This is a genomic window from Cellulomonas xylanilytica (assembly GCF_007989805.1).
Taxonomy (GTDB): domain Bacteria; phylum Actinomycetota; class Actinomycetes; order Actinomycetales; family Cellulomonadaceae; genus Cellulomonas; species Cellulomonas xylanilytica.
Map to the genome: position 1 here is coordinate 1 of NZ_BJUB01000017.1, position 51,929 is coordinate 51,929.

Annotated in this window: 67 protein-coding genes; 30 read left to right on the forward strand and 37 right to left on the reverse strand. The window is 73.0% G+C overall.

Going from position 1 to position 51,929, the window contains the following annotated elements; genetic code table 11:
- The 5 genes from CXY01_RS19915 to CXY01_RS19935 all read right to left on the reverse strand — a co-directional run.
- A partial coding sequence (locus CXY01_RS19915) for a hypothetical protein (protein WP_222594604.1) occupies window positions 1–616 on the reverse strand: 616 nt, incomplete at its 3' end.
- A 77-nt stretch (window positions 617–693) separates the two neighbouring features.
- Entirely contained in the window at window positions 694–921 is a 228-nt protein-coding gene (locus CXY01_RS19920; protein WP_146931374.1) for a YciI family protein, read from the reverse strand.
- Window positions 918–1,316 carry a YciI family protein gene (locus tag CXY01_RS19925; protein WP_146931377.1) on the reverse strand — a complete coding sequence of 133 codons (399 nt, stop codon included), beginning with the start codon at window positions 1,314–1,316 and terminating at the stop codon, window positions 918–920. Before CXY01_RS19925 ends, CXY01_RS19920 begins: the two co-directional genes overlap by 4 nt.
- Window positions 1,317–1,394: 78 nt before the next feature.
- Window positions 1,395–1,745 carry a YciI family protein gene (locus CXY01_RS19930; RefSeq protein ID WP_222594605.1) on the reverse strand — a complete coding sequence of 117 codons (351 nt, stop codon included), beginning with the start codon at window positions 1,743–1,745 and terminating at the stop codon, window positions 1,395–1,397.
- Window positions 1,742–2,107: a YciI family protein gene (locus CXY01_RS19935; RefSeq protein ID WP_146931380.1), complete on the reverse strand. Its 366-nt coding sequence runs from the start codon at window positions 2,105–2,107 to the stop codon at window positions 1,742–1,744. The genes CXY01_RS19930 and CXY01_RS19935 overlap by 4 nt, the downstream gene beginning before the upstream one ends.
- Before the next feature lie 111 nt (window positions 2,108–2,218).
- Here CXY01_RS19935 and CXY01_RS19940 point away from each other — a divergent pair, with 111 nt between their 5' ends.
- Entirely contained in the window at window positions 2,219–2,509 is a 291-nt protein-coding gene (locus CXY01_RS19940) for an ArsR/SmtB family transcription factor (protein ID WP_146931384.1), read from the forward strand.
- On the forward strand, window positions 2,506–2,901 hold the full coding sequence (locus CXY01_RS19945; protein ID WP_146931389.1) for a VOC family protein: 396 nt from the start codon (window positions 2,506–2,508) through the stop codon (window positions 2,899–2,901). The genes CXY01_RS19940 and CXY01_RS19945 overlap by 4 nt, the downstream gene beginning before the upstream one ends.
- Here CXY01_RS19945 and CXY01_RS20990 read toward each other — a convergent pair.
- On the reverse strand, window positions 2,898–3,065 hold the full coding sequence (locus CXY01_RS20990) for a YciI family protein (protein WP_186813485.1): 168 nt from the start codon (window positions 3,063–3,065) through the stop codon (window positions 2,898–2,900). The two genes, CXY01_RS19945 and CXY01_RS20990, sit on opposite strands and share 4 nt — an antisense overlap.
- Window positions 3,066–3,121: 56 nt before the next feature.
- Between CXY01_RS20990 and CXY01_RS19950 the strand changes: the two genes are divergently transcribed.
- The 3 genes from CXY01_RS19950 (at window position 3,122) to CXY01_RS19960 (ending at window position 4,987) form a co-directional block, all read left to right on the forward strand.
- The gene (locus tag CXY01_RS19950; protein WP_146931392.1) at window positions 3,122–3,829 is read left to right on the forward strand and encodes an SDR family NAD(P)-dependent oxidoreductase; all 708 of its coding nucleotides are present in this window, start codon (window positions 3,122–3,124) and stop codon (window positions 3,827–3,829) included.
- Window positions 3,830–3,966: 137 nt separating this feature from the next.
- Entirely contained in the window at window positions 3,967–4,719 is a 753-nt protein-coding gene (locus CXY01_RS21350; protein ID WP_146931394.1) for a PadR family transcriptional regulator, read from the forward strand.
- 76 nt (window positions 4,720–4,795) lie between these two features.
- The gene (locus tag CXY01_RS19960) at window positions 4,796–4,987 is read left to right on the forward strand and encodes a helix-hairpin-helix domain-containing protein (RefSeq protein WP_146931397.1); all 192 of its coding nucleotides are present in this window, start codon (window positions 4,796–4,798) and stop codon (window positions 4,985–4,987) included.
- Between the two features lie 4 nt (window positions 4,988–4,991).
- Here the strand turns inward: CXY01_RS19960 and CXY01_RS19965 are convergent, their stop codons facing one another.
- Complete coding sequence (locus tag CXY01_RS19965; protein ID WP_246125514.1) at window positions 4,992–5,711, reverse strand: YqjF family protein; 720 nt, start codon at window positions 5,709–5,711, stop codon at window positions 4,992–4,994.
- 187 nt (window positions 5,712–5,898) lie between these two features.
- Window positions 5,899–6,951 (reverse strand): NAD(P)-dependent alcohol dehydrogenase, encoded by a 1,053-nt coding sequence (locus CXY01_RS19970; protein ID WP_146931400.1) that lies wholly within the window; start codon window positions 6,949–6,951, stop codon window positions 5,899–5,901.
- A gap of 171 nt (window positions 6,952–7,122) precedes the next feature.
- On the opposite strand from CXY01_RS19970, the gene CXY01_RS19975 reads away from it, so the two are divergent.
- Window positions 7,123–8,334, forward strand: coding sequence for a sensor histidine kinase (locus CXY01_RS19975; RefSeq protein WP_186813488.1), 1,212 nt, complete (start codon window positions 7,123–7,125; stop codon window positions 8,332–8,334).
- Entirely contained in the window at window positions 8,331–8,978 is a 648-nt protein-coding gene (locus CXY01_RS19980; protein WP_146931406.1) for a response regulator, read from the forward strand. The genes CXY01_RS19975 and CXY01_RS19980 overlap by 4 nt, the downstream gene beginning before the upstream one ends.
- Here the strand turns inward: CXY01_RS19980 and CXY01_RS19985 are convergent.
- A complete protein-coding gene (locus CXY01_RS19985; RefSeq protein WP_146931409.1) occupies window positions 8,975–9,790 on the reverse strand; it encodes a class I SAM-dependent methyltransferase in 816 nt (271 codons plus the stop codon). The genes CXY01_RS19980 and CXY01_RS19985 overlap by 4 nt on opposite strands.
- A gap of 203 nt (window positions 9,791–9,993) precedes the next feature.
- Window positions 9,994–10,641 carry an NADPH-dependent F420 reductase gene (locus CXY01_RS19990; RefSeq protein WP_146931413.1) on the reverse strand — a complete coding sequence of 216 codons (648 nt, stop codon included), beginning with the start codon at window positions 10,639–10,641 and terminating at the stop codon, window positions 9,994–9,996.
- Between the two features lie 52 nt (window positions 10,642–10,693).
- Here CXY01_RS19990 and CXY01_RS19995 point away from each other — a divergent pair, with 52 nt between their 5' ends.
- Genes CXY01_RS19995 through CXY01_RS20015 form a run of 5 tightly spaced genes read left to right on the forward strand, consistent with a single transcriptional unit; the run spans window position 10,694 to window position 13,546 of the window.
- Window positions 10,694–11,218 (forward strand): universal stress protein, encoded by a 525-nt coding sequence (locus CXY01_RS19995; protein WP_146931416.1) that lies wholly within the window; start codon window positions 10,694–10,696, stop codon window positions 11,216–11,218.
- Window positions 11,215–11,664, forward strand: a complete 450-nt coding sequence (locus CXY01_RS20000; protein WP_146931419.1) for a fluoride efflux transporter FluC — start codon at window positions 11,215–11,217, stop codon at window positions 11,662–11,664. The genes CXY01_RS19995 and CXY01_RS20000 overlap by 4 nt, the downstream gene beginning before the upstream one ends.
- Window positions 11,661–12,035, forward strand: coding sequence for a fluoride efflux transporter CrcB (crcB, locus tag CXY01_RS20005; RefSeq protein WP_146931422.1), 375 nt, complete (start codon window positions 11,661–11,663; stop codon window positions 12,033–12,035). Before CXY01_RS20000 ends, crcB begins: the two co-directional genes overlap by 4 nt.
- Before the next feature lie 34 nt (window positions 12,036–12,069).
- Window positions 12,070–12,654: a TetR/AcrR family transcriptional regulator gene (locus tag CXY01_RS20010; RefSeq protein WP_146931425.1), complete on the forward strand. Its 585-nt coding sequence runs from the start codon at window positions 12,070–12,072 to the stop codon at window positions 12,652–12,654.
- A 22-nt stretch (window positions 12,655–12,676) separates the two neighbouring features.
- Window positions 12,677–13,546 (forward strand): alpha/beta fold hydrolase, encoded by an 870-nt coding sequence (locus CXY01_RS20015; RefSeq protein ID WP_146931427.1) that lies wholly within the window; start codon window positions 12,677–12,679, stop codon window positions 13,544–13,546.
- Between the two features lie 3 nt (window positions 13,547–13,549).
- Here CXY01_RS20015 and CXY01_RS20020 read toward each other — a convergent pair whose 3' ends face one another.
- Genes CXY01_RS20020 through CXY01_RS20050 form a run of 7 tightly spaced genes read right to left on the reverse strand, consistent with a single transcriptional unit; the run spans window position 13,550 to window position 18,874 of the window.
- On the reverse strand, window positions 13,550–13,729 hold the full coding sequence (locus CXY01_RS20020) for a hypothetical protein (protein ID WP_146931430.1): 180 nt from the start codon (window positions 13,727–13,729) through the stop codon (window positions 13,550–13,552).
- A gap of 28 nt (window positions 13,730–13,757) precedes the next feature.
- Entirely contained in the window at window positions 13,758–15,026 is a 1,269-nt protein-coding gene (locus CXY01_RS20025) for an APC family permease (protein WP_281285342.1), read from the reverse strand.
- Entirely contained in the window at window positions 15,023–15,436 is a 414-nt protein-coding gene (locus tag CXY01_RS20030) for an arsenate reductase ArsC (RefSeq protein ID WP_146931448.1), read from the reverse strand. The genes CXY01_RS20025 and CXY01_RS20030 overlap by 4 nt, the downstream gene beginning before the upstream one ends.
- Window positions 15,433–16,350, reverse strand: a complete 918-nt coding sequence (locus CXY01_RS20035; RefSeq protein WP_146931595.1) for a metalloregulator ArsR/SmtB family transcription factor — start codon at window positions 16,348–16,350, stop codon at window positions 15,433–15,435. Before CXY01_RS20035 ends, CXY01_RS20030 begins: the two co-directional genes overlap by 4 nt.
- A 46-nt stretch (window positions 16,351–16,396) precedes the next feature.
- Window positions 16,397–17,641, reverse strand: a complete 1,245-nt coding sequence (locus CXY01_RS20040) for an MFS transporter (RefSeq protein ID WP_146931451.1) — start codon at window positions 17,639–17,641, stop codon at window positions 16,397–16,399.
- Between the two features lie 34 nt (window positions 17,642–17,675).
- A complete protein-coding gene (locus tag CXY01_RS20045; protein WP_146931454.1) occupies window positions 17,676–18,080 on the reverse strand; it encodes a putative type II toxin-antitoxin system PemK/MazF family toxin in 405 nt (134 codons plus the stop codon).
- A gap of 17 nt (window positions 18,081–18,097) precedes the next feature.
- Window positions 18,098–18,874 (reverse strand): SDR family oxidoreductase, encoded by a 777-nt coding sequence (locus tag CXY01_RS20050; RefSeq protein ID WP_146931458.1) that lies wholly within the window; start codon window positions 18,872–18,874, stop codon window positions 18,098–18,100.
- Between the two features lie 127 nt (window positions 18,875–19,001).
- On the opposite strand from CXY01_RS20050, the gene CXY01_RS20055 reads away from it, so the two are divergent.
- Window positions 19,002–19,586, forward strand: a complete 585-nt coding sequence (locus CXY01_RS20055; protein WP_146931462.1) for a hypothetical protein — start codon at window positions 19,002–19,004, stop codon at window positions 19,584–19,586.
- A gap of 34 nt (window positions 19,587–19,620) precedes the next feature.
- Here the strand turns inward: CXY01_RS20055 and CXY01_RS20060 are convergent, their stop codons facing one another.
- Genes CXY01_RS20060 through CXY01_RS20070 form a run of 3 tightly spaced genes read right to left on the reverse strand, consistent with a single transcriptional unit; the run spans window position 19,621 to window position 21,168 of the window.
- Window positions 19,621–20,175 carry a GNAT family N-acetyltransferase gene (locus CXY01_RS20060; RefSeq protein WP_146931465.1) on the reverse strand — a complete coding sequence of 185 codons (555 nt, stop codon included), beginning with the start codon at window positions 20,173–20,175 and terminating at the stop codon, window positions 19,621–19,623.
- On the reverse strand, window positions 20,172–20,750 hold the full coding sequence (locus CXY01_RS20065; RefSeq protein WP_146931468.1) for a mycothiol transferase: 579 nt from the start codon (window positions 20,748–20,750) through the stop codon (window positions 20,172–20,174). The genes CXY01_RS20060 and CXY01_RS20065 overlap by 4 nt, the downstream gene beginning before the upstream one ends.
- Window positions 20,751–20,760: 10 nt before the next feature.
- A complete protein-coding gene (locus tag CXY01_RS20070) occupies window positions 20,761–21,168 on the reverse strand; it encodes a type II toxin-antitoxin system VapC family toxin (RefSeq protein WP_146931471.1) in 408 nt (135 codons plus the stop codon).
- 58 nt (window positions 21,169–21,226) lie between these two features.
- Between CXY01_RS20070 and CXY01_RS20075 the strand changes: the two genes are divergently transcribed.
- The 8 genes from CXY01_RS20075 (at window position 21,227) to CXY01_RS20110 (ending at window position 27,599) form a co-directional block, all read left to right on the forward strand.
- Window positions 21,227–21,655: a nitroreductase/quinone reductase family protein gene (locus tag CXY01_RS20075; protein WP_146931474.1), complete on the forward strand. Its 429-nt coding sequence runs from the start codon at window positions 21,227–21,229 to the stop codon at window positions 21,653–21,655.
- Window positions 21,656–21,684: 29 nt separating this feature from the next.
- The gene (locus CXY01_RS20080) at window positions 21,685–22,791 is read left to right on the forward strand and encodes an AAA family ATPase (protein WP_146931477.1); all 1,107 of its coding nucleotides are present in this window, start codon (window positions 21,685–21,687) and stop codon (window positions 22,789–22,791) included.
- 46 nt (window positions 22,792–22,837) lie between these two features.
- The gene (locus CXY01_RS20085; protein ID WP_246125515.1) at window positions 22,838–23,470 is read left to right on the forward strand and encodes a class I SAM-dependent methyltransferase; all 633 of its coding nucleotides are present in this window, start codon (window positions 22,838–22,840) and stop codon (window positions 23,468–23,470) included.
- A gap of 16 nt (window positions 23,471–23,486) precedes the next feature.
- Window positions 23,487–24,038: a TetR/AcrR family transcriptional regulator gene (locus CXY01_RS20090; protein ID WP_146931480.1), complete on the forward strand. Its 552-nt coding sequence runs from the start codon at window positions 23,487–23,489 to the stop codon at window positions 24,036–24,038.
- A 73-nt stretch (window positions 24,039–24,111) separates the two neighbouring features.
- Complete coding sequence (locus CXY01_RS20095) at window positions 24,112–24,477, forward strand: hypothetical protein (protein WP_146931483.1); 366 nt, start codon at window positions 24,112–24,114, stop codon at window positions 24,475–24,477.
- Entirely contained in the window at window positions 24,474–25,505 is a 1,032-nt protein-coding gene (locus CXY01_RS20100) for a medium chain dehydrogenase/reductase family protein (protein ID WP_146931486.1), read from the forward strand. The genes CXY01_RS20095 and CXY01_RS20100 overlap by 4 nt, the downstream gene beginning before the upstream one ends.
- A 112-nt stretch (window positions 25,506–25,617) precedes the next feature.
- Window positions 25,618–26,604, forward strand: a complete 987-nt coding sequence (locus CXY01_RS20105; protein WP_246125516.1) for an ABC transporter ATP-binding protein — start codon at window positions 25,618–25,620, stop codon at window positions 26,602–26,604.
- Window positions 26,601–27,599 (forward strand): ABC transporter permease, encoded by a 999-nt coding sequence (locus CXY01_RS20110; RefSeq protein ID WP_146931489.1) that lies wholly within the window; start codon window positions 26,601–26,603, stop codon window positions 27,597–27,599. Before CXY01_RS20105 ends, CXY01_RS20110 begins: the two co-directional genes overlap by 4 nt.
- A gap of 100 nt (window positions 27,600–27,699) precedes the next feature.
- Here CXY01_RS20110 and CXY01_RS20115 read toward each other — a convergent pair whose 3' ends face one another.
- From CXY01_RS20115 to CXY01_RS20125, 3 genes are read right to left on the reverse strand one after another with little or no spacing between them, the layout of a single operon-like run.
- The gene (locus CXY01_RS20115; RefSeq protein ID WP_146931492.1) at window positions 27,700–30,000 is read right to left on the reverse strand and encodes an ATP-binding cassette domain-containing protein; all 2,301 of its coding nucleotides are present in this window, start codon (window positions 29,998–30,000) and stop codon (window positions 27,700–27,702) included.
- Window positions 30,001–30,006: 6 nt separating this feature from the next.
- Entirely contained in the window at window positions 30,007–30,783 is a 777-nt protein-coding gene (locus CXY01_RS20120) for an ABC transporter permease (protein WP_146931494.1), read from the reverse strand.
- The gene (locus CXY01_RS20125; protein ID WP_146931497.1) at window positions 30,780–31,718 is read right to left on the reverse strand and encodes an ATP-binding cassette domain-containing protein; all 939 of its coding nucleotides are present in this window, start codon (window positions 31,716–31,718) and stop codon (window positions 30,780–30,782) included. The genes CXY01_RS20120 and CXY01_RS20125 overlap by 4 nt, the downstream gene beginning before the upstream one ends.
- An 86-nt stretch (window positions 31,719–31,804) precedes the next feature.
- Here CXY01_RS20125 and CXY01_RS20130 point away from each other — a divergent pair, with 86 nt between their 5' ends.
- Both CXY01_RS20130 and CXY01_RS20135 read left to right on the forward strand, forming a co-directional pair.
- The gene (locus CXY01_RS20130; RefSeq protein WP_146931500.1) at window positions 31,805–32,620 is read left to right on the forward strand and encodes a TetR/AcrR family transcriptional regulator; all 816 of its coding nucleotides are present in this window, start codon (window positions 31,805–31,807) and stop codon (window positions 32,618–32,620) included.
- Between the two features lie 9 nt (window positions 32,621–32,629).
- Window positions 32,630–32,890, forward strand: a complete 261-nt coding sequence (locus CXY01_RS20135; RefSeq protein ID WP_146931504.1) for a GlsB/YeaQ/YmgE family stress response membrane protein — start codon at window positions 32,630–32,632, stop codon at window positions 32,888–32,890.
- 91 nt (window positions 32,891–32,981) lie between these two features.
- Here the strand turns inward: CXY01_RS20135 and CXY01_RS21355 are convergent, their stop codons facing one another.
- Window positions 32,982–34,946, reverse strand: coding sequence for a glycoside hydrolase family 11 protein (locus CXY01_RS21355; protein ID WP_146931507.1), 1,965 nt, complete (start codon window positions 34,944–34,946; stop codon window positions 32,982–32,984).
- 254 nt (window positions 34,947–35,200) lie between these two features.
- Between CXY01_RS21355 and CXY01_RS20145 the strand changes: the two genes are divergently transcribed.
- Window positions 35,201–35,545: an STAS domain-containing protein gene (locus CXY01_RS20145; protein ID WP_186813489.1), complete on the forward strand. Its 345-nt coding sequence runs from the start codon at window positions 35,201–35,203 to the stop codon at window positions 35,543–35,545.
- Window positions 35,546–35,554: 9 nt separating this feature from the next.
- Here CXY01_RS20145 and CXY01_RS20150 read toward each other — a convergent pair whose 3' ends face one another.
- From CXY01_RS20150 to CXY01_RS20170, 5 genes are all read right to left on the reverse strand, one after another.
- Window positions 35,555–36,022 (reverse strand): ATP-binding protein, encoded by a 468-nt coding sequence (locus CXY01_RS20150; RefSeq protein WP_146931513.1) that lies wholly within the window; start codon window positions 36,020–36,022, stop codon window positions 35,555–35,557.
- Between the two features lie 165 nt (window positions 36,023–36,187).
- The gene (locus tag CXY01_RS20155) at window positions 36,188–37,876 is read right to left on the reverse strand and encodes a cellulase family glycosylhydrolase (RefSeq protein ID WP_222594606.1); all 1,689 of its coding nucleotides are present in this window, start codon (window positions 37,874–37,876) and stop codon (window positions 36,188–36,190) included.
- Between the two features lie 162 nt (window positions 37,877–38,038).
- Window positions 38,039–38,242: a helix-turn-helix domain-containing protein gene (locus tag CXY01_RS20160; RefSeq protein WP_056025474.1), complete on the reverse strand. Its 204-nt coding sequence runs from the start codon at window positions 38,240–38,242 to the stop codon at window positions 38,039–38,041.
- Complete coding sequence (locus tag CXY01_RS20165) at window positions 38,242–38,739, reverse strand: DUF2975 domain-containing protein (protein WP_146931519.1); 498 nt, start codon at window positions 38,737–38,739, stop codon at window positions 38,242–38,244. Before CXY01_RS20165 ends, CXY01_RS20160 begins: the two co-directional genes overlap by 1 nt.
- A 113-nt stretch (window positions 38,740–38,852) precedes the next feature.
- Entirely contained in the window at window positions 38,853–39,698 is an 846-nt protein-coding gene (locus CXY01_RS20170) for a CPBP family intramembrane glutamic endopeptidase (protein WP_246125517.1), read from the reverse strand.
- Window positions 39,699–40,025: 327 nt separating this feature from the next.
- On the opposite strand from CXY01_RS20170, the gene CXY01_RS20175 reads away from it, so the two are divergent.
- Window positions 40,026–41,336, forward strand: a complete 1,311-nt coding sequence (locus CXY01_RS20175) for a carbohydrate-binding protein (RefSeq protein ID WP_222594607.1) — start codon at window positions 40,026–40,028, stop codon at window positions 41,334–41,336.
- A 100-nt stretch (window positions 41,337–41,436) separates the two neighbouring features.
- On the forward strand, window positions 41,437–42,249 hold the full coding sequence (locus CXY01_RS20180; RefSeq protein ID WP_146931526.1) for an SDR family NAD(P)-dependent oxidoreductase: 813 nt from the start codon (window positions 41,437–41,439) through the stop codon (window positions 42,247–42,249).
- Here the strand turns inward: CXY01_RS20180 and CXY01_RS20185 are convergent.
- The 3 genes from CXY01_RS20185 to CXY01_RS20195 are packed head-to-tail and all read right to left on the reverse strand — an operon-like array spanning window position 42,239 to window position 45,542.
- Entirely contained in the window at window positions 42,239–43,909 is a 1,671-nt protein-coding gene (locus tag CXY01_RS20185) for a glycoside hydrolase family 9 protein (protein ID WP_186813490.1), read from the reverse strand. The genes CXY01_RS20180 and CXY01_RS20185 overlap by 11 nt on opposite strands.
- A complete protein-coding gene (locus CXY01_RS20190) occupies window positions 43,906–45,105 on the reverse strand; it encodes an RNA polymerase sigma factor (protein ID WP_146931601.1) in 1,200 nt (399 codons plus the stop codon). The genes CXY01_RS20185 and CXY01_RS20190 overlap by 4 nt, the downstream gene beginning before the upstream one ends.
- Window positions 45,102–45,542, reverse strand: a complete 441-nt coding sequence (locus CXY01_RS20195) for a YciI family protein (protein ID WP_146931532.1) — start codon at window positions 45,540–45,542, stop codon at window positions 45,102–45,104. The genes CXY01_RS20190 and CXY01_RS20195 overlap by 4 nt, the downstream gene beginning before the upstream one ends.
- Before the next feature lie 99 nt (window positions 45,543–45,641).
- Between CXY01_RS20195 and CXY01_RS20200 the strand changes: the two genes are divergently transcribed.
- Together CXY01_RS20200 and CXY01_RS20205 are read left to right on the forward strand one after the other, a co-directional pair.
- Window positions 45,642–45,992 carry a hypothetical protein gene (locus CXY01_RS20200; protein WP_146931535.1) on the forward strand — a complete coding sequence of 117 codons (351 nt, stop codon included), beginning with the start codon at window positions 45,642–45,644 and terminating at the stop codon, window positions 45,990–45,992.
- Window positions 45,989–46,210, forward strand: coding sequence for a nucleoside/nucleotide kinase family protein (locus tag CXY01_RS20205; RefSeq protein ID WP_186813491.1), 222 nt, complete (start codon window positions 45,989–45,991; stop codon window positions 46,208–46,210). Before CXY01_RS20200 ends, CXY01_RS20205 begins: the two co-directional genes overlap by 4 nt.
- Window positions 46,211–46,298: 88 nt before the next feature.
- On the opposite strand, the gene CXY01_RS20210 is transcribed toward CXY01_RS20205, so the two are convergent.
- On the reverse strand, window positions 46,299–47,081 hold the full coding sequence (locus CXY01_RS20210) for an MBL fold metallo-hydrolase (protein ID WP_146931541.1): 783 nt from the start codon (window positions 47,079–47,081) through the stop codon (window positions 46,299–46,301).
- Between the two features lie 211 nt (window positions 47,082–47,292).
- A complete protein-coding gene (locus tag CXY01_RS20215; protein WP_146931544.1) occupies window positions 47,293–47,718 on the reverse strand; it encodes a VOC family protein in 426 nt (141 codons plus the stop codon).
- An 83-nt stretch (window positions 47,719–47,801) separates the two neighbouring features.
- On the opposite strand from CXY01_RS20215, the gene CXY01_RS20220 reads away from it, so the two are divergent.
- Window positions 47,802–48,764, forward strand: coding sequence for a helix-turn-helix transcriptional regulator (locus CXY01_RS20220; protein WP_146931547.1), 963 nt, complete (start codon window positions 47,802–47,804; stop codon window positions 48,762–48,764).
- On the opposite strand, the gene CXY01_RS20225 is transcribed toward CXY01_RS20220, so the two are convergent.
- Together CXY01_RS20225 and CXY01_RS20230 are read right to left on the reverse strand one after the other, a co-directional pair.
- Window positions 48,761–49,408 carry an NADPH-dependent F420 reductase gene (locus CXY01_RS20225; RefSeq protein WP_146931550.1) on the reverse strand — a complete coding sequence of 216 codons (648 nt, stop codon included), beginning with the start codon at window positions 49,406–49,408 and terminating at the stop codon, window positions 48,761–48,763. The two genes, CXY01_RS20220 and CXY01_RS20225, sit on opposite strands and share 4 nt — an antisense overlap.
- On the reverse strand, window positions 49,405–50,439 hold the full coding sequence (locus CXY01_RS20230) for an LLM class flavin-dependent oxidoreductase (RefSeq protein WP_146931553.1): 1,035 nt from the start codon (window positions 50,437–50,439) through the stop codon (window positions 49,405–49,407). The genes CXY01_RS20225 and CXY01_RS20230 overlap by 4 nt, the downstream gene beginning before the upstream one ends.
- Before the next feature lie 77 nt (window positions 50,440–50,516).
- Between CXY01_RS20230 and CXY01_RS20235 the strand changes: the two genes are divergently transcribed.
- The gene (locus CXY01_RS20235; RefSeq protein WP_146931556.1) at window positions 50,517–51,011 is read left to right on the forward strand and encodes a putative immunity protein; all 495 of its coding nucleotides are present in this window, start codon (window positions 50,517–50,519) and stop codon (window positions 51,009–51,011) included.
- A 2-nt stretch (window positions 51,012–51,013) separates the two neighbouring features.
- On the opposite strand, the gene CXY01_RS20240 is transcribed toward CXY01_RS20235, so the two are convergent.
- Window positions 51,014–51,862, reverse strand: coding sequence for a phosphotransferase (locus tag CXY01_RS20240; RefSeq protein ID WP_246125518.1), 849 nt, complete (start codon window positions 51,860–51,862; stop codon window positions 51,014–51,016).
- Window positions 51,863–51,929 lie beyond the last annotated feature (67 nt).

A 51,929-nucleotide genomic window follows, 5' to 3' on the forward strand; every position in this document is an offset into this window, starting at 1 on the left:
CGCCGATCCAGTCCCGGAGGCCGTCGAGGTTCTGGTCGATCCAGCCGCCCAGGTCGGCGGTGGTCGACTCCCACCAGTCGCTGATCGCGGTGCCGGCGTCGGTGATGGTGTCCCAGGCGTCGGCGGCGGTGGAGGCGACCCAGTCGGTGCCGGCATCCACGGTGTCGGTGACGTCGTCCCATCGGTCGGAGAACCACCCGCCGATGCCTTGGGATTCTTCGGTGTCGGCCTGGTCGGCTTCGTGTTCTTCGGCGGGTTCGGGTCCCCAGGCAAGGACGGTGCCGCCGGTGGCCAGCGGGGTCTGGTTGTAGAGGGGGATCGGGGTGAACGGGTCGGGGTCGTCGTCCACGACGGGGATGACCGGGCCCAGGGTGCCGCCGTAGCGCAGGTCGGCCAACGTGCGGGCCCGGTTCAGGTGGGTGTCCACCACGGGCAGGACGTTGGTGCCGAGCCGGTCGGCGATCCCGAGGGCCTCGTCGAACCCGGACGTGGACACCCCCAACGCCACTGCCCGGTGCCGTAGCGGGCCGAACCCGTCCAACGCGTCCCGGGTCGCGACCAGGTCCGCCCGCACCCCGGCCACACCCTCAGCACTGATCTCGACGATCCGCGTCACGCAGCCCCCTCCCGCGACGATGCCGGTGGCGTCGAAGGTAGCGGACGCGCCGCGCCCCTGGACAGGGATCGGACAGTTCAGCCGACGGGGCGCACCTCGAAGGTCCCGGCGGCGGGCAGCCCGTCGAGCACGGCGTCCAGGTCCGGCTCGTCGAGCACCCGGATCCCGGTCAGCGCGGAGGCCGGCCCCGCGAACGGCCCGTCCCGCAGGACGCGGTCCTGCACCGACGTCGCGGTGTCCACGGAGCCCAGCGTGACGCCGTCGGGCAGGGCCGCCGACCCGAACGCCAGGACGACGAACCTCATGACGCGGTCAGCGCGTGGTCACCGTCGACGGGGACGCCGTCGACGAAGCGCACGGTGGGCCGGATCTCGACGGACTCGCCGTTGAGCACCAGCGCGGACACCGCCTCGGTCAGGGCGTCGAGCGAGGTGCGGGCGACCAGGTAGAACCCGGCCACCTGCTCCGCGGTCTCGGCGTAGGGACCGTCGGTGACGACGACCCCGGCGCGCCCGTCGGACCGCAGCGCCCGCGCCCGGGACGCCGCACCGAGCGCCCGGGTGGTGACGATCTCCCAGCCCTGCTCGGCGCAGTGCTGCTGGAAGCCGCTGTGGGCGGCCCAGGCGCGCTCGCGCTCCTCGGGGGTGAGTGCCTCGTCGCGGGCGTCGTCGCGGTAGAGGACCACGGTGAACTCGGCCATGTCAGCTCCTGCTGGTCGAGGGACGCCCGGTGCGCCCCGCTGCCCCGATGACGTGCGCGGCGCACCGGGATCGACAACTCACATCTCCGCGATCTCGCGGACCTCGATGGTGTACTCCGGCAGCAGCATCGCGTGCTTGAGCACGGCCTCCCGGCTGGGCGCGGTGACCAGGTAGAAGCCTCCGAGCTGCTCGGCGGTCTCGGCGAAGGGGCCCTCGGTGATCTCCGCGTCGTCGCCCGAGCGACGCAGCGTGACCGCGGTGGTCACCGACTGGAGCGCCTCGCTCGCCAGGAACGTCACGCCGTAGTCGGCGGCCTGGTCGTCGTAGTCGCCGTGCTGGCGGTAGTACTCGGCCTTCGTCGCCTCGTCGGCCGCCTCCCAGTCACCCTCGGCGGCGTACATGAGGACGACGAACGTCTGCAGGCTCATGCGTCGTGCACCACGACGGGACGCAGCTCGATGCCGCCGCCGTCGGTCAGCAGGTGCTCGCCGGCGAGCCGGGCCAGACCCTGGACGTCGTCGGTCTCGATCACGTAGTAGCCGCCGAGGTGCTCGGCCAGCTCCACGTAGGGGCCCTCCGTCACTGTCAGGTCACCGCCCTCGGGGCGCTGCACCGTGACGGCGTTCTTCGACAGGCCCAGCTCCTCGCCGCCGAGGATGCGGTAGCCGCGCTCCTCGCACGCCTCGGAGAACGCCCCGTGCTCGCTCATCGCGCGCTCCTGGACCTCGGGCGACGCGTTCTCCCAGAACCCCTCGTCGCCCCAGAGCAGCATGGTCCATCGGTCGGTCATGTCGTCATCTCCTTCATCTCTCCACTGTGCCCGGTCGGGGTGATGACGCGCGAGGGTCCCGGAAATCGACAGCCCTTGACATGCAAGTGAGCACTTGCCTATACATGGCGGGTGGCAGCCGACGTGTTCAAGGCCCTCGCCGACGCCACGCGTCGCGCGATCCTCGACGAGCTCCAGGACCGCGACGGCCAGTCGCTGTTCGAGCTGTGCACCCGGCTGACCATGCGGCACGGGCTCGGATCCACCCGGCAGGCGGTCTCGCAGCACCTCGAGGTGCTCGAGGAAGCGGGCCTGGTGACCGTCCGCCGGGAGGGCCGCTACAAGTTCCACCACCTCGACACCCGACCGCTGCGGCAGATCGCCGTGCGCTGGCCGGTCCCCGACGAAGGAGAGTCCTCATGATCCGCATCACCGTGACCAGCGTGTTCGTCGACGACCAGAGCAAGGCCCTCGACTTCTACACCGGCGTCCTCGGGTTCCAGGTGAAGAACGACATCCCGCTCGGCGGCGACGACCGCTGGCTCACCGTCGTCTCCCCGGCCGCCACGGACGGGGTCGAGCTCCTGCTCGAGCCGAGCGGTCACCCTGCGGTCGGGCCGTTCAAGGCGGCGCTCGTGGAGGACGGCATCCCGGCGACGTCGTTCGGGGTCGACGACCTCCAGGCCGAGTTCGAGCGGCTCACCGCGCGAGGCGTCCGCTTCGTGCAGCCGCCGACGGACATGGGTCCGGTGATCGTCGCGACGATCGACGACACGTGCGGGAACCTGATCCAGCTCGCGCAGATGACCTCCTAGAGCCCCGCCGGGGGAGCGATCGCCTCGCGGATCTCGGCCACCTCGCCGGTGCCCCGGACCAGCTCGCCGACGACCGCGGTCAGCCCGTCGAGGTCGTCGGTCGCGATCCGGTAGAGGCCGGCCAGGATCTCGGTCGACTCGGCGAACGGGCCGGTCGTGCCCATGACGCACGTCGCCCGTCCCCATCGACAGAGTCGCACGACGGTGTTTCGGTGGACCGATGACGACTGCGGTGGTGACGGGTGGCGGGACGGGCATCGGGCGTGCGGTGGCGCGCAGGCTGCTGGCCGACGGGAACGACGTGGTGATCGTCGGGCGGCGGCGCGACGTGCTCGAGGAGGCCGCCGCGGGGGTGATGCGCGTCGAGGTCGCGGACCTGCGGGACCCTGACGAGGTGGCGGGGCTGGCGGAGCGGCTGGGCGTGGTCGACGTGCTGGTGCTCAACGCGGGCGGGTCGCTGGAGGCTCGCGACGAGAGCCTGGCGGCGACGGCCGACCTGTGGGTCGACGAGTTCCGGCTCAACGTGCTGACCACGGTCCTGCTCGGGGAGGCGCTGCTGCCCGCCATGCCGCGGCCGGGCGGGCGGATCATCGCGATGAGCTCGGTGGCCGCGCTGCGGGGTGCGGGTTCGTACGGCGCGGCGAAGGCGGCGGTGAACTCGTGGGTCACGGGGGTGGCTGCCCGGGTGGCCGCCGACGGGATCGCCGTCAACGCCGTCGCGCCCGGCTTCGTGCCGGACACGGAGTTCTGGGCAGGCCGCCTCGACGACGCCGAGTACGCGCGCCGGCTGGCACGGGTGCCGATGGGCAGGCCGGGGACGGTCGAGGAGGTGGCCGCCGCGGTCGCCTACCTGGCGTCGCCGGACGGCGGCTGGACCACCGGGCAGGTGCTCGGTGTGCACGGCGGGGCGGTGCTGGCTCGGCTCTGATACCGATGTATCGCTAGGGATTGTCAAAGATAGATCGGCGATATATCTTTGAGTCATCCGGTCGAGGTCCCACGACCTCCCGGACGCCGCGACAGGGCGACCCCGCCCGAGCGACCCACATCGTCAGGAGACATCCCATGCGACACCCCCGACACCCCTTCGTCCCCACCACCACCGACCCGACCGCCGAGCGCGGCCGCACCCGCCGCCGTCGCGGCGACTTCCCCGGCGCCCCCTACGAGGAGGGCTTCGACCCGCGCCGCGGAGGGCCCCGCGGGGCCTTCCCGCACGAGCACCACGAGCACGACGGTCGCCGCGGCTTCGGACCCGGAGGCCCGCGAGGCTTCGGGGGCACCGGCTTCGGTGGCCCTGGCTTCGGCGGTCCGGGCTTCGGCCCCGGCGGCCGCGGTCGCGGTCCCGGCCGGCGTGCCGGGCGCGGCGACATCCGCGCCGCGATCCTGCTGCTGCTCGCCGAGGAGCCGATGCACGGCTACCAGCTGATCCAGCAGATCGGTGAGCGGTCGGGTGGCACGTGGCGCCCCAGCCCTGGCGCCATCTACCCGGCGCTCAACCTCCTCGAGGACGAGGGCCTCATCGCCATCACGTCCGAGTCCGGCCGCAAGATGGCCACGCTCACCGAGGCGGGCGGCACCTACGTCACCCAGAACGCCGAGCAGCTGGGCAGCCCGTGGGAGGACGCCGCGAACCGGCCGACCTCGCCGGGTCGCGCGCTGCGCGGCGGCATGGAGGCGCTCGGTGCGGCGGCCCACCAGGTTGCCCGCACCGGCACCGACGAGCAGGCCACCCAGGCGCTCGAGGTCCTCGACCGGGCGCGCCGGGATCTCTACCTGATCCTGGCGGGCGACGCCCAGCCCACCCCGGAGGCCTGACCTCCGGCTCTCCGACGAGGCACCCCGCTGCGGGGTGCCTCGTCGTCCCCGCTGAGGGGTGCCAGACTCTCGGCCCATGGCCGACTCGACGACACCCACCCCGCTGCCCCGAGGCATCGGTGCGCCGGCCACCCGCGCGCTGGCGCTGGTCGGGATCACGACGCTCGACGACGTGCGCGACGCGGACCTCGACGCGCTCCTGGCGCTGCACGGCGTCGGACCCAAGGCGATCCAGGTCCTGCGCGAGGCGCTGGCCGCGACCGACTGACGGTCTACGGCAGCGGCACGGCGAACCGGGCGTGCACGCCCGGCGAGTACAGCACCGAGTCCGGCGGTCGCGACGACACCCCGGGCAGCCCACCGGCGGCGACGAGCTCGTCGTCCAGCGACACCAGGGTCGCCCGGCGCAGCGGCCAGGTCTCGTGCTCGTTGGGCACGAACCGCGTCCGCCCACCGATGACGGTGTGCATGCCCCAGCGCGCGGTGAGGAAGTCGGCCAGCGGGTCGTCGACCACGACCTCGTCCGACGGCCGGACCACGATCCGCGACGACGGCCGCTCCCCGGTGAGCCGGGTCGAGCGGTAGTCGATCGCGTCGACCGTCTTGCGGATCGTCATCCGCGCCCACTGGTACGGCACGTTCATGACGGTGCGCGCGCCGAGCACGGTCAGCGCCCGGGACGCCTCCAGCGACCGGAACAGCACCCCGCGCCGGCCCTCGTCGTCGACCGTGTAGAGCCGGACGTTGATCTCGGGGAAGTCGCCGATGTACGGCAGCGCCGGCCCGGGGACGAGCGTGAACCGCTCCATCCGGAACGCGATGAGCCCGACCCACGAGCTGCCGTCGTGCTCGTCGGGCCGCGTCCCGGCCGGCAGCAGCGGCGCGACGAGGTCGGACGCCACCCGCCAGTGCAGAAAGCTGACCCGCACCCAGTCCTGCGACAGGATCACGCGCCCCTGCAGCTGGTCGGCGACGCTCTGGATGGGATCCACGGCCTCACCGTAGGCGCTCGCCGGCCTCGACGGACGTCCGCGCGTGTCACGTGCGGCCGAGCTCGTCATCCAGGGCCGAGCTCGTCCGTTGCAACAGACGAGCTCGGCGTGGACTGACGAGCTCGGCGGGGTCGAGCCGGCCTACCTCGGCCTGGCGCACGCCGGCGGTGGACGAGGGTGGCTCCGGTCAGCTCGCCGGGATCGTCGACGTGTCGATGACGAAGCGGTAGCGGACGTCGCTGTTGACCACGCGGTCGTAGGCCTTGTCGACGTCGTCGGCCGTGATGGTCTCGATGACCGAGCCGATGCCGTGCTCCGCACAGAAGTCGAGCATCTCCTGGGTCTCGCGGATGCCGCCGATGTTGGACCCGGACAGGTTGCGACGAGCACCGGTCAGCGAGAAGACGCGGAACGACTGCTTGTTCTCGGGCAGCCCGACGAACACGAGCGACCCCTCGAACCGGAGCAGGGAGAGGTACGCATCGACGTCGATGTCCGCGCCGACGGTGCTGATGATGAGGTCGAACGACCGGCGCAGGTCCCGGAACGTCTGCCGGTCGCTGGTCGCGTAGTAGTGGTCGGCGCCGAGCGTCATGCCGTCCTCCTGCTTGGACAGCGACTGGCTGAGCACCGTGACCTCCGCGCCGAGCGCGCTGGCCAGCTGCACCCCCATGTGCCCGAGCCCGCCCATGCCGACGATCGCGACCTTCTTGCCGGGTCCGGCACCCCAGTGCCGCAGGGGCGAGTAGAGGGTGATCCCGGCGCACAGCAGCGGTGCGGCGACGTCCAGCGAGATCCCCTCGGGGATGCGCAGCGCGTAGTTCTCGTCGACCACGATCTGCGTCGAGTACCCGCCGTAGGTGGGCGTGCCGTCGTACGTCTTGCCGTTGTAGGTGGCGACGTTGCCCTTCAGGCAGAACTGCTCCTCGCCGGCCAGGCACATCTCGCACTCGCGGCACGAGTCGACGAAGCACCCGACGCCCGCGCGGTCGCCGACGGCGTGCTTGGTGACACCGGACCCGACGGCGGAGATGACGCCGGCGATCTCGTGGCCGGGGACCATCGGGAAGATCGCCTTGCCCCACTCCTCGCGCGCCTGGTGGATGTCGGAGTGGCAGATGCCGGCGTACGCGATGTCGATCAGGACGTCGTGCTCGCCCAGCTCGCGACGCTCGACGGTGCCTCGCTCGAACGGCGCGCCGGCGGACGGGGTGAGCAGTGCGGGGACGGTCAGGGACACGGGTGACTCCTCGGGGACGTGCGGGTGGCTGGGTCCATCATGCGCCCAGGCGCGATCCGCGTGCGTGCCGAGCCGTACGTCCGCGTGCAGGAGATGGCCGACGCGAGGAGGACCTGGATCTCCGCCGCGCGGCTGTGGTGGCCGAGCCGACCGGGAGGCCACCATGACGCCATGACGACAGCGGTGCTCACCGACCGGCGGCCCACGGCCACGTTCCCGTGGCGGGAGTGGGTGCCGTCGATCGCCGTGGCGACGGTGATCGCGGCCTTGCTGCTCCTGACGCCGGGGGTGCAGAACTTCACGATCCTGGGGGACGGCGGGTACGCGTACGTCCGCAGCGGCCCCACGCCCTACGGGTACGCCGTCGTCGGCGGCGCCTGCGTCCTGGCGGGTGTGCTCCTGGGTCGGCGCTGGCCGGTCTGGGCGACCGTGCTCGCGTTCCTGCCCTTCCTGTTCGTCGCCTGGGTCGGCGGGTTCGTCTGGGGCTGGTGGCTGGGCCTCCTGGGCATCGCCGCCCTGGCGGCGCTCGACGGACCACGGCGAGCGATCGTCCCGGCGGGGGCCGCCTTCCTGGTCGCACTCGGCTACTGCAGCACCGAGATCCCGGCGTTCCTGCCCATCGGAGCCGTCACGTCGGGCACCGGCGCCGACTTCGAGGTGTACGCGTTCGTCGCGTACTGCCTGGCGATCGTGATCGTCGTCGGCGTCGCCACGCTCATCGGGTCGGTGCAGCGGTCCCGGCTGCGGGAGGAGAGTGTCGACGCAGCCGAGCGGCACGCGCTCGAGGTCGAGTCCCTCGCCGGGGAGCGGGCCCGGCTCGCGCGGGACCTGCACGACGTCGTCGCGCACCACGTGTCGCTCGTCGCGGTGCGCGCGGAGTCGGCGCCGTTCCTGCACCCCGACCTGAACGACGATGCCCGGGAGGTCCTCGCCGACATCGCGAAGGACGCGCGGGAGGCCCTCACCGAGCTGCGGCAGGTGCTCGTCGTGCTGCAGCGCACGTCCGACGAGAGCGAGCGCACCCCGCAGCCGACGGCGTGCGACGTGGACGACCTGGTGGCGAGCGCGGTCGCGGCGGGTCAGCCGATCACGCTCGAGGGCGCCTGGCGCGACATCCCGCCCGCCACGGGGTACGTGCTCTACCGCGCGGTGCAGGAAGGGCTGACCAACGCCCGCCGACACGCCGCCGGCAGCCTCGCCACGGTCCGGCGGACGCAGACGGGGACGACGGTCGGCTTCCGGATGACCAACGCCGCGGACGGCGGCGCGGACCCTGGCCGCGGGCTCATCGGCATGCGCGAACGCGTCGAGGCGCTCGGTGGCACGATGTCGGCCGTGGTCGTCGACGGGGAGTTCGTGCTGGACGTCGCGGTGCCCGCGTGACGCGCGTCGTCGTCGCGGACGACCAGCCCGTCGTGCTGCAGGGGTTCGCCGCGATCATCGGCGCGGCGCCGGACCTGGACGTGGTGGGGGCCGCGAAGGACGGGCGAGACCTGCTCCGGCTGGTCGCGACGGCGCAGCCGGACGTCGCGGTGGTCGACGTGCGGATGCCGGTCCTCGACGGGATCGCGGCGACGGCCCGGATCAGCGCGGAGCACCCGTCGACCCGGGTCCTCATCCTGACCACCTTCGACCTGGACGAGTACGTCTACGACGCCCTGCGTGCGGGCGCCAGCGGCTTCCTGCTCAAGGACGTGACGGCGGACCGGCTGGTCGAGGCGGTGCGGATGGTCGCGGAGGGCTCGATGCTGCTCGGGCCGACGGTCACGCGTCGGCTGGTCGACGACTTCACCACCCGGTCCCCGGCGCCGACGAGGACGAAGGGCATCGACGACCTGACGCCGCGCGAGCTCGAGATCCTGCGGGCGGTGGCACGAGGGCTGTCGAACGCGGAGATCGGTGCGGAGCTGTGGATCGCCGAGCCGACGGTGAAGTCCCACGTGTCGGAGGCGCTGCGCAAGCTGGGCTGCCGGGACCGGGTGCAGCTGGTGATCGCGGCCTACGAGTCGGGGCTCGTGGGGTCCTAGGCCCGCCGCCCGACGTAGAGCAGGTGCCCGGCGGTGGCGAGCACCCCGGGGTCCGCCGCCGTCGCGACGAGCCGGTCGAGCAGCCGGCCGTAGGCGGAGGGGTGCTCGACCCGCAGCGCCTCGAACCCGTCCTCGACGCCTGTGAGGAACCCGTGCGTCGACGACAGGGCGACGGTCGCGAAGCCGTGCGACTCGAAGAACGGTGCGACGGCGTCCGGCTCGACGCCGTACACGTGCGTGAACCGGTCCGGGACGGCGTTCTCGAGGACGCCGTCGTCGAGCAACCGGTCCAGGAAGGCCGGGTCGGCCAGCTGCCACCGCTCGTCGGGCAGCGACAGGAGCCGGCGGACGGACACGTACCGCGGCATGAGGGCGACGGCGACCAGCCCGCCGGGCCGGGTCACGCGGGCGAGCTCGGTCGCGGCGCGCGCACGGTCGGGTGCGGTCGTCAGGTGGTACATCGGGCCGAGGCTGAGGACGGCGTCGAACGTCGCGTCGCCCCAGCGGGACAGGTCCCGGGCGTCGATCTCGACGACCTCGCGGACGGTCCCCGCCGGCAGGGACGACTCGGCGATGGCGAGCAGCTCGGGGGAGAGGTCCGCCAGGGTCACGTCCCAGCCGAGCTCGGCCAGCCACACCGAGTAGGGCCCGGTGCCGCCGCCGAGGTCGAGCGCGCGACCCGGTTCGCCGAGGTGGGGCTCCAGCAGCCGGGTGGTCAGCACGCGCTCGAGGAGGCCCTCCGCGGACAGCAGGCGGTCGCGCTCGTGCTGGCTCTTCGCGGCGTAGTACGCCCGGACGGCCGCGGGGTCCATCAGGGTCGCCGGACCAGCGCGACGCCTGGGCGCAGGGAGGGGCGCGGGTGGGTGTCCTGCCGGGCGAGGTCCATGAGCCGGACGCTACGTCCGCAGGCTGCCCCGGGCGAGGGGAAATGACGTATCACCGGCCCGCGTCGCGACTCCTGGCGGTGACCGGACGGACGGCCTGCGCCCGGAGGGGAGCGCAGGCCGTCCCGTCGTCACATGTCGCGGTAGCGCACGGCCTTCGCCAGCGCGTCACGCAGACCGTCGGCGTCGAACCTCTCGACGTACGCCGCGGTGTCGCGCTGGTAGCGCCAGCCCTCGGCGAGCGGGCCGACGTCGACCGTGTCGAAGCCCAGCTCGTCGATGAGCTCGGCCACCGCGGCGCGAGCCTCGTCCGAGTCTCCCGCGACGGCGAGCGCACGCCGGTCCGGGGTGCCGGCGGGGACGCCCTGGCTGGCGAGGTCGCTGAAGTAGATGTGGTTGAACGCCTTGACCACGTGCGACTCCGGCAGGCGCGCCTGCAGGAGCTCGGAGACGGTGGTCGACTCGTCGTCGAGCGCGGCGATCTGGCCGTCGCGCTGCGGGTAGTAGTTGTTGGTGTCGATGACGACCTTGCCGGCCAGGGGCTCGACGGGCACGTCGCCGATCGCCTTCGTCGGGATGGTCACGACGACCACGTCACCCGCGGCGGCCGCCTCCGCGGCCGTGGCGGCGCGCGCGCGGTCGCCGAGCTGCTCCACGAGGTCGGTCAGGGTCTCCGGGCCGCGGGAGTTGCTGACGACGACGTCGTAGCCCTGGGCGATCGCGAGCTGCGCGAGGGTGCCGCCGATGTGGCCTGCACCGATGAATCCGATAGTGGTCATGGTGGTGGCCAACCTCAGCGTCCTTCCTGGTGTTCCCGCGTAGCCTCGTCAGGTGACCCGTTCCGCCCCGCACCCGTGGCACGGCGTCGTGGAGCCGGGTGCCCCGACGCTCGTCGTCGGTGTCCTGCCGAACCAGCCGCCGACGGTCGTCCGCCGGGCCGCGTCGCTGGCGCACGCGATGCGGGCGTCGTTGGTCTGTGTCTGGGCGGACCCGGCGCGGAGCCTCGTCGGCGAGGAGCCCGACGGCACGCTCGTCACCACCCCGTTGGACCCCGACCACGTCGACAGCCGGGAGCGGGACGGCGTCGCGGAGACGGCGCTGGGCGAGCAGCTGGCGACGGACCTCGGGGACGTGGACGTGCCGTGGAGGTTCGTCTACACCGTCGGCGAGGCGTCACGGGCCTTGGCCCGGGTCGCGCGCGAGACGGGTGCCCTGCAGATCGTCCTCGGCAGTCGGCGACCCGGTATCGGCGGCTGGATGAACCATCTCATCGGTGGGTCCACGGCCGGCCGCCTGGCGCACACGCAACCCGTGCCCGTGACGATCGTCCCCCTCTGCGTGGAGGACCACCCGTGACCCGGTCGCCGCACCTCGACCCGCGCCTGGTCGCGGTCGTCGCGGTCGGCGGTGCCGTGGGGACGGCCGCGCGCTGGACCCTGACCCAGACGGTCGGCACCGCACCGAGCGGCTGGCCGACGGCGACGTTCGTCGAGAACCTGCTGGGGTCGTTCCTGCTCGGCGCGCTGCTGGAGGCCCTGCTGCGCCGGGGCGAGGAGTCCGGGCGGGGGACCGTGGTCCGGCTGGGTGCGGGGACCGGGGTGCTCGGGGGGTTCACGACATTCAGCAGCCTGGCCATCGAGATGGAGCGCCTGCTCGCGGCCGGTCAGGTGACCCTGGCTCTGGTGTACGGGGCGCTGAGCGTGGTGCTGGGGCTTCTTGCGTGCGTGGCCGGTGTCGCCCTTGCCGCGCGGCACCACCGCTGGCGCCACGAGCGGCTGCGGCTGCCGGACGAGGCCCCGTGAGCTTGCTCCTGGTCTCGCTGGTCTCCGTGGTCGGGGGGATAGGTGCAGCGACGCGGTTCGTCGTCGACGGCTCGGTGCGCTCGCGCTGGACGCGGGTCTTCCCGCTGGCCACCCTGGTGGTCAACGTGAGCGGCTCGCTCCTCATCGGCCTGCTGACCGGCGCGAGCCTCTACCACGGGCTCGGCCCACGATGGTTGGTGGTGGGCGCCACGGGATTCTGCGGCGGGTTCACGACGTTCTCGACCGCGATGGTGGAGACCGTGCGGCTGATCCAGGCCGGCGACCTGCGCCGGGCGACCGTGAACGCCGTGGGTTCCGTGTTGCTGTGCCTGGGCGCTGCGGCAGTCGGCGTCGGGATCATGGCGGTCTAGCGCACGATCGTGCTATTCATGGTAGTCATGTCCCATGAGCAAAGGTGACGCCACCCGTCAGGCGGTGATCGACCAGGCGGTCGAGATCGCCGGGCGGCTCGGTGTCGCCGGTCTGACCATCGGCACCCTGGCCAGCGCCAGCGGGATGTCGAAGAGCGGTCTGTACGCGCACTTCCGGTCCAAGGAGGCGCTCCAGCTCGCGGTCCTGGGCAGCGCGCGCGAGAACTTCGTCGCCCAGGTGATCCGGCCGGCACTGGCGGCTCCCCGGGGCGAGGAGCGCGTCCGCACCCTGTTCGAGCGGTGGCTCGTCACGTCGTCGTCCGGCGCGGCGGGCTGCCTGTTCGTCTCGGCAGCCACCGAGTTCGACGACCAGCCCGGCCCGGTCCGCGACCTCCTGGTCCGCGACCACTGGGACCTGGTGGACTCGCTCGCGCAGATGTACCGCTCCGGGGCCAAGGACGGGACGTTCCGCGACGACCTGGCGCCCGAGCAGTTCGCGCACGACCTGCACGGGCTGATGCTCGCCCACTTCCACGCGCACCGGCTGCTGCGTGATCCGGCCGCCGAGGCCCACACCCGCTACGCGTTCGAGCGGCTGCTGCAGTCGCTCCTGAGCTGACCCCTTCCTGGAGGAACCTGCCATGACCGCTTCGTCGGCCGAAAAAAGCACGACCGTTCGTACGCAGCTGCCGCCCGTCCCGCCGGCCGTCCGGTCCGCGGTCGGGGCGCTCGACCGCATCGCCCCCGAGCTCGTCGCCCGCGGGGCCCTGCGCCTGTGGTGCACGCCTGCCCGCACCAAGGACCGGTCGACCATCCCCGGGGGCACCGCGTTCCGCACCGGCCCGATCGCCGGCCAGGTCTGGGGCGACGGGCCGACCGTCTACCTGGTGCACGGCTGGGGCGGCCACCGCGGACAGCTGCGCTCGCTCGTCGAGCCCCTGGTCGACGCCGGCCTGCGGGTCGTCGCGTACGACGCACCCGCGCACGGCGACTCCGGCCCGGGCGAGCTCGGCGGCCGGCGCACGACCCTCCCCGAGATGATGACGGCGCTCGGCACCGTGATCGACGCGCACGGTCCGGCCCGTGCCGTCGTCGGCCACTCGATGGGTGGCGCGGCGAGCGCGCTCGCGGTCCTCGACGGCACGCCCACGGAGCGCCTCGTCCTGGTCACCCCGCTGGCGGACCCGACCACCTACATCGAGGGCTTCGCGCACACCCTCGGCTTCAGCGCCCGGACGCGGCACCGGTTCGAGGTGCGCATGCAGACGCTCGCGGGGCGGCGGCTGGCGGACCTCGACATCCCGACGCGGGCGGCCAACACCAGGCTGCCGCTGCCGACCACCCTGGTGCTGAGCGACCGGGACGACAAGGAGGCCGACCACGCCGACGGCGCCCGCATCGCGCGCGCGTGGCCCGGGGCGGAGCTGGTGGTCAGCGACGGGCTCGGGCACCGCCGGATCCTGCGCGACGAGGAGACGATCAAGCGGATCGTCGCGCACGTCGGCGGGTAGGGATCAGCTGTCGCAGGAGCAGACGAGGTTGCGCTCGAGCACCTGGTCGCCCAGCTCCGGCTTCGCCCAGGCCTCGGCCGCCGCGCGGTCCGCGAACGACCGCGGCGCCAGGCGCCCGTTGGCCATCATCACGACGGCCTCGAGCTGCTCGCGGGGGTCGGTCCAGGTGGTGTCGGTGGTCACGGTCCTCTCAACGACGGCAGCGTCCGGCTTAGTCCCGGCTGCCGCCCGCCGGACGACCACCGGCGCCGCCGTCGGGCCGGGAGCCTCGGCGCACCGCCCACAGCCCGGCGCCGACCAGCGCCACGAGCGCGCCACCGACGACGGACGCGACCGGCAGGGTCACGGCGAGGACCGCGCACCCGACGAGCCCCAGCACCGCCACCCACACGGGCGGCCGCCCCTCGTCGGCCCGGAGGCGCAGCGCGCTGGCGTTGGTGAGCGCGTAGTAGGTGAGCACCCCGAACGACGAGAACCCGATGGCCCCCCGCACGTCGAGGGTCGCGACGAGCACGACCACCACCGCCGCGACGGCCAGCTCGGCGCGGTACGGCACGCCGTGCCTCGGGTGGACGGCTGCCAGGGCGCCAGGCAGCTCCCGGTTCCGTGCCATGGCCATGGTCGTGCGCGAGACGCCGAGGACGAGGGCCAGCAACGCGCCCAGGGACGCGACCGCCGCGCCGACCTGGACCACCGGACCCATAGCCGCCCACGAGCCCGCCTCGACCACCGCGCGCAGCGGGGCGGCCGTGGCGGCGAGGCCGTCGGGACCGACGGCAAGGAGCGCGCTGACGGCGACGACGAGGTACACGACGAGCACGATGCCGAGCGCGAGCGGGATCGCCCGGGGGATCGTGCGGCGGGGGTCGACGACCTCCTCGCCGAGCGTCGCGATCCGGGCGTACCCCGCGAACGCGAAGAACAGCAGCCCGGCCGACTGCAGGATGCCGCCCGCGTCGACCCCGGCCAGGTTCTGGGCCGACGCCGTCCCGCCGGCCAGCGCCGCGCCGACGACGACCGCCAGGGTGGCGAGGGTGAGGGCGACGATGACGCGGCTCACCTGCGCCGACCGCTGGACACCGCGGTAGCTGAGCGCGGTGATGGCGACGACCGCGAGGATGCCGACCAGCCGGGTGTGCCCGGGCGCGGCGTAAGAGGCGAAGGTGAGCACCATCGCCGCACAGCTCGCGGTCTTGCCGACCACGAACGACCAGCCCGCCTGGAACCCCCAGAACGGTCCGAGCCGGCGACCGGCGTACACGTAGGTGCCGCCCGACTCCGGGTACCGGGCGGCCAGCCGGGCCGACGACGTGGCGTTGCAGAATGCGACGACAGCCGCGATGCCGAGCCCGATGAGCAGACCCGATCCCGCGGCCTGCGCGGCGGGCGCGAACGCGGCGAACACGCCGGCGCCGAGCATCGCACCGAGCCCGACCACGACCGCGTCGGTGACCCCCAGCCGGCGGACGAGGGCGGTCACGCGCCGACGGGCTCCACCCCGAGCTCGCCGAGCAGGGTGAGGACCCGGCCGCGGATCTCGTCGCGGATCGGGCGGACCGAGTCGATGCCCTGCCCCGCCGGGTCCTCGAGCACCCAGTCCTCGTAGCGCTTGCCGGGGAAGTACGGGCACGCGTCGCCGCAGCCCATGGTGACCACGACGTCCGACGCCTGCACCGCCTCGGTGGTCAGCACCTTCGGCTGCTCGGCACGGATGTCGACACCGACCTCGGCCATGGCGTCCACCGCGACGGGGTTCACCTGCTCGGCGGGCATCGACCCGGCCGAGCGGACCTCCACCGCGCCGCCGGACAGCGCGGTGAGGAACCCCGCGGCCATCTGGGAACGGCCGGCGTTGTGGACGCAGACGAACAGGACGCTGGGCTTGGTCATGACGCTCCGGATCTGGTGAGGGAGGTGAGCAGGGTGCGGACGCGGGTGTCGAGGTCGGCGCGGATCGCCGCGACGCCGTCGGGGGAGGCGAGCGCGGGGTCGCCGACCGCCCAGTCCTCGTAGCGGGTGCCGGGGTAGACCGGGCAGACGTCGCCGCAGCCCATCGTCACGACGACGTCGGCCGCGCGGACGGCGTCGTCGGTGAGCGGCTTGGGGAACCCGTCGGCCCCGAGCGCCTCGAGCTCCGGGCGGACGTGCGTGTGGATCGCCGGGGCGGGCGCTGATCCTGCCGACCGGGCCAGGACCGTGTCGCCCGCGTACCTCTGGAGCAGGGCGGCCGCCAGCTGCGACCGGCCGGCGTTGGCGACGCAGACGAAGAGGACCCGGGGGACGGTCGTGCCGCCCTCGATGCGGACCAGGTCGTCGAGGCGCTGCCGTGCGAAGCGCTCGGTCAGGTTGACCAGCCCCACGCCGAGCCCGGAGGTCCGGGCGAGTGCCGTCGAGGAGTCGCGGACGACGTCGCGTACCCGGGCGGCGGCGATCGTCGGGTACCGCGGTGCGAGGTCGGAGGCGACCTGGTCGAGGTGGCGGTCGAGGTCCGGGACGGTCCCGGTGGGACGCGCGTCGACGGCGGCGAACGCCTGCAGGACCGCGCGGACCGCGTCCCGGTGCTCCGGCGCGAGCTGGTACCAGACCCAGGTGCCGCGCCGCTCCGACGTGACCATCCCGGCGTCGCGGAGCACCTTGAGGTGGTGCGACACGGTGGGCTGCGACACGGCCGTCAGCTCGCTGATGTCGAGGACGCACGCCTCGCCGGTCGGGCTGGCGGCGATGAGGGAGAGGGCGCGCAGGCGCAGCGGGTCGGCGAGCGCGCGCAGGGCGTGGGCGACGTCCTCGGCGGCGGGCGCGCCCATGGCAGTCGTCGTCACGCGCTTATATTGAAGTTCTTCTATGCAGCCGTCAAGCCGCTGCGGGGGCGTCCTGCTCGTCGGCGTGCGCGACGTGCCGCAGCTGGTGCCAGATGAGGACCACGAAGACCGCCGACCCGACGAACGCGAACCAGAACGGCGCCGTCACGCCGTAGCGCTGCGCGAGCAGGCCGCCGATCCCGGCGCCGATCACCAGCCCGCCGAACACCCCCACCAGGTTCACGCTCCCCACCCGCCCCTGCAGCTGCGTCGGCACCGCCCGCTGCCGGATCGTCACGGACGTCGTCCCCCACACGAACGCGTGCGCGCCGAAGACGAAGAACACGACCAGCGCGAACCACGCGGTCGTCGTGAGGGCGAGGGCGAGATGCGTGAGGGTCTCGATGACCAGGCCGATCCGCATGAGGTTCGCCAGGCTGACCCGCCGCGTGATCCAGCCGTAGGACACGGTGCCGACGAGCCCGCCCAACGCGCCGACCGTCGTGATGAGCCCGAACCCGATGGCGCCCAGACCCAGCTGCTCGCGCGCGTAGAGCACCAGCACCGACCACGCGGCACCGAACGTGACGTTGAAGATGAGGACGGTCAGCACCAGCGTCCGCACCGCCGCGTGGTGCCGGACCCAGCGGACGCCCTCGGCGATGTCGTGCCGGATGTGCGTCGTGTGCGCCTGCGCGCGGTGCGGCGGCAGGGCCACCCGGGACACCAGCACCGCGCCCGCCGCGACCAGCACCGCCTCGGTCGCGAACGGCCACGCGTGCCCGACCGCGAACAGGAACGCGCCCAGCGGCGGACCGACGAGCTGGTTGACGGTGACGAACCCGGCCATGATCCGGCTGTTGGCCAGCGCCAGGTCGTCGCGCTGCACGAGCATCGGCACCAGCGTGCTCGACGCGTTGTCGGCGAACGTCTCGGCGGTGCCCAGCAGGAACATGGCGACGAGCACGAGCCAGATGGTCGCCACGTCGACCGCGACCGCGGTGGCGAGCAGCAGCAGGACCAGGGTCCGCAGCGAGTCGACGAGGATCACCAGCCGCCGCCGGTCCAGCCGGTCCGTCACCGCCCCGGCCCACAGCCCGAAGAGGAGCGGCGGCAGCCACTGCAGCAGCGCGGCCAGGGCCACGAGGAACGCGTCGTCGGTCCGGGAGGCCACCAGCAGCGGTCCCGCCGCGAGGACGATCCCGTCGCCCAGGTTGGTGCTCCACGACGAGGCCAGCAGCCACCGGAACCCGGTGCCCAGCCTGCGCGGCACGACCGTGTCGACGAACCCGCTCACGAGTGCCAGACGCTACGCCGTCGGCTCGTGCGGATCACACACGTTTCTCTGCCACCTCGCGGTACCAGTCGACGAACTCCCCACCCGGGTTCCCGGTGCGTCGACGGAACGCCGACCGGGGCAGGCGGGTCGGACGCAGGTCGAGCCAGCTGGCCTTGCGCTGATCGAAGACGCCCTGCGGCACGTGGACGTGGTCGCGCCGGTTGCTCTTGTCCTGGGACGTGAACCGCGCGACCTCGTACGATCGCCCGCCCGCCGCGAGCACCAGCACGGGCCGGTCCTTGCTGCCGGTCCCGTCCTGGAACGGCACCTCGGCGTACCAGATCTCCCCCGCCCTCGGGCGTGGTCCGCGGGGCCGGAGCAGCCACGCGAGCCCGACGAGCACGACGACGAGGATGCCGACCGCGAGCCACGGGTGGTCGACGGCGTACGAGGTCATCCGCGGAGCGTAGGCGCTCAGAGCGAGGAGAAGCCGCCGTCCGACGCGATCGTCTGGCCCGTCACCCAGTCGGCCTCGTCGCTGAGCAGCCACGCGATCAGCCGGGCCGTGTCGGCCGGCGTGCTCCACCGGCCTCCGGGGCTCTGGGCGCTCAGGGCGGCTCGCGTGGCGTCGTCGGCGTAGCCGGTGTCGTTCGGGCCGGGGTTGACGCAGTTGACCGTGATCCCGCGGGGCATGAGGTGCACGGCCAGGCTGGCCGTCAGCTCGTGCAGGGCGGCCTTCGACGCGATGTACGGCAGCTCGTCCGGCATCGCCCCGCGGTACTGGCCCGACGTGAAGACGACGACGCGCCCGCCCGGCTCGCCGTCGTGCCGGGCCGCGAACGCCTGCACGAGCAGCAGGGTGGCGCGCGTGTTCACCGCGTAGGACAGGTCGATCTCCGCAGCGGTGAGCTGCTCCAGGTTCTGCCCCGAGCTGCGCGCGTGGTTGGCGACCACCGCGTCCAGCCGGCCGAACGCGGCGTGCGCGGCGTCGACGAGCGCGTGCGGCGCCGCCGGGTCGGCCAGGTCCATCGACACGTGCTCGACCGTCCCGCCCGCCGCGCGCAGCTCCTCGACCAGCGCGTCGACCCCGCCCTCGTCCGCTCCCCACGGCTGCTCGGCGTCGTGCGGCGTCCACGAGTGGAGCAGCAGGGTGGCGCCGTCGGCGACCAGGCGGCGGGCCACCCCGGCGCCGATCGCGATCCGGCGGCTGGCGCCGGTGACGAGGACGACGCGTCCGTCGAGAGCGGGCATGGTGGAACCTCCTGGGATCGGGCGGCGTCACCTTGCCAGCCGGCGGACGCGCAGGCCACCGTTATTCGTCGGAACCCGTCGAGCAACCGCGGCGTTGGACCAGGAACCGACACGAGAGGTGAGACGCATGGGATTCCTCGACCGCTTCCTGGGTCGCGACGAGCAGCCGGCCGACCGGCCGGCCGGGCCGTACGGCAGCCGCCCGCCGACGTCCGACGAGGCCGCCATCGACCGCTACCGCTACCTGCTGCGCACCGCGCCGCCCGACGCGATCGAGCAGGCGCACGCCGAGGCGTTCGCACAGCTGACGCCCGAGCAGCGTCGGCAGGTCCTCGACGGGCTCGCGCAGGACGTCCCCGAGGCCGAGCGGGCGCAGTCGGACGACCCGCGCGCCCTGGCGCGGATGGCCACGCGGGCGGAGATGCGCGCTCCCGGGACGCTGGAGAACCGCTTCGGCGGCGGTGCCGGTGGGATCGGCATGGGCGGGATCATCGCCGGCAGCCTGCTGGCCAGCGTCGCCGGAGCCTTCGTCGGCACGGCGATCGCGGACAGCTTCTTCGACCTGTCCGACGGCGGCAGCCCGGACCCCGCCGCTGACGGCGGCGGCGACGTCGCGGCCGACGGGGGAGGGGACGCCGGGTTCGACGGCGGGTTCGACGGCGGTGGCTTCGACGGAGGGTTCGGCGGCGACTTCGGCGGCGGCGACTTCTGAGCTCGCGGCCGGGGGCGGTCACCGACCCGCACGGTCACCTGGCGGGCCGGACCGCCGCTCCCACGATCGGCACCAGCTCGATCGGTGGCCGCGGGTCGGTGGACAGCCGGGCGTGCGTCTCGACGTCGTACCGGTCGCTGCCGTAGCGCAGCTTGGATCGCTCGATCCCCTCGGCGGCGAACCCGGCCGCGGTGGCCACCCGGCACGACGCCGGGTTGTTCACGCGGTGCCCGAGCTCGAGCCGGAACAGGCCGAGGGTGTCGAAGGCGTGCGCGGCGATCGTGGCCAGCGAGCGGGAGGCCAGCCCGTGACCCCGCCGGCTCGCGGTCACCCAGTACGACGCCCACGCGGAGTCGTTGCGGCGCTCGATGTGGCTGAGCGCCACGTGACCGACCGCGACGCCGTCGACGCGGATGGCGAACGCGACGGTCCCGTCGTCGTCGTTGAGGTACTGCGCGATGTAGGTGCGGGCCGCCGACGGTGACTCGACCTTCTGCCCGAGCTGCACGGCGAGCTCGGGGCTCTCCCCGACGGCCACGGTGAGCGAGTCGGCGTCGGAGACTGACCAGGGGCTGAGCGAGACGTTCACTGGGCCGGGGGGCCGAACCGGCCCGACACCGCACGCCAGCCCTCGGGCGGGTCCTCACCGCGCCCGTCGACCGCCTCGCGCAGCAGGTCGGCGTGCCCCGTGTGCCGTCCGTACTCCTCGACGAGGTCGAACACGAGCCGCCGCAGCGTCGCGTGCGTGCCATCGGGGTGGGCCAGGTCGATCCGCTGGTCGAGGCCGCCGCGGGTCAGCGCCGCGCCGAGCCGGTCGCGGGACCGGCGGACCGCGTCGTCCCAGTACGCGTAGAGCTGCTCCGGGGTGTCGTCGGCCGCGCTGCCGAACAGCCAGTCGTTGCCGCCCCGCCACTCGGTGGACTCCCAGGGCTCCCCGATCCGGCCACCGGTCAGCTTGATCGTGAACTGGATGTCCTCGACGGCCGCGACGTGCTTGAGCAGCCCCCCGAGGGTCAGGTCCGACGACGGGATCCGGGCACCGAGCCCGGCGGCGTCGAGGTCGTCGACCTTCCAGCGGAAGGTCGTGCGCAGTCGCTCGAGGGCGCCGACCAGCTGCTCCAGCTCGGTGCCTGCGATGGGAGGCTCCCACCAGTAGTCGTCCATCCGAGCAACCCTAGGACCGCGGCGCGAGGAGCGCGTCGAAGGGTGCCGTCGGCACGACGCCCTGCACGGCTCGCGCCAGCTCGTCGTCGAGCGTCACCAGGTAGTCGGCCTGCAGCCGCGTCAGCGCGACGTACTCGGCGGCGTAGGTGGACTCCCAGCCCAGCTCGTCGGCGACGGTCCACGCGACCTTGCGCAGCACGCCGTCGCCGAGCAGCCGGATCTTGAGCCGGTTCAGCCGCGCGAGGCGGTCCCGCGCGACCGCGGCGGTGAGCTCGCCACGGTGCACGGCCTCGTGCATCGCGGACAGCGCCTGGGACCGCAGGAGCGTCGGGGCCAGGAGCTCGTGGGCGTCGGGCAGCGGGGCGTCGGTCGCGGCCAGCCGGAGGGCGGCGCCCGCGTCGACGACGAACTTGGTCATCGGGGCATCGTCGCACGCACGTCCGACACGGGTCGCGGATCCGTGCTCTCATCGAGGCATGCCGAGCACCGTCGTGATGAGGACCCTGAGCTGGCTGCACCGCACGGGCGTGCGGCTCAGCGGCGGCCGGCTCGGCGGGACGCTGGTCGGGCTCCCGTCGCTGGAGCTGGTCACGGTCGGGCGGCGGTCCGGCCGGCCGCGGTCGTCGATGCTGACGGCCCCGGTCACGCTCGGGCAGACCCTCGTGGTCGTGGCCTCCGCGGGCGGCAACGACGGGCACCCGTCCTGGTTCCTCAACCTGCGTGAGCACCCGCAGGTCAGGGTGTCGCTCGAGGGCCGCCCGGCCGTGCCGATGGTGGCGCGGGTGGCGACGCCGGAGGAGCGGCAGGCGCTCTGGCCGCGGATCGTCGACGCCCTGCCCAACTACGCGCGGTACCAGGAGCGGACGTCGCGCGTGATCCCCGTCGTGCTCCTGGAGCCGGTCTGAGCGTCGGCGCCCGCGGCTAGGGTCGCGCCATGATCCAGACCCTGGCCGTCGAGGGGTACCGCAGCCTGCGGTCGCTGACCCTCGGCCTCAGCAACCTCACCGTCGTCACCGGCGCCAACGGCAGCGGCAAGACCAGCGTCTACCGCGCGCTGCGCCTGCTCGCCGAGGTGGCCCGGGACGGTGCCGTGTCGTCGCTCGCGCGCGAGGGCGGGATGCGCTCCGCGATGCACGCCGGCCGCCGGACGGGGGCCCCCGCCGCGGTCCGGCTGGGAGTCGCGACGGAGGACCTGTCGTACGCGATCGACCTCGGGCTGCCGCAGCTGGGACCGTTCAAGCTCGACCCCGAGATCAAGTCCGAGGTCGTGTGGGCCGGTCCGGTGCTGCGCCCGTCGACCGTCCTGACCGAGCGCACCGGCTCGCGGGTCCGCACACGCGACGACTCCGGCGCCTGGACGTCCGTGCCGCTCACGGTGCACCCCCACGAGTCGGTCATGGCGCTGCTGGCGGACCCGGCGGCCACGCCCGACCTGTTCGCCCTGCGGGAGCAGGCCCGGCGCTGGCGCTTCTACGACCACCTCCGCACCGACGCCGACAGCCCGGCCCGCCGCCCCGGCGTCTCGACGTTCACGCCCGTCCTGTCACCGACCGGCGACGACCTCGCCGCGGCGCTGCTCACCATCGAGCGCACCGGCGACGCCGACGCGCTGCAGGCGTCGGTCGACGTCGCGTTCCCCGGCTCCCGCCTGGTCGTCACGGAGGACGACGACGGCGTCTGCCGGGTCGCCATGAGCCAGCCGGGCCTACTGCGCCCGCTCTCGGCGGCTGAGCTGTCGGACGGCACGCTCACGTTCCTGCTGCTCGTCGCCGCGGCCCACGCCACCCGCCCGCCCGACCTGCTGGTCCTCAACGAGCCGGAGTCGAGCCTGCACCCGAGCCTCATGCCCGCCGTCGGCGCGCTCGTCGCGTCCGCCGCCGAGCGGTCGCAGGTGCTCGTCGTCACCCACGCGGGCGACCTGGTCCGCGCGCTGTGCACCGCCGACGCCACGACGATCGAGCTCACCAAGGCAGCCGGTGCGACCGGCGTGGAGGGCGCGGGCATGCTCGACGGCCCGGCGTGGACGTGGCCGAAGCGCTGAGCGGGAGGGTGTGCCGCGGCCCTGAACGGTGGCAGCCTGAGACGTCATGGACGTGACGCGGGCGGAGTACTGGGACGGGCAGGCCGCTACCTACGACAGGACGACCGCGTTCCTGGAGCCCCGCCTGTTCGCGCCGGCCCGCCGCTGGGTCGCCGACCGGGTCTCCGGCCGGACGCTGGAGGTCGGCGTCGGCACGGGGGCGAACCTGCCGTACTACGCGGACCGCGTCCCGGACCTGACGATCGCCGACGTGAGCCCCGCGATGCTGCGCGCCGCGTCGGTGCGGGCCGCAGCGGTCGGGGTGCCGGTCAGGATCGTGGAGGTTGACAGTGCGCACCTGGGCCTGCCCGACGAGTCCTTCGACACCGTGGTGTCCATGTTCTCGATGTGCTGCGTGGCCGACGAGCTCGCCGTGCTGCGGGAGCTGGCGCGCGTGCTGCGACCCGGTGGACGGCTGCTGATGGCGGACCACGTCGAGTCGTCGGCACGGCTGGGTCGGGCGGTGCAGCGGGTGCTGGACCGGGTCACTCCCCGAGCGGGCGGGGGAGCACCATCGTCGACGCCCGGTGCTGCTGCTGGGTGCGGCGGGCCTGGACCTCGTCGAGACGACGTCGTCGCGCTGGCGCCTCGTGGAGCAGCTGGTGGCGACCAGGTGACGCTTGTGCTCGGCAGGGAGTGAATGTACAGTCACTCACATGTCCTCCCTCTCCAGCGCCGAGCTGCGCATTCCCGTCGTCACCGCCGCCGCGGTGCGCGAGTTCGCCCGGGGCGGCTACCACGGCACGACGATCGCGGACGTGGCCGCCGCGGCCCGCATCTCGCCCGCGTACGTGTTCAAGCTGTTTCCCGGCAAGGAGCGGCTGTTCGTCGCCGCGCTCGAGGACTGCTTCCAGCAGATCGTGGAGACCCTGACCATCGCCGCCGAGGAGGCGACGGGGTCGGGTCCGGACGGCATCCTCGACGCGATGGGCGGGGCGTACGCGCAGCTCATCAGCGACCGCTCGCTGCTCATGCTCCAGGTCCACGCCCAGTCCGTCGCCGACGTCCCGGAGATCGGGCAGGCCCTCCGGGCCGGCCTGGCGTCGGTCGTGCGGCTGGCCAAGGCGCGGTCCGGCGCGAGCGACGAGGCGGTGCAGCGCTTCATCGCCTACGGGCAGCTGTGCCACCTGATCGTCACGACCGGCGTCGACGACGTCACCGACGACTGGGCGGTCCTTGTCGCCCGCGGCATCCGCCACCCCGCCTGACCCTCCCGACGGGACCCGCCCGGTGTTCCCGCTGATCAGTGAGTGACCAATCACTCTATTGAAGGAGCCTGCCATGTCCGCTCTCCCGATCGCCGCCGGAGCCCCGACCAGGCGTCGCACCCCGCGGTCCGTCCTCATCTCCGCCTGGGCCGTCCCGGTCCTCGTCCTCGGCCAGTTCTCGATGCTCGCCATCGTGCCGGTCGTGCTCGTCCTCGTCGGCACGCTGCGACACCGCGACCTGCGCTCGTTGCGCCCGTACAGCGCCGCGCTCGCCGCGATCTATGCGACGCCGCTCGCGATCTGGATCGTCCGCCCCGACGGCGCCCCGAGCCTGTCGAAGGACATGCACCCGGCGTTCCTGGTGCTGATCGTGGTCGCCGCGGCCGCCCTGCTCGTCGCCCTGCACACCCGCCGCACCACCTCCGAGGAGATCCGATGACCACGCCCGCCCGCACGACCGAGATCGTCCTGCCCGGGCTGGTCGAGCCCGCCGGCCTGCTCGTCCGCGAACGCGACCTGCCCGCCCCCGCGGGAGGCCAGGTCCTGGTCCGGGTCGAGGCGACGGGGGTGTCGTTCGCGGAGCAGCAGATGCGTCGCGGCAAGTACTACGACCAGCCGCCGTTCCCGTTCGTCCCCGGGTACGACCTCGTCGGCACGGTGGAGGCGACCGGCGACGCGGTGGACCGCGCCCTGCTGGGCGAGCGTGTGGCGGCCGTCGTGAAGACCGGCGCCTGGGCCTCTTACGTGCTGGTCGACGCCGCGCGCGTCGTCCCCGTGCCGGCCGACGTCGACCCGGTGGACGCCGAGACGGTCGTGGTCAACGGCATCACCGCCTGGCAGATGCTGCACCGCATCGCGAAGGTCCGCCGGGGCCAGACGATCGTGGTGCTGGGCGCGAACGGAGGAGTGGGGTCCACCCTCGTCCAGCTCGCCGTCGACGCCGGCGTGACGGTCATCGGCACCGCGTCCACCCGCCACCACGACCACGTGCGCAGTCTCGGCGCGACGCCCGTCGACTACCGCGCCGCCGACCTGCCCGGCCGGCTGCGCGCCCTGGCACCCGACGGTGTCGACGCGGTGTTCGACCACGTCGGGGGGGCCGGCATCGCGGACTCCTGGCGCCTGCTGCGCCGCGGCGGCACGCTCGTGTCCTACGGCACCGCGGCGACCAAGGACGACGCCGGCCGGTCCCAGGTCCCGGTCCTCGTGCTCGTCGGCCGCGTCCTGCTCTGGAACGTCCTGCCCAACGGCCGCCGCGCGCACTTCTACAACTTCTGGGCCGGTCGGCGTCGCGTCGGGCGCTTCTACCGGCGGCTGCGGGAGGACCTCACGCAGGTGCTCGACCGGCTCGCGGCCGGGACGCTGACCGCGCACGTCGCCGCGCAGGTCCCGCTGGTCGAGGCGGGCCGCGCGCTCGCCCTCGCGGAGTCCCGCACGGTGGCCGGCAAGGTGGTGCTCGTCCCCTGAGCCGTGGGTGACACGGGCGGAACGAGCCCGCGTCCGGGACGTGAGCCGGTACGGTGCTCGCGATCGGGCGCGCGGCTCGTTCCTCGCTCGGTCGTCGAAGGGACACAGCGACGTGTCGACGGATCTCGCCATCTCCACCCGCGGCCTGCGCAAGACGTACCGCAACCGCCGCGGTCAGCGCGCGGTGGCCGTCGGCGGGCTCGACCTCGACGTCCCGGTCGGTGGTGTGCACGGCTTCCTCGGCCCCAACGGCGCGGGCAAGACGACGACCATCCGGATGCTGCTGGGCCTCATCCGTGCGGACTCCGGGACCATGACGGTGTTCGGCCAGACGGTGCCCGAGCGGCTGCCCGACGTGATCGGGCGGGTCGGCGCGATCGTCGAGCAGCCCAAGTTCTTCCCCAGCTTCTCCGGTCGCAAGAACCTCACCATGCTCGCCCGGGCGATCGACGCCCCGACGTCGCTGGTCGACGTCGTCCTCTCGGACGTCGGCCTGCTCGACCGGGCCGACGACCGCTACAAGGGCTACTCCCTCGGCATGAAGCAGCGGCTCGCCATCGCCGCGACGCTGCTGAAGGACCCGGACCTGCTCATCTTCGACGAGCCGACGAACGGCCTCGACCCCGCGGGCATCCGCGAGATCCGCGGCACCATGCGCGGGCTCGCGGACCGCGGCAAGACCGTGCTGGTGTCCAGCCACATCCTGGCCGAGGTCGAGCAGGTGGCCGACACCGTCTCGATCATCGCCCGCGGGGAGCTCATCGCGAGCGGCAGCGTGGCCGACCTCATCGGGGCCGGCGCGGCCGGGACGGTCCGGGTCGGGATCGCCGACGTGCCGCGCGCGCAGCAGGTGCTCGGCGCCCAGGGCTGGACGGTCCGCCCCGAGGGGCGCTACCTGCTCGTCGACGGCGGCGTCGCCCCTGCCAGCATCACCGAGGCGCTCGCCGCGCAGCGGCTGTTCGTCGACGAGCTCGTGCCGGTCCGGGTCGACCTCGAGTCCGTCTTCCTCGACCTGACCGCCGGCCGAGGGCCCGGGACGCACGCGCCACCACCCGAGGGCGAGCACAGACCCGCGCACCACGCGGGAGAGGCGTCATGAGCCGGCTGCTGCGCGTCGAGCTCGACCGGTTCGCGTCGCGCACGCTGATCCGCCTCGGGGTCGCCGCGATCCTGGTGATCTGCTGCTTCGCCGTCGTCTCCGCCTGGGACGCGGCGTCACCTCCGTCGCAGGCCGAGCAGGACCAGGCGAAGCTCTACTACGAGCAGGCGCTCGCGGACTGGGAGGCCAACGGCGAGCAGTACGTCGAGGACTGCCGCGCGCAGGAGGAGGCCGACAAGGCGGCGTCCGACGACCCCGCGCTCGTGGACTACGGCTGCGACCAGATGACCGCCCCGGAGCTGGAGAGCTGGTTGGGCGGCGAGCCGTCGTTCGAGGGCGACACCACCATGCTGCTGACCCCGATCTCCCTCCTGTTCGTGCTGGCCCCCGTGCTGCTCGCCGGCAGCTTCGTGTCGGCCGAGTTCTCGACCGGGTCCATCGGCAACTGGCTCACCTTCGCGCCACGCCGGGTCCGCGTGTACCTGAGCAAGGTGCTCGCGGCGGGCCTCGCGACCATCCCCGTGGCGGCCGTGGGGGTGGGGATCGTGCTCGCCGGGTCGTGGGCCGCCTTCCAGTACTACGGCACCGGGGACGCCGCTCCGCCGGCGGACGTCAGCTCCCCGGTCCACGTCGCGCTGCGGATCGTCGCCCTGGCGCCCGTGGTGGCCGTGATCGGTGCCGCCCTCGGCTTCCTGGCGCGGCACACCGCCGCCGTCCTCGGGGTCGTGCTGGCCTGGCTCGTGCTGGTCGAGGCGATCCTGGTGAACTGGGTGCGCGAGCTGCAGCCGTGGACGCTGGCCCTGAACGTGCAGGCCTGGGTGGAGGGGTCGGCTCCGTACCAGCTGGTCGAGTGCACCGTGGATGAGTCCGGGCAGTCGTGCCAGTCCGTCGAGCACGTGATCTCCCAGACGCAGGGTGCTGTCTACGTGGGCGTGGTGGCACTGGTGGTCGTCGCCGTCGCGCTGCTCGTCTTCCGTCGCCGCGACGTCAGCTGACCGGTCCGGCGAGCCGCGAGATCGTGGGTTCGGCGCGAGGTCGTGGGTGTGACGCCACGATCTCAGGTCGAACCCACGACCTCGGTGACCGGTGACCGGCCTAGCGGGCCAGGCCGTGCCGGCGGGCCAGGTGCTCGCCCGTCAGGGAGTCCGGCACGCTCACCAGGTCGGCAGGCGGGCCGGCGAAGACGACCCGCCCGCCCTGGGCGCCCGCCCCGGGTCCGAGGTCGAGCACGTGGTCGGCGCGGGAGATCACGTCGAGGTTGTGCTCGATGACGATGACTGTGGAGCCCGCGTCGACGAACCGGTCGATGAGGCCGATCAGCCGGTCGACGTCCGACATGTGCAGGCCCGTCGTCGGCTCGTCGAGGACGTAGACGTCGGCGGGGGAGGCCAGCTCGATGGCGAGCTTGAGCCGCTGGCGCTCGCCCCCGGACAGGGTGGACAGCGGCTGGCCCAGGGTCAGGTAGCCGATGCCCACGTCGTCCATCGCGGCCAGGGTCGAGGCGAGAGCCTTCTCCGTCCGGTCCGTGAAGAACGCCCCCGCCTCCACCACCGACATCTCGAGCACGTCCGCGATCGACTGCCCGCGCAGCGTGTACCCGAGCACCTCCTCGGTGTACCGGCGGCCACCGCAGACCTCGCAGGTGGACTTCATCGGCTCGAAGTTGCCCAGGTCGGTGTAGATGATGCCGAGCCCGCCGCACTCCGGGCACGCGCCCTCGGAGTTGGCGCTGAACAGGGCGGGCTTCACGCCGTTGGCCTTGGCGAACAGCTTGCGGATGGTGTCGAGCATCCCCGTGTAGGTGGCCGAGTTGGACCGGCGCGAGCCGCGCGTGGTGGCCTGGTCGACGACGACGACCTCGGGGAACCGCTTGGGCAGGACCCCGCGGATCAGCGAGCTCTTGCCGGAGCCCGCCACGCCGGTGACGACCGTGAGCACGCCGCGCGGGATGTCGACCGACACGTCCTGGAGGTTGTGGAGCTTCGCGTTCTCGACCGACAGGGAGCCCGTCGCCGACCGCACCGCCGTCTTGAGCGGCTGGTGGCTGGTCAGGTGCTCGCCCGTGAGCGTGCCCGAGGTCCGCAGTCCCTCGAGATCGCCCGCGTAGACGACCTCGCCGCCCGCGCCCCCGGCCCCCGGCCCCATGTCGACGATGTGGTCCGCGATCTCGATGACCTCGGGCTTGTGCTCGACCACCAGGACGGTGTTGCCCTTGGCGCGCAGCTGCACGAGGAGCTCGTTCATCCGGTGCACGTCGTGCGGGTGCAGCCCGACGGAGGGCTCGTCGAACACGTAGGTGACGTCGGTCAGCGCCGACCCGAGGTGCCGGACCATCTTGACCCGCTGCGACTCCCCGCCCGACAGGCTGGTGGACTCCCGGCTCAGCGAGAGGTACCCGAGCCCGATGTGGACCAGCGCGTCCAAGCGGTCCGCCAGGTCGTCGAGCATCGGCCGGTGCTCGGGGGAGTCGATGCCCCGGATGAACGGCGCCAGGTCGCTGACCTGCATGTCCGCGCACTCGGCGATGGACCGGCCGCCCACCAGGGAGGTGCGTGCGGCCTCGTTCAGCCGGGAGCCGCCGCACTCCGGGCACGGACCGCGCGTCGAGATGCGCTCGACCGCGGCCCGCGCGTGCGGCTGCAGCTGCTCCGGGTTCTTGGTCAGGACGAGCCGCTTCAGCTTGGGGATGAGCGCCTCGTACGTCAGCGACATCCCGGAGACGGCGACCTTGGTGCCCTTCTTCGGCGCGTCGTCGGGACCGTAGAGCAGCATGCGGCGCTGCTCGGGCGTGAACGACCCCACCGGCTGGTCGGGCGGGTAGAACCCGCACTCCGCGTAGACCTTCCAGTACCAGGAGTCGACCTGGAAGTTCGGGAAGTCGATCGCCCCCTCCAGCAGCGACTTCGACGGGTCCACCAGGGCGTCCTCGTCGATGGCCGCCACCGAGCCGATGCCCTCGCAGTGCAGGCACATGCCACGGGGGTCGTTGAACGAGAACGCGATCGGCGTGCCCAGGTTGGGAACCCCCATCCGCGACCACACCCGGCGCATCCCGGCGTAGGTGTCGGTCGCGGTCCCGACGGTCGAGCGCGAGGACCCGCCCATGGGCTGCTGGTCCACGACGATCGACGCGGTCAGCCCGGTGAGCTCGTCGGCCTCCGGCTGCGGCGACTGCGGCAGGAAGTTCTGGATGAAGGCCGAGTGCGTCTCGTTCAGCAGCCGCTGGCTCTCGGCCGCGATGGTGTCGAACGCCAGCGACGACTTGCCCGAGCCGGAGACACCCGTGAAGACGGTGATCTGGCGCTTGGGCACGTCGACGTCGACGCCCTTGAGGTTGTTCTCCCGGCCACCGCGGATCCGGATCGCGTCGTGCTGCACAGAGGTTCCCTTCGTCATCGACTGTTACCTACCGAGCCGCGCCCAGCGCCGCACCGCCAGTGTGGCAAACACCACCGACAGCACGACCGGCCACACCACCGCCAGCAGCACCACGTTCTCCGCCGCCCACCCGGAGGCCGCCACGGTCGGGTTGCCGAACAGCTCCCGCGTCGCCGCGACGGTCGCGGTCACCGGGTTCCACGCCGACAGGGCCTGCAGCCAGCCGGGCATGGTCGAGATCGGCACGAACGCGTTCGACAGGAAGACGAACGGCCACACCAGGATCTGGACGGCCACCACACCGCCCTGCCCGCGGAACAGCAGCCCGAGGTAGATGCCGACCCAGAGGAACGCGAACCGCAGGAGGAGCAGCAGCGCCACGCCGGCCAGGGCGTTGCCGATGCCCTCGTGGATCCGCCACCCGATCACGAGCCCGGCGACGAGCAGGACGGCGAGCCCGACGACGCTCGCGAGCATGTCCGCGGTGGCCCGGCCCAGCAGCACGGCGATGCGGGACATCGGCAGCGAGCGGAAGCGGTCCGTCACCCCGCGCTGCACGTCCTGCGACACGTAGGTCATCGTGCTCTCCAGCCCGAACGCCATGGTCACGGCGAGCATGCCGGGGAACAGGAACTCGATGTACCCGCCGGGCACCTCGATCGCGCCGCCGAGCAGGAAGCCGAACATCAGCAGCAGCAGGATCGGGAACGCGAGCCCGATGACCAGGTCCCACGGCTGGCGCCGCCAGTGCCCGAGGTCGCGCAGGGTCACGGTCCAGGAGTCGCGCAGGGCCCAGGTCATGAGGCCTCCTTCATCGAGCCGGTGAGGTGCAGGAACACTTCGTCGAGGGTCGGCCGGCGCAGGATCACGTCGTCGACGACGATCCCGGCGTCGTCGAGCGTCCGGACCACGTGGGTGAGCGCCGCGACGCGGTCGGTGACCGTCGCGGTGACCCGTCGGCCGTCGAGGTCGACGTCCGCGTTCCCCGCGACGGTCAGCAGTGCCGTCTGCGCCGCCGGGAGGTCGGCCTCGTCGCGCAGGACCACGTCGAGCCGGTCCTGCCCGATCGACGCCTTGAGGGCGTCCGGTGTCCCCTCGGCGGCGACCCGTCCGTGGTTCAGCACGGTCACCTGCGACGCGAGCTGGTCCGCCTCCTCGAGGTACTGCGTGGTCAGCAGCACGGCGGTGCCGCCCGCGACGAGCGCCCGGACCGCCTGCCAGACCTCGCGCCGGCCGCCGGGGTCCAGTCCGGTGGTCGGCTCGTCCAGCAGCAGGACCGTCGGGTCGAGCACGAGGCCGGCCGCGAGGTCGAGCCTGCGCCGCATGCCGCCGGAGTAGGTGGAGACAGCGCGGTCGGCGGCGTCGACGAGGCCGAACTGCTCCAGCAGCTCGTCGGCCCGCCGCCGGGCGTGGCGGGTGCCGAGGTGGGACAGGCGGCCGAACATGACGAGGTTGTCGCGCCCGCCGAGGATCTCGTCGACGGCGGCGTGCTGGCCGACGAGGCCGAGGTGGCGGCGGACCTGCGCGGGCTCGCGGACCACGTCGAACCCGGCGACGGTCGCGGTGCCGCCGTGCGGGTCCAGCAGCGTGGAGAGGATGCGGACGGCGGTGGTCTTGCCGGCGCCGTTCGGGCCGAGCAGCGAGTGCACGGTGCCGGCGTCGACGGACAGGTCGAGACCGTCCAGGACGGTCGTCTCGCCGTACCTGCGGGTGAGTCCTGTCGTGCGGATGGTCATGCGTCCTCCCGAGGGCTAGTCGTACAGTGTACGACAAGGAACGGTGGGGGACACCGGGTTGTTCCCGACGGGGGAGGATGGGCGGCATGGCGGAGATCACCGGTACCGGCGACCCGGCCCGCAGCCTGTCCCTGCTGTGGCGGCTCGTAGAGCCCGCACCGCGCGGGCGCGGGGCGGAGGCCGGCCTGTCCGTCGACCGCGTCGTGGACGCCGCGGTCGCCCTCGCCGACACCGAGGGCCTGGGCGCGCTCTCGATGCGCCGGCTGGCCACCGACCTCGGCGTCGGCGCCATGACCCTGTACACGTACGTCCCGGGCAAGGCCGAGCTGCTCGACCTCATGGTCGACAGCGTGCTCGGCGAGTTCCCGTCCCTGTACAGCCCGGCCGCCGACGAGTGGCGCGCCCGGCTCGAGGCGCTCGCCCGCGCCAGCTGGACCCAGTACGAGCGGCACCCCTGGCTGCTGCACGTGGCCGCCTCCGGCCGGCCGCCGCTCGGCCCGGGCGTGCTCACCAAGTACGAGCTCGGCCTCCAGGCGGTGGACGGGACGGGTCTCGACGAGGTCGCGATGGACGCCGTGTTCACGCTGATCGAGGGGTTCGTCGCCGGGACCGCGCGCGGCGTGGTCGACCAGGTCGCGGCCGAAGAGGCCACCGGCATCACCGAGACCGAGTGGTGGGAGGCGACGGCCCCCGTCCTCGACCGCGTCTACGACCCCGAGCGGTTCCCCACGGTGACGCGCGTCGGCCCGGTCGCCGGCGAGGCGCAGCAGGCCGCCTACGACCCTCGGCGTGCGTTCGAGTTCGGCCTGGCCCGTCTGCTCGACGGCATCGCGGTGCTCATCGACGACGCACCGTCGACACCGATCACGGAAGTGCTGCCCGAAAAGTCCCCGTGGCCCTAGTCTCGGCCCATGCTCATCCTCGGACTCATCCTGTTCGGCATGCTCATCGGTGCGCTCGCGCAGCTGATCCTCGGCCGCGACCGCGGCCGGATCGACTGGACGATGGCGATCGTCGCCGGGCTCGTCGGCTCCTTCGTCGGTGGTCTGCTGGCCAGCCTGCTGAACGGTGACGGTCTCGAGCTGCGCCCCAGCGGCATCATCGGCTCCATCGTCGGCGCCGTCATCGTCACCGCGATCTGGCGCTTCACGGCGGGCCGCTCCAAGGCCTGACGCCTCCGGACGACGAGAACGGCAGCCTCCCCCGCGGGACGCTGCCGTTCTCTGCGGTCCGACCCGGCCCTGTCCGGCCGGACCGCCGTCGTCAGGCCGTCGCGCAGCTCGCGCTGGGCGTCGTCGTGCTGCCGTTCTTCATGATCGTGACGCCGAAGCTGTTGCCGGCACCGTTCGGTCGGGCCTGCCGGGTGGAGCCGCTGCCGCTGAGCGTCGCGTTCCAGCTGTTCTGGACGCTCTGGCCGCCCGCCAGGTTCAGGGTGACCACCCAGCTGCTGCTGCCGCTGACGGAGTAGGTCACGTTGAACCGGTCCGACCACTCGTCACCGCGCGTGACGGCCACCGTGCAGGACCCGGTCGAGGGTGGCGGCGTCGTCGTGCCCCCACCGCCGCCTCCACCGCCGCCGGCGGTGGACGGTGCGACCGCCCGGCCGGTGCTGCTCGAGATGTGCCCGGTGCAGAGGTTGCGGGATCTCAGGTCGTTCAGGATGTTCGGCAGCGCCTGCTGCGTGGCGGCCGGCCAGTCGTGCATCAGGATGATCTGGCCGTTGGTCAGGCGGGCGGCCGCCTGCCGGATGGCGTCGGCGCTCGCGTTGTTCCAGTCGTTCGAGTCGACGTCCCAGAGGACCTCGCGCAGGCCGAGCGACGACTCGACGTTCTTGAGGGTCTGGTTGGTCTCGCCGTACGGCGGGCGGAAGAGCGTCGGGGTGACCCCGGCGGTCTGCTGGATCGCGGTCTGCGTGCGGGAGAGCTGCGACTGGATGTCCGACTGGCTCATGTTCACCAGGTGCGGGTGGTCCCAGCTGTGGTTGCCGATCTGCAGGCCGGCGTTCTTGTAGGCCTGCATGAGGGACGCGTTCGACTGGGCGTTCGAGCCCGTGGGGAACACGGTCGCGGTGGCACCGGCGTTGCGCAGCGTGGAGATGAGCTGGTTGGTGGTGCCCGTGTTCGGGCCGTCGTCGAACGTCAGGCCCACGTAGCCGGCGGAGCAGCTGGACGACGGCGGCGGGGTGGTCGGCGGCGGGGTCGTCGTGCCTCCGCCTCCACCGCTGGTCCCACAGGTCGCCGACGGCGTCGTGTTGTTGCCGTTCTTCATGATGGTGACGCCGAACGTGTTGGACCCGGTCGAGGTCACCGTCCGCCCGTTGACGGACGCGTTCCAGCTGTTCTGGACGGTCTGGCCGCCGTTGAGGTTCAGCGTCGCGGTCCACGAGCTGGCGCCGCTGACGGTGTAGCTGACGTTGAACCGGTCGGACCACTCGTCGGCGCGCGTGGCCGTGATGGAGCACCCGCCGGTGCCGCCGCCACCCGTGGGAGGCGGCGTCGTGGTGCCACCGCCCCCGCCCCCGCCGGAGCCCTCGCTCACGGTGATGTTGGAGCTGCCGCTGCTCTGGTAGCCCTCGGTCGCCATGATCATGTAGTTGTGGGTGCCCAGGTTCATGCCCTTGCTGGCCCACGCGTCGAAGTGGTTCCCGGACGTGATGGTGCCGCCGGTCTTCTTCGACTGCCGCACGCTCCAGTACTGGTAGAACGTGGACCGGTCGCTCTCGATCGAGGGCTGGTTCACGCGCTGCGTCCGGTAGATGTCGTAGGTGCCGCCGTCGCTGGTGACGGTGCCCATGTGCGTGCCGGTGGGCCGGTAGGTGCCCCAGTTGTCGACGATGTAGTACTCGATCAGCGGGTTGGTGGTCCAGCCGTAGAGCGTCAGGTACGCGTTGCCCGAGGGGTTGAACGAGCCCGAGTAGCTGACCGTCTTGCGTCCGCCGGTCTGCCAGCCCTTGCCCGCGACGAAGTTGCCGGTGTTGCTCCACTGCGTGGAGTAGCTGCCGCCGGACCCCAGGTCCATGGACACCGAGCCGGGGGAGTCGGTCCAGAACGAGTAGAAGAAGCCGTTGTTGGTGCCGGTGCCGTTGGACGACACGGCGCTGGCGGGCGCGGCCACGGCGACGGCGAGCCCCGCGGCGACCACCGCGCTGGCCGCACCGGCGGCGACGACGGCCTGGAACGACCGGTGCCGACGGCGGGTTCTCCGCGGCCGAGCGAAACTTTCGAACATGCTGCACTCCTTTGTGCGTGGGAGTCGTGCAGGCACGCCTCGGTGGGAGTGCCCGCCAACGCGTCGACGTCCCGCATGATCCCGACGTCGATAACGTTATCGACGCCAGTGTGCAGCGAGGTGTGGGTGACGGGAACACCTACACGAAGGATCGAAGCGTTTAGGTTGCGCCGTGATGCGTCCTCGAAACTATCGGCGTGGAGCAGAGCCGTTCGACGAGCGACCTTCGCCCCCCATGCTGCACAATTCTGACCGTGAGTCAGGGAGCGCTCGGTCAGGTCACGCCGCCGGACGACGGCCCGGCCGGGACGATCACCACGGACCTGGACGCGGGCGAGATCACGCTGCGCGGCGAGATCGACGCTGCCCTGGAGGCGGCGCTCGTCACGGTGCTGTCGGACGTCGCCGCACGGCGTGCTGCTCCGCAGCTGCGCGTGGACGTGCGTGAGGTCTCGTTCATCGACTCGACGGGCATCAAGTTCCTCGCGCTGCTCACGCAGCGTTCGGCGCACCCGGTGGTCCTCCTGCACCCGTCCAGCCAGGTGCGCTTCGTCCTGGACACCACACGGATCTCGGAGATCCTCACGATCGTCGACTGAGCCCGCCGTTCACCTGGGGCTCGCAGCTCCTCCGGCGGCGTCGAAGATCGCCCACACGGTCTTGTCGGTCGGTGTGGCGTACCACCCGACCTCCACCGACAGGACGCGCGCCATGTGCAGACCGAGCCCGCCCGCGCCGACGACGCGCTTGCCCGCGTAGACCGGCGCCACGTCGGGATCGTGGTCGGTGACCTGCAGCAGGAAGGACTCACCGTCGCGCAGCAGCTGCACGATCGTGGGGGGCCGGCCGTGACGCAGCGCGTTGGTCGCCAGCTCGGACGCGATCAGGAGCAGCTTGCTCGGCACGTCGCCCATGGGGCCGGCCGGGAAGCCCAGCTGCTCCAGCGACCGCGCCAGGTCCGCACGGAAGGAGGCCAGCTCCTCGACCGTGTGCAGGCGCCACTCCGTGACCGGCTCGTAGTGGTCGGGTGGGCGCGAGGTCGCAAGCCCGTCGTCGTGGGTCGACAGCTCGATCATGGGTCCGTCCGCCTCGGTTCTCAGGGGGAGCGCCCAGTCTCGGGTGTCGTCGGCTGCTTCGCATCTCGCGAAGCCGACCGGGGCAGCGACCGACGTCGTCCGCGACGCACCGAGCCGGGCTCGCGGGGAGCCCGGCTCGGTGCGCGTCGTCGGCGTGCCGGGTGGTCAGCCGACGCTGCCGGACACCGCGGTCCCGTCCCGGACCACGGTGTACGTCATCGTCCGGCCGCTCCAGAAGTGGAACGTCAGGACGACGGGGGAGCCGTCGGTGACCTCGGCGAAGAACGCCGGACGCAGGAGGATCGACCCCGCCTCGGCGTCCGGCGCGAACGCCACGTCGAACTCCTTGAACGACGTCCAGCCGTGCGGTCCGGCGTTGGAGCCGTCGAGGTAGCGGGCCTCCATGGTGGCCAGCCGGTCGCCGCGGAACTCCGTCGGGACGGCGAACGCGTCGGTGGTCCCGGTCGCGTCGGCGAGCACCGGGGCGTCCGCGTTGACGATCTCGATCGACCACGGCACACCCTGCGAGAACCGCGCTACCAGCTCCGCGGTCGTGCCGTAGGCGCCCGTGCCGGACAGCCGCTGCAGGAGGGCTGCCGGGAGCGTGAGGGTGCTGCCCGAGAGCTGGTAGTCCCTGCCCTTCTTCAGCTTCTGCTTGCCCAGCGACAGGTCACGGAACGTCGTGCCGTTGAGGTTGAGCGTCACGGTCTGGTCGGTGACGGCACCCGGCTGGACGAACACCTGGTCGGTCGACGCCGTGCCGGAGCGCTTCTTCCAGCTCGACGAGATCTGCGCGAACAGCTCCGGGTCGCGCCAGGTGAACGCGGTCCGGTCGAGGTGCTGACCGTTGTCCCACAGCATCGTCGTGACACCCGTGGTGCGCGCCTGGTGGCCCAGGTGCTCGAAGAACTTCAGCTTCTCGCCCTGCTCGATGGTGCCGGTGTGGCGGTCGAACCCGAGCAGCCCGTACTCCCCGAGGATCACCGGGATGCCCTGGCTGACCAGCGTGGTGTGCACGCGCGCGAAGGCGTCCGTGGCGTCCTGCTGAGCGGTCGCGTCGAAGCGGGTGCCGCCCGCCACGTTCACGCTGAACGGCCAGTAGCCGTAGTAGTGGAAGGTCGCGGCGAGGTTCGGGTCGTCCAGTGCGGTGAACGTCTCGACGAGCGCGTCGAGCCGTGCCTGGCCGGAGTCGGTGTGCAGCGTGGGCAGCACCAGGACGCGGTCGGCGTTCCGCCCGCCCGACGCGCGCACCACCTGGTGGAACGCGACGTTGAGCTCGTCGAGCAGCGCGTACTCCTGCGCCTCGCCGGTCGACCCGGCGAACTGCGGCTCGTTGATGCTCTCGAACAGCAGGGTGCGTGGGTGGTCGCGGAAGCGCTCGGCCAGCTGCTCCCACGTCGCGGTGAACTGGGCGAGGACCTCGTCGTGGCGGGTGGGCATCGCGTTGGTCCACATCCACGAGTCGTGGTGCAGGTCGAGCAGGACGGACAGGTCCTCGTCGAGCGCCCAGTCGACAACCTCCTCCACCCGGTCCAGGACCACCGGGTCGATCGTGTAGTCGGGCGCGGGTCCCTCGTGCTGGCCGAGCGTCACCGGGATGCGGACGCTGCGGAACCCGTTGTCCTCGACCTCGCTGAGCAGCTTCCTGGTCACCCGTGGGTTGCCCCAGGCGGTCTCGTCGGCGCCGACCGCGTCGAGGGTGTTGCCCAGGTTCCATCCCGGCTGCATGGCGGCGACGACCTTGGCGGCCGACCTCGGTGCGCGGTCGCCCGCCTGCGCCGGTCCCGCGAGGCTGGCGGTGAGCGCGGCCGCCGCCGCGAGTGCCGTGAGCGTGGTCCAGAGGGGTCGTTTCACGTGCGTGCCCTTCGTCGCAAGGTCACGCTCGACGGGGCGGCCGGCTCTCCGTCGAGCGCGCGAGGGCGTCGGTGCCCCCGGTGTCGCGCTCGTCATCGAAGCGCTTCGACCGGAGTGTAGGCAACCGACGCCCTCGGAGGAAGGGGTCGAAACGGATAGGCCTCAGGCCTCCCGCCGCAGCAGGTCGCCCGGCTGGCACTCCAGCACCTCGCACAGGGCCTCGAGCGTGGTGAACCGCACCGCCTTGGCGCGCCCGTTCTTCAGCACGGCGAGGTTCGCGGGGGTGATCCCGACACGGTCGGCCAGCTCCCCGACGGACATCTTGCGGCGCGCGAGCATCACGTCGACGTCGACGACGATCGGCATCAGATCACCTCGTCGAGCTCGGCGCGCAGGGTGGTCGCGGTGGTGTCGAGCGCCATCGCCTTGGCCAGGAGGATGCGCAGCACGAGCACGAGCAGGGCGATACCGGCGGTGCCCATCCCGCCGATCACGATGAGCAGCACGATCCCGGGGGCGACGTCCTCGCCCGGCGCCAGGAGGAACGACAGGACGATGGCGAGCAGCGTGGCTCCCACGGCCGCGCCGATGATGATGTCGACGTACCGGAACGCGGCGGCGCTGAAGACGGTGTCGCGCCGCACCATCGTGAGCAGCTGCCAGATGCAGACCAGCGCGACCTGCACGGCCAGCACGCCGAGGAAGACGATGATCATCATCGGCCACTGCAGGTGGGCGACGTCAGGGCCGGCTTCCTCGAGGTCGCGGCCGATCGCGGGGACGACCATGCCCTGCACCACCAGCAGGCTGGCGAACATGAGCGCGATCACCGCCCGCAGGGCAAGGATGGCCAGTCGGCCCATGGTGGAGCTCCTTGGATGCGATCTATTGATTAACGATAGAAAACTATCGTTTCACGAACGAGGGTGCAAGCGACGACGGGGCGAGGCGGTGCAGGTCTCGTGGAGGTGACGCCCTAGACGACGGCGCCCTCGTGGGTGCGCTGGACGCGGCCGCGCACAAAGATCAGCCCGACCACCGCGACGAGCATGAAGACCAGGTTCGACGGCCCGGCGAGCGTGAGGAGCTCGCTCTGCGGGCCGGAGTGGGCCACGTCGATACCGCCGGTCGACAGGAACAGGGTGGGGTCGTACAGGCCGTGGATCAGCATCGGCCAGATCAGGTTCCCGGTCGCCCGCAGCGTCAGGTACATGCAGATGCCGAACCCGAAGGCGAAGACCACGGTGACCGCGACGGTCACGACCTCCTGGCCCGACAGGAGGTTCGTGGCGTGCAGCAGGCCGAATATCAGCGACGAGAGCACCATCACCACCCACTCGGACCTCCCGGCGTCGCGCAGCATCTTCACCACGATGCCGCGGGTGAGGAGCTCCTCGACGAAGCCGACGAGCAGCCCGGACAGGAACGTCACGGCGACCGCCCCCGCCGCGTAGGACGCGTAGTCGATGCCGAGCAGCCGCAGCACGATGGCGACGACCACCGCGACCGGCGCGAGCCACATCCACCACCGGCCGGCGACCGGCTGCCGGGCGAAGAGCGCCGGGAACCAGTGCAGGGACGCGACGAAGGCGGTGAGCACGACCGCGCCGATGGCGAGCGGCACGAACAGGCCGAAGAAGACGCTCTGCGGGGTGGCGAAGAGGTTGTCGGCGTCGACCTGGTCACCGAACAGGACGCCGACGAGCCGGCCCCCGAGGACGTAGAGAACCACGTACGCGATGGCGACGAGCACCGCCCGCCACCACCCGCCCCGGTTCCAGAAGGTCGCCCAGGCGGACGTCGAGGAAGGAGTGGTGGACACGGGGGCGGCTCCTGTCGGGGGCGTGGCGCTGCTGGACGGCACGATGGCGGACAGGTCGCTGGACCGCGCCCCGACACGGTGCGTGCGCGGAGCGCGACGTCGTGTCCGCTGCCAGCGTAGGCGAGGGACCGACCGTCCGGATCCAGGCGTTTTGTTAGGAACCCTTCCATTCACCCGCTCCCGGGCAATACGGTCATCGGCAGGTCGTCCGCCCTCCCGGACGACCGAGCACGGCGACACCGCTGTCGCCGTGCTCACGTACCGCACCCCTCCTCGTGACGGTCGGGTGCCGGTTCCGTCCGTCCGCCGCTCTCGGAGGGTCTCCGCATGCCTCGTTCCGTCCGTCTCCATCGACTGGCCACCGCTGCTCTCGCCGCCGTGGTCGCCACCGGCCTCGTCGCCACCGCCGGCCTCACGCTCGGCGCGTCCGCGGCCGGCGCCGCCGACACCTGTGCCCAGAAGCCGCGCCCAGCAGGCAAGGTCCTGCAGGGCTACTGGGAGAGCTGGGACAACTCCAGCGTCCACCCCGGCCTCGGCTACATCCCGATCGACGACGCCCGCCAGAGGCAGCACGGCTACAACGTGCTGATGGCGGCGTTCCCCGTGATCCTCCCCGACGGCACCGTGAGGTGGGCGGACGGGATGGACACCGGCGTCGACGTCCCGACCCCCGCGCAGATGTGCGCCGCGAAGGCGCAGGGGCACACGATCCTGATGTCCATCGGCGGGGCCAACGCGAGCATCGACCTCTCCTCGGCGGCGGTCGCGGACCGCTTCGTCGCGACGATCGTGCCCATCCTCAAGGCCAACAACTTCGACGGCATCGACATCGACATCGAGGCCGGTCTGACCGGCTCCGGCAGCATCGGCACGCTCTCCACCTCGCAGGCCAACCTCATGCGCATCATCGACGGCGTCCTGGCGCAGATGCCTGCCGGCTTCGGCCTGACCATGGCCCCGGAGACCGCGTACGTGACGGGCGGCTCGGTGGTCTACGGGTCGATCTGGGGCTCGTACCTGCCGATCATCAAGAAGTACGCCGACAACGGCCGCCTCTGGTGGCTGAACATGCAGTACTACAACGGCTCCATGTACGACTGCGCGGGCAACTCCTACGCCGCCGGGACGGTCGCGGGCGTCGTCGCCCAGACCCGGTGCCTCGACGCCGGCCTGACCGTGCAGGGCACGACGATCCGGGTGCCGTTCGACAAGCAGGTCCCCGGCCTGCCTGCCCAGGTCGGTGCGGGCGGCGGCTACATGTCACCCGCGCTCGTCTCGCAGGCGTGGTCGCAGCTCGGCGGGGCGCCCAAGGGCCTCATGACGTGGTCGATCAACTGGGACGGCTCGAAGGGCTGGACGTTCGGCGACAACGTGCGCTCGCTGATCGGCGGGACGGTCCCGACGCAGACACCGACGCTCACGCCGACACCGACACCGACGCCGACGAGCACGCCCACCGCGACGCCCACTCCGACGCCCACGCCGACGACGCCGAGCGGCACCTGGGCGGCGTACAAGGCCTACAAGGTCGGCGACGTCGTCACCTACGGCGGGACCCGGTACTCGTGCCGCCAGGCGCACACGTCGCTGCCGGGGTGGGAGCCGCCGAACGTCCTGGCGCTCTGGCTACCGGCCTGACGGGCAGGGTCGGCGCCGGGCCCGCACGGCTCGGCGCCGACCTTCTCCACGTCTCCTCGCAGTACGGTCGGCGCACAGGATCGGCAGGGGGCGCCGGGAAATGAAGGTGGCAGGCACGACGGTCGTCGTGACGGGCGGTGGCGACGGCATCGGCCGCGAGCTCGTGCTCGGGCTGCTGGCGCGCGGTGCGCGGGTCGCCGCGGTCAGCCGGAGCGCGGATCACCTGCGCGAGACCGCCGACCGTGCCGGCTCCCTGGCGGACCGGCTCTCCACCCACGTCGTCGACGTCAGCGACCGCGCTGCCGTCGAGGCGCTCCCCGCGGACGTCGTCGCCGAGCACGGCCAGGTCGACGGCCTGGTCAACTGTGCCGGGATCATCCGGCCGTTCGTGCCGCTGCTCGACCTGGAGTACGCGGACATCGAGCGCGTGATGGCGGTGAACTTCTGGGGCCCGGTGCACACGACGAAGGCGTTCCTGCCGCTCCTGGTTGCCAGGCCCCGGGCGCACCTCGTGAACGTCTCGAGCATGGGCGGGTTCCTACCGGTGCCGGGGCAGACGGCGTACGGGGCCTCGAAGGCGGCGCTCCGGCTCCTCACGGAAGGGCTGCACTCCGAGCTGGCCGGCACCTCCGTGTCCGTCACGGTCGTCTTCCCCGGGGCGACGCGCACGGGGATCGTCGAGAACTCCGGGGTGCGTCCCCCGGACGTGACCGGTGCGACGGCGCGACGGCTGGAGAAGCGGATGACGCCGGCGCCGGCGGCCGCGCGCCGGATCCTCGACGCCGTCGAGCGGGACGCCTACCGGGTCACCGTCGGCAAGGACGCGGCCGTCATGGACGTCCTCGCCCGCCTGGCGCCCGAGCGCGCGGCGCGCCTGGTCCGGACGAAGATGCAGGCGCTGCTCAGCCCGTGAGGAACGCGGCGACCCACACCAGCGGGGCGTTCCAGCGGATGCACACGTCGTTCGTCACCTCGGACGTGGGCTCGTCCAGGTAGCACAGCTGGGGCGCCAGCCCGACCAGGCGCGGGTCGTAGGGGAAGTCCGCCACGGGCACGGAGTTCGCGCCCCCGGCGAGGGCTCCCGCCGGGGGCGGGGGCATCGTCGGGTCGAGGTCGTGCCCGAACTGGCGGGTGCGCTGGTGGTGGCTGTGGTCGGTGCCGTACCCGGTGACGTAGCTCTGCCCGAGCGCGTTGCGACCCAGCACGTAGTCCAGGCCGGTCGCCACGGCGGCGCGGTAGAGCGGGTCTCCGGTGACCAGGTGAGCCACGCCGAGCACGACGAGGTTGTTCAGGATCCGGCCGTTCGACCCCCACTCCCAGCCGGCGGCGGGGGCGTACGGCTGACCCCACGGCTGGCGGGCCTGCAGGTCCAGCAGCCGGTCGGCGCCGGCGCGCAGGCTGCCCACGACGCGGTCGTGGTCGGCGAACCCCGCACCGTGCAGCGCGAGGTCGAGCCGGGCGGGAGCGGCGACGGCGTGGAAGTCGAAACCGGCGTCGTCGAACGGGTCGGTGCTGTGCTCGGGGCTGCGCAGGACGTCGACCTCGTAGGCGTCGTCACCGGTCGCCAGCCAGAGCTCGGTGGCAGCCCAGCAGAAGTCGTCGCCGATCGTGTCGTCGTCGTAGGGGCCGCCGCCGTGGCGGGCGTGGTCGTCCGGAGGGAGGAGGTCCGGGTGCCGACGAGCCGCGTCGTAGGCCGACCGCGCGGCGACCTCCAGCCGGAGGGCGTACGCGCGGTCGACCGACCGGAAGTGCCGGGCGCCGGCGGCGGCCGCGGCAGCCAGGTGCAGCGCCGCCGTCGTCGACGGGCGGTGCAGGACGCGGTCGGTCGGGTCGAGGTGCGGCCACCCGGGCACAGGGGACCAGGTGGTGCCGTGCACGCGGTGGAACGCCAGCCCGGCCAGCGGTCGCCCCGGCGGGACCTGCATCCGCAGCAGCCAGTCGAGCTGCCACCGGCACTCCGCGCGGAGGTCGGCGCGGTCGGGGAGCAGATCGAGCGTGGCCAGCAGCTGCCACACCGCGATCGCGCCGCTGGTCACGTACTTGCCGTAGTCACCCGCGTCGTACCAGCCGCCGGACACGTCGTAGCTGCCGTCGTCGTGCCACCCGGGGTAGAGGGCCTGGGCCGCCGGACCGGTCCAGGCGGGGACGGAGGTGTCCGGGTGGCCGGCGGGCCGGGCGTAGCCGGGGACCGCGATCTCGGACCCCGAGCGCATCACCGTGAAGAAGCGCAGGGCATCGTCGCGCAGGTCGGCCAGCACCGTGCGGTCCACCCGGAACGGGTGGCTGAGCGACGAGGCCGCCAGGACCCGGTAGGCGCCCTCGGGCAGGTCGCCGAGGTCCAGCACGTGCACCGGCAGCCCGGAGGTGGGTTCCGGCCGGACCGGCCAGGGCTCCGACCTGCCGTCCCGCACGACGGAGCCGTCGTCGCGCACGACGGTGAACGGGACGGGTGCGACCTCGGGGGACACGAGGGTCGCGCGCATCGGCCGGCCCGGCGCGTACCCGACCTGGTTGAGCCGCACGGCCGGGCGCCGGGCGAGGACGTCCCGCACGGACCACGGGAGCCCCGTCACGCCGACCCCCCGACCAGCCGGGCCACCTGCGCGTCGAGGTACCGGCGCTCCGCCAGGTTCGTCGCACGTCCGGATGCCCGTCGGTAGCACGCCAGGGCTCGGTCGCGGTCGCCCGCCTGCTCGTACAGGTGCGCGCGCAGCTGGTCGAGGCGGGGCAGCGACTCGTCGAGACCCTCGAGGATCGCCAGGCCGGCCTGCGGTCCGTCGACCATCCCGGCGGCCACGGCCCGGTTGAGCGTCACGACGGGACTGCCCGTCATCTGCTCGAGCAGCGAGTAGAGCGCGGCGATCTGCGCCCAGTCGGTGGCGTCCGCGGTCACCGCACGGTCGTGCACCGCCGCGATCGCCGCCTGCAGCTGGTACTCGCCGACGGCCCCGCTGCCGATCGCCTCGTCGAGCAGCGCGACCCCCTCCGCGATGCGCCCGCGGTCCCAGCGCGACCGGTCCTGGTCGGCGAGCGGCACCGGGTCGCCGGCCGCGTCGGTGCGGGCCGCGCGGCGGGCGTCGATCAGCAGCAGGAGGGCGAGCAGGCCGGCCGCCTCGGCGTCAGGCCCCGACGCGTGCACCAGCCGCGCGAGCCGGATGGCCTCGTCCGACAGGTCGACGCGGGTCAGGTCCGCGCCCGTGCTGCCGACGTAACCCTCGTTGAACATCAGGTACAGCACCCGCAGCACGCTGCGCAGCCGGGCCGGGCGGTCCTCGGGCGAGGGCATCGAGAAGCTCTCGCGCGCGACCCGCTGCTTCGCCCGGCTGATCCGCTGCGCCATCGTCGCCTCCGGGACGAGGAACGCCCGGGCGATCTCGGCGGTGCTCAGCCCGCCGACCGCGCGCAGCGTCAGCGCGATGGCCGACGGGGGTGTCAGGACCGGGTGGCAGCACAGGAACAGGACGGCCAGGGTGTCGTCGTCCTGGGCGGCCTCGCCCTGCGCGGGTTCGGACGCGACGCGCAGCTCCCGGTCACGGCGGGCGGTGTCGCTGCGCCACTGGTCGACCATCCGCCGCGACGCCGTCTGCAGGAGCCACCCGCGGGGCTGCGCCGGAAGCCCGTCCACCGGCCAGCGACGGGCCGCCGCGATCAGTGCCTCCTGCACGGCGTCCTCGGCCGCGTCGAAGTCGCCCCACCGGCGCGCGAGCGTGCCGAGGACCTGCGGCGCGAGCTCGCGCAGCAGGTCCTCGACCTCGACGGAGACGTTCAGCGCGGGGTGCTCGCCGTCTCGAGGTACGCGTTCATCTCCTCGACCCCCGACGGCCCGTCGTCCATGATCCGCCGCACCTGGATGGGCTGCTGCGTCGGGACGCCGCCGCGACCGGGCACGGCGGACACCAGGGCGGCGATCTCCAGCGCGCGCTCCTCGGACTCCACGTCGACGATCTGGTAGCCCGCGACCCACTCCTTGAACTCCTGGAACGGACCGTCCGTGATGACGGGGGTCACGCCGTCCGACCGGACCACCTTGGCCAGGTCGGGCCCGGTGAGGACCTCGCCGCCGACGAGCTCGCCGTTCGCGGTCAGCTCGGCGTTCAACCGTCCGTAGTAGTCCAGGTGGGCCGCGACCTCGTCGTCCGTCCACTGCGACATCGGTGACTCGTCGGGACCGCTCTGGAAGTCCACGATCAACAGGTACCTGGCCATGACTGCTCCTCCTTCGTCGTGCCCAGACTGGCACTCTCACTCGAAGAACGGAGCCCGCCCGTCGTTCTCTACACGGCGAGGTGGAGTAGTTTCGCGCGCATGGACCCGTCGTCCTCGACCCGGATGCCCGGCCGCCTGGTGCCCGCCGGCGGAGGGCACGTGCCCGTCCGGGTCCGTGGGTTCGTCGACGACGCCGCGCCGCCGCGCGCGCAGCGGTCCGAGCGCGGGTTCGCCGTCGTGCTGGCACGCACCGAGCACGCCGTGGTCAAGGTCGTCGACGGCACCACCGTCCTCGGCTACCTGCCGGAGGGGTGGTCGCAGGTGGTCGACTTCGAGCTGTGGTCGTGCGAGCAGGCCGGGGAGCCCGCCCTGGCGCGAGCGGTCCTCGAGGGCGCCCGCGGCGAGCGGGACCTCTTCGTCATGCTGAGCTGGCCCCGCCGCCGCGGGTGAGCCTCGAGGCGGTAGTCGCCCGCCTGCGGGCCGCCGTGCCTGACCGCGGGCGGGCGCTCGTCGCCGTCGACGGCGTCGGGGCCAGCGGGAAGACCACGCTCGCCGCGCGGCTGGCACAGTGCCTGGGCCCGCGTCCCGTGATCGTGCTGCACGCCGACGACTTCTTCCATCCGTCGGCGGTCCGGCACGCGCGAGGGCGCGACTCGCGTCGGTCCTGACCCCGCCGGTCGGCGAGATCGTGGCTTCGGCGCGAGATCGTGGGTACGCACCCCCGATCTCGCGCCGGACCCACGATCTCGAGCTCGCCTACACCTCGACGGTCACCGGTGAGCCCGGGTCGGCCCACACCGTGGTCCCGCCGTCGGGGGCGAGCTCGGGTCGCTCCAGGGCGGCGGCGCTGTCCAGGAAGTGTGACCAGCCCTCGTGGTGCACGGGCAGCACCGTGCTCGGTCGGACCGCCCGGCACAGGTCGCGGCCGTCGGCGACTGTCATCGTGAAGCGGATCGGGCCCGTCGTCGGGAACCGGACGCCGCCGAGGTGCACGACGACGGTGCCCACCGAGAGCTTGTCCGCCAGGTGCCGGACCTCCGAGGTCAGCGTCGTGTCGCCGGTCACCCACACCGCCCCGTGCTCCTGCCCCTCCCACGTGAGGGCGAAGCCGGTGACCGCGCCGATGACGGCCCGGGCGCCGACGGGTCCGTGCCGGCCGGGCGTGGCGGTGACCGTGAGGGTCGGGCGGTCGGGGTGGGTCAGCGTCGTCGCCTCCCACGGGCGCAGGCCCTGCGCGGGAGCGCCGAGGCGACGAGCGCCGGGAACGGTGGTCAGCACGGTCGGGACGTCGGCGAGCATCGCGCGTCCGGCGTCGTCGAGGTTGTCCGCGTGGTGGTCGTGGCTGAGCAGGACGGCGTCGACCGCGCCGACCTCCTCCACCGACAGCGCGGGACCGGTCGTCTTGCGCGACGACGTCCCCCAGCCGAACCCGTACGTCCGGCCGGGGGCGTCGAACGTCGGGTCGGTCAGCAGTCGCCAGCCGTCGACCTCGAGCAGGGCCGTCGGTCCGCCGATGTGCGTGAACGTCAGCGCCGACACGTTCAGGCCGCGCTGACCGTCGAGGCGGCGCGGGCGAGCACGTTCGTGTCCGGAGCGGTCATCGCGGCACCTCGTTCGTCGTCGCGGGACCGGTCCGTCCGACCCGCTGGGGACACAGTGGCACCGACGGGCACCCGGTGTGCGCGGTTCTGGAGCCCGAACCAGGACGCCGACCGCGGACCACGTCCACGGCCGGCGGCCTGGCAGCTGGCTAGGACGCGGTGTGCTCGGCGACGACGTCGAGCACCCAGACCACTCCGAAACGGTCCCGGAGCATGCCGTAGAGCGGGGACCAGCCGGCCGGGGCGAGGTCCTGCACGACGGTCGCGCCCGCGGACAGGCCCGTCCAGTACGCGGTGATCTCCTCGGCGTCGGTGCCGCGCACCGAGACGAACACCGGGTTGACCCCCGGCTCGTGCGGGAGCCGGGCCGGGACGTCGTACGCCATGACGTGGAAGCCGGCGTCGGACCGGACCTGGCCCCACATGATCTGGTCGGCCTCGGCGGGGTCCTGCACGCTGTGCGCGTCCTGGTAGGTGACGAGGGCGAGGTCGCCGCCGAACACCGACCGGTAGAGCTCGAGGGCGGCGCGCGCGTCGCCGCGGAAGTTGAGGTGCGTGGTGGTCGTGATGGTCACGGGAGGTCCTCTCGGTGGGTGATGCGACCACGCTAGGAGCGATTGCGGCCACTTCCTGACCGCGATGATGGGATCCTGGCGGCATGGCCAACACCAGCTCCCGGACGCTGCGGCTGCTCTCGCTGCTGCAGGCCCGCCGGTACTGGCCAGGGCCCCGGCTGGCCGACGAGCTCGGCGTCTCCGCGCGGACCCTGCGGCGTGACGTCGACCGGCTGCGCGAGCTGGGTTACCCCGTCGACGCCCAGCCGGGGGTCGACGGCGGGTACGCGCTCGCGGCCGGCGCGTCGCTGCCCCCGCTCGTCGTGGACGACGACGAGGCGATGGCGCTCGCGGTCGCCATACAGCAGCACCTCGCGACGGGTGACGGCGGGGACGCCGCCCTGCGCGCGCTGACCAAGGTGGTTCAGGTGATGCCGCGACGACTGCGCGCGCGCCTCGACGCCGTCCGCTCGTCCACGACCCCTGCCCCGTGGAGCACCGACGGCGTCGCGCCGGTCGACCACGCCGTCCTGTCCACGCTCGCCCTGGGCTGCCGCGACCGGGAGCGGGTCCGGTTCGACTACGTGGCGGCGGCCGGGTCGGCGTCGTCCCGGCTGGTGGAGCCGGCCCAGCTGGTCGCGCTCGGGCGGCGTTGGTACCTGGTCGGGTACGACCTGGACCGGCACGACTGGCGGACGTTCCGCATCGACCGGATCACCTCCGCCGCGGGCGCCGGCACGTCGTTCGCGCCCCGGACCCCGCCGTTCGACGACGTGGCCGACTTCGTCCGCAGCCGTGTGCTGGGCGACGCGGCGGGCGGCCGGCACCAGGTCGAGGTGGTGGTGGAGACGTCTGCCGACGCGGTCCGCGCGCTCGTCGGCCGGTGGGCGGAGGTGCGCGCCGACTCCCCGACGCGCTGCACGATGACGATGGAGACCGACTCGCTGGAGGGGCCGCTGTTCGCGCTGGGCGCGCTCGGTGCCGAGTTCACCGTGGTGTCCCCACCGGAGCTCGCGGCGTCGGTCAGGGACTGGGGTGCGCGGTTCGCGCGCGCCGCGCAGGCCTAGACCGGGTCGAGGCGAGGGTCGGGGTCCACCAGGGCAGCCAGCGCAGGGGCCGTCACGTTGGCGCCGAACGCGGGCGTGCCGGGCTGCAGGTGGACGCCCGCACCGAGCGGTCCGACGACGACGGGGTCGAACCCGAGCCGGTCCACCAGCTCGACGACGGCCGCCGTGTCGTCGGGGTCGTCCCCGGCGACCGCGATCGCCTTGCGCCCGGGCGTCCCCGCGGGCCGGGCCTCGCCGTCCAGGTCGTGGTAGCCCATGTGGTTGAACGCCTTCACGACCCGGGACCCGGTCAGGTGCTCCTGCACGAGCTCGCTGGTGGTGGTCCGGGGGTCGGTGAGGTCGTCGCGGACGCCGTCGATCTCCCACCAGTAGTTCATCGCGTCGACGACGAGCTTCCCGGCCAGGGCGTCGACGGGGACGGCACGGAACTTGCCGAGCGGCAGCGCGAGGATCACGACGTCCGCCGAGGTGGCCGCGTCTAGCGCGGTGACGGCCGTGGCGCCCGGCGCGAGGACGTCGATCGTCAGGGCGATCTTCGCCGGGTCGCCGGAGCCCGCCACGAGCACGCGGTAGCCGGCCGCGACGGCCAGACGGGCGAGCACGGTGCCGACCTTGCCCGCGCCGAGGATGCCGAGGGTCGTCATGCGGCGGCCACGAGGTCGCGGACCATGGGGATGACCTTGGTGCCGTACAGCTCGACGTTGCGCATCCGGGCGTCAGCAGGCTGGGCGCCGGTGGTGTAGATCAGGTCGAACCGGCCGACCCCCAGCGCGGTGACGGCGCGCGCGATCTTCTGCGCGACGTTCTGCGGCGACCCGACGTAGAGGGATCCGCCGGCGACCTCGGCGTCGAACTCCTCGCGACGCACCGACGGCCAGCCGCGCAGCGCACCGATCCGGTCCCGCTGGACGCGGTAGTGCGGCCAGAAGACCTCGACCGCCTCCTCGTCGGTGTCCGCGACGAACCCGGGGGAGTGCATGCCGACGGGGTGCGCGGTGGTGCCGAACTGCTCGGCCGCCCGGCGGTACAGGTCGACGTACGGGGCGAACCGCGCGGGGTCCCCACCGATGATCGCGAGCATGAGCGGCATGCCGTACTGCGCCGTCCGCACGACGGACTGCGGGGAGCCGCCGACGCCGACCCAGGTGGTCAGGTGCCCGGACTCGGTCTTGGGGAAGACGTCCGCGTCCTGGAGGGCGGGACGCGTGGTGCCCGACCAGGTCACCGGCTGCTCGGTGAGGAGCCGGGAGAACAGCTCGATCTTCTCCTCGAAGAGCACGTCGTAGTCGGCCAGGTCGTAGCCGAACAGCGGGAACGACTCGGTGAAGGAGCCGCGCCCGAGGATGACCTCCGCCCGCCCCTCGGAGATCGCGTCGAGCGTGGCGAAGCGCTGGAACACCCGCACGGGGTCGTCGGAGCTCAGCACCGTCACCCCGGAGCCGAGGCGCAGCCGTGAGGTCCGCGCGGCGATGGCGGCCAGGACGGTCTCCGGCGACGAGACCGAGTACTCGGGGCGGTGGTGCTCGCCGAGCGCGATGACGTCGACGCCGACCTGGTCCGCGAGCACGGCCTCCTCGACCACCTGGCGGATCGCGGCGGCGTGCGAGACGAGCTCGCCGTCGGGCCCGACGGGGCGGTCGCCGAACGAGTCCAGGCCGAGCTGGAGGGTGGTCATCGGAGGTCTCCTCGCGTCAGTAGTTGACAGTTCAACTGTACGCGGTCCCGATCGATTCCGGTGGTAGGAACGAGGACGTGCCCATCCTCCCCACCGAGCGCGACCCGCGACTGATCACCGTCCGCCGTGGGGGGACGCTCACGGACGAGGACCACCGGCTGCTCGCCGGCTGGGCGCTCACGTGCGCCGAGCACGTGCTGCACCTCTTCGAGCAGGAGCACCCGGAGGACCACCGGCCGCGGGATGCCCTCGCCGTCGGTCATGCCTGGATCCGCGGCGAGGTGCCCATGAAGACCGCGCACGCCGCCGCGTTCCAGGCCAACGCCGCCGCGCGCGGCCTGCCCGACCCCGCCAGGTTCGCCGCACTGTCCGCGGGCCAGGCGGTCGCGGTCGCGCACGTCGCCGCCCACGACCTCGGCGCCGCGGCGTACGCCATCCGCGCGGTGGGGCCCGCCGCGCGGCTCACCGAGCGGGACTGGCAGCGCGCGCAGCTGCCCGCCGCCGTGCGCGAGCTGGTCCTCGACGACCAGCGCCTCCGCAGCGCCATCTGCTGGGACGCGTTCGACGACTGAGATCAGCTGCCGTCGAGCACGTCCGCGATCATCCGGTGACCCTCCTGCTCGAACAGCACGTCGCCCACCTGGTACGCCCATGCGGCTGTCCCGATGGCGTCCCTGATCCGGTCCCGCCGCCAGGTCACGGGCTCGCGCGGGTCGCCGCCGTAGCCGTCCAGGAACGCCCGCTCGAGGTCGGGTCGGCCCCGGAACTGCCGCGCGTGCAGCCGGGCGAGGTCGGTCGCGGCAGGCCGCCAGTCGGTCCGGCCGAAGTCGATGGCCGAGACGCGCCCGTCGTCCACCAGCCAGTTGCGGGGCTGCCAGTCGCCGTGGGTCGGGACCAGGGTGCGCGCCGGCACAGGCTGCGCCAGCTCTGCCCGGAGGCGGGCGACCACCTCGTCGGCGATGCGGTGCTCCCCCCGCAGCCACGCCAGTGACCTGGCGTCGGCACGAAGCTCGTGGTCGTCACCCGGCCGGCTCCGCTGGGCGTGGAGCACGGCGAGGACGCGACCGGCCTGCCGGAACACCTGCGGGTCCTGCTCGGCGGGCGTGCCCTCGACGAGCACCCCGGGGAGCCAGGTCGTCGCGAGCAGCCGCAGGCTGGGGGCAGCACGGAGCAGGCGGGGTGCGAGCGCCCGTTCAGCGAGCGGCGCGACCACCTCGGAGTGCGCTGCGATCTCGCGGTCCATGTGGTGGTCGTCCGGCCGTCCGGCCTTCACGACGAGGTCCCGGCCCTGGTGGTGCAGCCGGAGCACCGTCCGGCCCGGGAGCGGCCAGCTGTGGTCGGCGACGAGCACGGCACCCGGGAACCAGGTGTCGACGGCGGCCTGCTGTCCGGGGTGCAGACCGGGGAGCGCTGCCCCGCTCACTCGCGCGGCCCCGTCCGGGGCGGCTGGTCCCCGGGCGCGCTCGCATCGCTCACGCGTCGCACCCTAG

What these genes read in the sequence shown, in the direction of transcription:
- CXY01_RS20175 (WP_222594607.1), top strand. Translation starts at nt 40,026, where the DNA reads ATGCCTCGTTCCGTCCGTCTCCATCGACTGGCCACCGCTGCTCTCGCC.
- CXY01_RS19985 (WP_146931409.1), bottom strand. Translation starts at nt 9,790, where the DNA reads ATGGACCCCGCGGCCGTCCGGGCGTACTACGCCGCGAAGAGCCAGCAC.
- CXY01_RS20120 (WP_146931494.1), bottom strand. Translation starts at nt 30,783, where the DNA reads ATGACCTGGGCCCTGCGCGACTCCTGGACCGTGACCCTGCGCGACCTC.
- CXY01_RS20135 (WP_146931504.1), top strand. Translation starts at nt 32,630, where the DNA reads ATGCTCATCCTCGGACTCATCCTGTTCGGCATGCTCATCGGTGCGCTC.
- CXY01_RS19925 (WP_146931377.1), bottom strand. Translation starts at nt 1,316, where the DNA reads ATGGCCGAGTTCACCGTGGTCCTCTACCGCGACGACGCCCGCGACGAG.
- CXY01_RS19960 (WP_146931397.1), top strand. Translation starts at nt 4,796, where the DNA reads ATGGCCGACTCGACGACACCCACCCCGCTGCCCCGAGGCATCGGTGCG.
- CXY01_RS20010 (WP_146931425.1), top strand. Translation starts at nt 12,070, where the DNA reads ATGAGCAAAGGTGACGCCACCCGTCAGGCGGTGATCGACCAGGCGGTC.
- CXY01_RS20080 (WP_146931477.1), top strand. Translation starts at nt 21,685, where the DNA reads ATGATCCAGACCCTGGCCGTCGAGGGGTACCGCAGCCTGCGGTCGCTG.
- CXY01_RS20180 (WP_146931526.1), top strand. Translation starts at nt 41,437, where the DNA reads ATGAAGGTGGCAGGCACGACGGTCGTCGTGACGGGCGGTGGCGACGGC.
- CXY01_RS20200 (WP_146931535.1), top strand. Translation starts at nt 45,642, where the DNA reads ATGGACCCGTCGTCCTCGACCCGGATGCCCGGCCGCCTGGTGCCCGCC.
- CXY01_RS20225 (WP_146931550.1), bottom strand. Translation starts at nt 49,408, where the DNA reads ATGACGACCCTCGGCATCCTCGGCGCGGGCAAGGTCGGCACCGTGCTC.
- CXY01_RS20115 (WP_146931492.1), bottom strand. Translation starts at nt 30,000, where the DNA reads ATGACGAAGGGAACCTCTGTGCAGCACGACGCGATCCGGATCCGCGGT.
- CXY01_RS19950 (WP_146931392.1), top strand. Translation starts at nt 3,122, where the DNA reads ATGACGACTGCGGTGGTGACGGGTGGCGGGACGGGCATCGGGCGTGCG.
- CXY01_RS20050 (WP_146931458.1), bottom strand. Translation starts at nt 18,874, where the DNA reads ATGCCCGCTCTCGACGGACGCGTCGTCCTCGTCACCGGCGCCAGCCGC.
- CXY01_RS20125 (WP_146931497.1), bottom strand. Translation starts at nt 31,718, where the DNA reads ATGACCATCCGCACGACAGGACTCACCCGCAGGTACGGCGAGACGACC.
- CXY01_RS20095 (WP_146931483.1), top strand. Translation starts at nt 24,112, where the DNA reads ATGTCCGCTCTCCCGATCGCCGCCGGAGCCCCGACCAGGCGTCGCACC.
- CXY01_RS21350 (WP_146931394.1), top strand. Translation starts at nt 3,967, where the DNA reads ATGCGACACCCCCGACACCCCTTCGTCCCCACCACCACCGACCCGACC.
- CXY01_RS20110 (WP_146931489.1), top strand. Translation starts at nt 26,601, where the DNA reads ATGAGCCGGCTGCTGCGCGTCGAGCTCGACCGGTTCGCGTCGCGCACG.
- CXY01_RS20030 (WP_146931448.1), bottom strand. Translation starts at nt 15,436, where the DNA reads ATGACCAAGCCCAGCGTCCTGTTCGTCTGCGTCCACAACGCCGGCCGT.
- CXY01_RS20085 (WP_246125515.1), top strand. Translation starts at nt 22,838, where the DNA reads ATGGACGTGACGCGGGCGGAGTACTGGGACGGGCAGGCCGCTACCTAC.
- CXY01_RS20035 (WP_146931595.1), bottom strand. Translation starts at nt 16,350, where the DNA reads ATGGGCGCGCCCGCCGCCGAGGACGTCGCCCACGCCCTGCGCGCGCTC.
- CXY01_RS19920 (WP_146931374.1), bottom strand. Translation starts at nt 921, where the DNA reads ATGAGGTTCGTCGTCCTGGCGTTCGGGTCGGCGGCCCTGCCCGACGGC.
- CXY01_RS20165 (WP_146931519.1), bottom strand. Translation starts at nt 38,739, where the DNA reads ATGGGCCGACTGGCCATCCTTGCCCTGCGGGCGGTGATCGCGCTCATG.
- CXY01_RS20055 (WP_146931462.1), top strand. Translation starts at nt 19,002, where the DNA reads ATGGGATTCCTCGACCGCTTCCTGGGTCGCGACGAGCAGCCGGCCGAC.
- CXY01_RS19975 (WP_186813488.1), top strand. Translation starts at nt 7,123, where the DNA reads ATGACGACAGCGGTGCTCACCGACCGGCGGCCCACGGCCACGTTCCCG.
- CXY01_RS20990 (WP_186813485.1), bottom strand. Translation starts at nt 3,065, where the DNA reads ATGGGCACGACCGGCCCGTTCGCCGAGTCGACCGAGATCCTGGCCGGC.
- CXY01_RS20100 (WP_146931486.1), top strand. Translation starts at nt 24,474, where the DNA reads ATGACCACGCCCGCCCGCACGACCGAGATCGTCCTGCCCGGGCTGGTC.
- CXY01_RS19930 (WP_222594605.1), bottom strand. Translation starts at nt 1,745, where the DNA reads ATGAGCCTGCAGACGTTCGTCGTCCTCATGTACGCCGCCGAGGGTGAC.
- CXY01_RS20160 (WP_056025474.1), bottom strand. Translation starts at nt 38,242, where the DNA reads ATGCCGATCGTCGTCGACGTCGACGTGATGCTCGCGCGCCGCAAGATG.
- CXY01_RS20090 (WP_146931480.1), top strand. Translation starts at nt 23,487, where the DNA reads ATGTCCTCCCTCTCCAGCGCCGAGCTGCGCATTCCCGTCGTCACCGCC.
- CXY01_RS20230 (WP_146931553.1), bottom strand. Translation starts at nt 50,439, where the DNA reads ATGACCACCCTCCAGCTCGGCCTGGACTCGTTCGGCGACCGCCCCGTC.
- CXY01_RS20045 (WP_146931454.1), bottom strand. Translation starts at nt 18,080, where the DNA reads ATGACCTCGTACGCCGTCGACCACCCGTGGCTCGCGGTCGGCATCCTC.
- CXY01_RS20065 (WP_146931468.1), bottom strand. Translation starts at nt 20,750, where the DNA reads ATGGACGACTACTGGTGGGAGCCTCCCATCGCAGGCACCGAGCTGGAG.
- CXY01_RS20075 (WP_146931474.1), top strand. Translation starts at nt 21,227, where the DNA reads ATGCCGAGCACCGTCGTGATGAGGACCCTGAGCTGGCTGCACCGCACG.
- CXY01_RS19945 (WP_146931389.1), top strand. Translation starts at nt 2,506, where the DNA reads ATGATCCGCATCACCGTGACCAGCGTGTTCGTCGACGACCAGAGCAAG.
- CXY01_RS19935 (WP_146931380.1), bottom strand. Translation starts at nt 2,107, where the DNA reads ATGACCGACCGATGGACCATGCTGCTCTGGGGCGACGAGGGGTTCTGG.
- CXY01_RS20070 (WP_146931471.1), bottom strand. Translation starts at nt 21,168, where the DNA reads ATGACCAAGTTCGTCGTCGACGCGGGCGCCGCCCTCCGGCTGGCCGCG.
- CXY01_RS19990 (WP_146931413.1), bottom strand. Translation starts at nt 10,641, where the DNA reads ATGACCACTATCGGATTCATCGGTGCAGGCCACATCGGCGGCACCCTC.
- CXY01_RS20195 (WP_146931532.1), bottom strand. Translation starts at nt 45,542, where the DNA reads ATGGCCAGGTACCTGTTGATCGTGGACTTCCAGAGCGGTCCCGACGAG.
- CXY01_RS20130 (WP_146931500.1), top strand. Translation starts at nt 31,805, where the DNA reads ATGGCGGAGATCACCGGTACCGGCGACCCGGCCCGCAGCCTGTCCCTG.
- CXY01_RS20150 (WP_146931513.1), bottom strand. Translation starts at nt 36,022, where the DNA reads ATGATCGAGCTGTCGACCCACGACGACGGGCTTGCGACCTCGCGCCCA.
- CXY01_RS20220 (WP_146931547.1), top strand. Translation starts at nt 47,802, where the DNA reads ATGGCCAACACCAGCTCCCGGACGCTGCGGCTGCTCTCGCTGCTGCAG.
- CXY01_RS20015 (WP_146931427.1), top strand. Translation starts at nt 12,677, where the DNA reads ATGACCGCTTCGTCGGCCGAAAAAAGCACGACCGTTCGTACGCAGCTG.
- CXY01_RS21355 (WP_146931507.1), bottom strand. Translation starts at nt 34,946, where the DNA reads ATGTTCGAAAGTTTCGCTCGGCCGCGGAGAACCCGCCGTCGGCACCGG.